This window comes from Polynucleobacter sp. IMCC30063 (genome assembly GCF_021395235.1).
GTDB lineage: Bacteria > Pseudomonadota > Gammaproteobacteria > Burkholderiales > Burkholderiaceae > Polynucleobacter.
Genome location: NZ_JAJVCQ010000004.1, coordinates 284,536 through 325,498 on the forward strand (window position 1 = coordinate 284,536; position 40,963 = coordinate 325,498).

Sequence of the window (40,963 nt, forward strand, 5' to 3'; positions counted from 1 at the left end):
CTCAAACGCTCGGCAGCTGAGCTCTTGCAGCAATTAAACGCGGCTGGAATTACGAAAGAATCAGTGGACGATAAGATCACTGAAAAGGATAAGACCGTCTTGTTAGAGCATTTACAAAAAGAGCATGGTAATGCCGATACAGGCAATCGTAAAAAGATTACCTTAATTAAGCGTGAATCGTCCGAAATTCGTCAGGCCGATTCTGCTGGTCGTACCCGTACCGTTCAAGTTGAGGTGCGCAAAAAGCGAGTCTTAGTAAAGCGCGGTGATGAGGCTGCTAAAGCGGCAGTTGAAGAGCCTATCGTAAAGTCTGCAACACCTTCTGGCGGAGATAAAAAATCGATTCTTTCTGAGGAAGAGTTAGAAAAACGCGCCGCTGAAGCAACTCGTCAAGCTGAACTCTTGGCTTTGCAAGAAAATGAAATGAAGGCGGCAGAAGAGGCAAGAGAAAAGCGTCAAAAAGATGCTTTTGAAGCCGAAGAAAAAGCGACTCCCGGTGCACAGGCTGCCACTGCTAAAGTGAAATTAGAGGCCGCCAAAAAGGTTGCCAAAGAATTGCATGATGCGGCCGAAGCAAAGCTGACCGATTTACGTACACGGCGTGCGGCTGCCGAAACCGAGGCTTTAGCCATTCGCGAAATGATGAGTACCCCAGCTCGCGTACTAAAAGCCCCCAGTGAAATTGCCGCTGAAGAAGATAAAAAAGGCACTTTACATAAACCCCTAAAAGCTGATGGTGCGGACGACAAGAAAAAAACGCCAGCTAAAGTAGGCGGCAAGTTAATTAAATCCGCCGAAACTTCCTCAACTTGGCAAGAAGAAGGAGCTAAACGCAAAACAACTTTAAAAACTCGCGGCGATAGTTCGGGTGGTGTTGGTGGTGGGTGGCGTTCCGGAGGTGGTCGCAGGAAGCAACATCACGCAACTCCAGCTGCTGAGAGCAATCCCGAAACGAATTTTCAAGCGCCCACTGAGCCTATCGTGCGCGATGTGCACGTTCCAGAAACCGTCACGGTTGCAGAGTTGGCACATAGTATGGCAGTGAAGAGTGCGGAAGTAATTAAGCTGTTGATGGGTATGGGTCAAATGGTTACCATTAACCAAGTGCTTGATCAAGATACAGCGATGATTTTGGTTGAAGAAATGGGTCATAAAGCAATTGCCTCAAAGCTCGATGATCCTGATCTCGATTTAGGTATTACTGGGCAAGATGCTGAATTATTACCTCGCCCTCCAGTAGTAACGGTAATGGGTCACGTTGATCATGGCAAGACTTCACTGCTCGATAAAATTCGTTTAGCAAAGGTAGCTTCTGGCGAAGCAGGCGGCATAACCCAACACATTGGTGCTTACCACGTTGATACGCCCCGTGGCGTCATTACTTTCCTTGATACCCCTGGTCACGAAGCTTTTACAGCGATGCGCGCCCGTGGCGCCAAGGCCACGGATATTGTTATTCTGGTAGTTGCAGCTGATGACGGTGTGATGCCGCAAACCAAAGAAGCGATTCACCATGCTCGCGCTGCTGGAGTGACTTTAGTCGTCGCGATTAATAAAATTGATAAGCCCGACTCAAACCCTGATCGGGTGAAAACCGAATTGGTTGCTGAAGAAGTGGTTCCCGAAGAGTATGGCGGCGACTCACCTTTTATTCAGGTATCTGCCAAAACGGGTGAAGGTATCGATGCCTTGCTTGAAAACGTATTACTGCAAGCTGAAGTGCTCGAACTCAAAGCACCACGTGATGCGCCAGCCAAAGGCTTAGTCATTGAAGCACGTTTAGATAAAGGTAAAGGCCCGGTAGCGACAATTTTGGTGCAATCGGGTACCTTACGTCGCGGCGATATGTTGTTAGCAGGTTCATCGTTTGGCCGCGTGCGCGCCATGTTAGATGAAAACGGGAAGCCTTGTAATGAGGCCGGCCCATCGATTCCAGTCGAAATTCAAGGCTTGTCAGAAGTTCCCGATGCTGGAGAAGCGGTCCAAGTTGTTCCTGATGAGCGCAAAGCGCGCGAAATTGCTTTGTTCCGTCAAGGCAAGTTCCGCGATGTGAAGTTAGCTAAAGCCCAAGCGGTTAAGTTAGAAACCTTAATGGAAAATATGGGTGAAGGCGCAATTGAGGCTAAGCTCTTGCCCATTATTATTAAGGCTGACGTTCAAGGATCACAAGAGGCTTTATCACAATCATTGCAAAAGTTGTCTACCCCTGAAGTAAAAGTGCAAATTGTGCACGCAGGTGTAGGCGGCATTACTGAAACCGATGTGAACTTAGCGGTAGCTTCGAAAGCCGTCATCATTGGCTTTAATTCTCGCGCCGATGCCTTAGCGCGTAAATTGGCCGAAAACAATGGTGTTGATATTCGTTATCACAACATTATTTATGACGCAGTCGATGAAGTTAAATTGGCTTTAGGCGGCATGCTCACACCTGATAAGAAAGAGGAAATAACCGGTTTAGTAGAAATTCGCCAAGTCTTCACCGTTTCTAAGGTTGGGTCGATTGCAGGGTGCATGGTTTTAGAGGGCGTAATTAAACGCAATTCAAAAGTCCGTTTACTGCGCGATAACGTCGTTACCTGGACTGGTGAATTAGATTCGCTTAAACGTTTTAAAGATGACGTGAAAGAAGTCAAAGGCGGCTTTGAATGTGGCCTGTCACTCAAAAACCAAAATGATATTCAAGAGGGTGATCAACTCGAAGTTTTTGAAGTCACTGAAGTCGCTAGAACACTTTAAGTTCCAGCCAATACTATGCATAAAACGAGCCCGCATCGCAATGAACGATTAGCCGACCAAATTCAACGTGATTTGGCTGAGCTGATTCCCCGTGAACTGCGTGATAAATCTTTGGGTTTAATTACCTTGCAAGGAGTTGAGTTATCACCCGATTTAGCCCATGCCAAAGTTTTTTTTACTGTATTAGGTGCTGAGCCCGATCATGCTTTAGCCGCCTTGCAAGAAAAAGCTGGCTACTTGCATTCCATCTTATTTAAACGCCTGCATATTCACACTATTCCTACTTTGCATTTTGTGCACGACACTTCCGTTGAGCGTGGTATTGAGATGTCGCGCTTAATTGATCAAGCTGTGCAAAGTGATCAAGCTGGCGAGACTAAAGACTAAGCGAAGACCGAGATTCTTATGTCACAACGGGTTGATGGAGTGGTATTGCTAGATAAGCCTGTGGGTCTTAGCTCCCAAGGCGCGGTCACTGCGGTGAAGCGTGCTTTGCAGGCTGAGAAAGCCGGCCACACGGGCACCCTCGATCCAATGGCTACCGGACTCTTACCGATTTGTCTGGGAGAGGCGACTAAATATTCACAAGATTTATTAGATGCCGATAAAACCTATATCGCCCAAATTCGTTTTGGTATTCGTACCAGCACGGGCGATGCGGAAGGCGACATTATTGAACAGCAAGTCTTACCGGAATTTGCTGATGCGGCAGCTTTGCAAGCGGCTTTAGAGGCGCTTTTGCCCCGCTTTACTGGACCTATTTTACAAGTTCCGCCCATGTATTCTGCGCTTAAGCGGGATGGCAAGCCTTTGTATGAGTATGCTCGCGCTGGGGTTGAATTAGAGCGCACTGCGCGCGATATTACCATTCATTCCATTCGCTGGCTTGCAATTCAATGGCCTGAAGCGACTCTAGAAGTAAGTTGTAGTAAGGGTACGTATATTCGCGTTTTGGCTGAAGATCTTGGCGCGATGTTGGGTTGCGGGGCGCATTTAGTCGGCTTACGTCGCACCGCTGTGGGTCATTTATCGTTACAACAATCGATTACTTTAGATGCCTTGCAAACCAAAGGAGCTGAAAAAGGAGTTGACTTACTTCCCATTGACGCTTTGTTACAAACCTTGCCACAATTAACGGTCGATGAGTTTCAGGCAAAACGTCTCGGTCTTGGCCAGCGCGTCCCGTTAGCACTAAGCCATGCCATCCCTTGGGCCGATGTTTTAGTGCGCATTTATCGTGCTACTTCTGCGCCCCATAATTTTATTGGCACTGCTGATTGGCGCTCTGGCGTCCTTCATCCACGACGCCTGATTTCCCAAGTTTCTTAATTTATTTCCCTTTCCTTAGATAGAAGCATTACATGACCAAACGCGCCCTTCGTAATATCGCCATCATCGCTCACGTTGACCACGGTAAAACTACTTTAGTAGATCAACTGCTGCGTCAGTCTGGCACTTTCCGTAGCAATGAAAAAATGACTGAACGGGTGATGGACTCGAACGATCTTGAAAGAGAGCGTGGTATTACGATTTTGTCGAAGAATTGTGCAGTTGAATACGATGGTACGCATATTAATATTGTCGATACGCCAGGCCATGCAGACTTTGGCGGCGAAGTAGAGCGCGTGCTCTCGATGGTGGATGGCGTGTTGTTGTTAGTCGATGCGGTTGAGGGCCCCATGCCACAAACCCGCTTTGTGACCAAGAAAGCGCTGGCACTAGGATTAAAGCCAATCGTGGTCGTAAATAAAGTCGACCGCCCTGGCGCCCGTTGCGATTATGTAATTAATGCCACATTTGAGTTGTTTGACAAGTTGGGCGCCACTGAAGAGCAACTCGACTTTCCAGTAATCTTTGCTTCGGGTTTAAATGGCTACGCTGGTCTTACTGAGGATGTACGCTCGGGCGACATGCGCCCTTTATTTGATGCCGTATTAGAGCATGTGCCAGTGCGCGATGATGATCCCGACGGCGCCTTGCAATTTCAAATTTCGTCAATTGATTACAACAGCTATGTTGGCAAGATTGGTATTGGTCGGGTTAATCGTGGCCGTGTTAAGCCAGGTATGGAGGTCATTTGCATGAATGGCCCAGATGGCTTGCCATTTAAGGGCAAAGTAAATCAGGTGCTGAAATTTAAGGGGCTTGAGCGCGAGGTTGTGGATGAAGCGATTGCTGGCGATATTGCTTTAGTTAACGGCATTGATGAGTTAGCCATTGGTACGACGATTTGCTCACCAGATACCCCGGACCCATTGCCGATGCTAAAAATTGATGAGCCTACTTTAACTATGAACTTTATGGTAAATACCAGCCCATTAGCGGGTCGCGAAGGCAAGTTTGTGACGAGTCGCCAAATTCGTGAGCGCTTAGATCGCGAATTAAAATCGAATATGGCTTTACGGGTCCGGGAAACCGATGACGACACGGTGTTCGAAGTTTCAGGTCGCGGGGAATTGCATTTGACGATTTTGGTTGAAACCATGCGCCGCGAAGGCTTTGAAATGGCCGTTTCTCGCCCGCGTGTTGTCTTTCACGAAGAAAATGGCGTAAAAATGGAGCCCTTTGAAAACCTAACCGTTGACGTTGAAGATGCGACTCAGGGCAGCGTCATGGAAGAGTTGGGAAAGCGTAAAGGTGAATTACTCGACATGGTAAGCGATGGTAAAGGCCGCACCCGCTTAGAGTACCGCATTCCCGCACGTGGCCTGATTGGCTTTCAAGGCGATTTCATGACAATGACCCGCGGCAATGGCTTGCTGAGTCATACCTTTGATGCCTACTATCCTGCTAAAGATGGCATTCTAGGCGAGCGTCATAATGGGGTATTAATTAGCCAAGATGATGGTGAGGCTGTGGCATATGCAATTTGGAAACTACAAGATCGTGGGCGGATGTTTGTTAGCCATGGTAGCCCTGTATATGAGGGTATGGTAATTGGTATTCATAGTCGCGATAACGACATTGTGGTCAACCCCATTAAGGGCAAGCAATTAACCAACGTGCGCTCATCAGGAACTGATGAGGCCGTGCGCCTCGTTACCCCAATTGATTTAACTTTGGAATATGCAGTTGAGTTTATTAGTGATGATGAGTTAGTAGAGGTGACTCCCAAAAGTGTGCGGGTACGTAAACGGTATCTTAAAGAGCATGAGCGTAAGAAAGCCTCCCGCGAGTAAACGCTTAGCGGTTGCCCCGATGATGGACTGGACTGATCGACATTGTCGATCATTTCATCGTCAACTTTCAAAAAAAGCAGTGCTGTATTCTGAAATGATCACAACGGGTGCTTTATTGTATGGCGATATTCCGCGCCATCTTGACTATTCTGCTACAGAACACCCCCTCGTTTTGCAATTGGGCGGTAGCGAGCCAGATGATTTAGCTCGGTGCGCAGTCTTGGCCGAGCAGTGGGGCTATAGTGAAATTGATTTGAATTGTGGTTGCCCTTCAGAGCGAGTCCAGCGGGGCTCGTTTGGCGCGTGCTTAATGGCCGAACCTGAATTAGTGGCTCAATGTGTTCGGGCCATGAGCCAGGCTACACATTTACCCATTTCGGTAAAGCAGCGCTTAGGTTTAAATCAAATGGATGCCTCTACCTCGCCAAATGATTATCAATTTGCCTTGAACTTCATTTTGGCCGTGGCTGATGCGGGGGCTCAGCAAGTGACGATTCATGCGCGCAATGCTGTATTAAAAGGCTTATCGCCTAAAGAAAATCGCACCAAACCGCCACTACATTACGCGGTAGCAGCGCAACTGCGGCGCGATGCCCAAACACATTTTCCAGCGCTCAAGGTTTTACTAAATGGGGGGCTTGAAAATAATGCACAAATCGCTGGGCATTGGCAAGACTTTGATGGTTTTATGGTGGGGCGCTCCGCCTATCACTTTCCCGCTATGTTATTGGGTTGGGATGATTTACTTGAGAGCAATGGGGAGGCTGCCGGATATTTACTTTGCGAAACCGAGTGGCACCGCATTCAAATCGGTTTAGTGCGCCAATCTCAAGCTTGGTTTGACTGGTGCAATGAGGCAAATAAACCCTTTTATTTGGGGGCAATAACCCGCCATATTATTGGCTTGGCACACGGCAGAGCAGGCTCACGATATTGGCGACAGCGTTTATCAGATCATCATGCGCTAGCGCGGGTACAGAGTAAAGCCGCCATTGCCGACTTTTTCCTTGAGGCTAGCCTTGAGCTTGGCGATTGGGCTGCCTTTGACCTAGAAACTGCCCTATAATTTGATTTCTACGATGGTGGCTGTAGCTCAGCTGGTAGAGTCCAGGATTGTGATTCCTGTTGTCGCGGGTTCGAGTCCCGTCAGCCACCCCAAATCAATTTAGTCGCCATTTTTTAATTTAGGGTTGAATGTCGCCATTTTTTTACTATCGATTAAACGCATCGACCAATTTGCAAAAGCGCGTTGCTTAATTTTTTTAGTACCTAAAGTAAAAATATTGTAATGACGTTGGTCATTTTTAATTGAACTCCATAGCGTCTCAATTGCAGCAGCTGGCCCTTCAATAATTTGACAAAAGCGATTTCCCTCGCAAGATAAAACGCCCGTAATATTGAGACTGCTATTTCGCGCAATAGCCAGGTCGACTAATTGCATTAATTCAAGAGTTTCGAGGGGCTGTTTCAGTTCACTCACATAGCTCAGGCTTACCAGCTCGGTATCGCCGACCGGACCTGAAGAGGGGTGGGTTGTTTGTAAAGCCATGCGTGTACTATAGTCTATTTATTGTGCTTATTAAATTAAATACTATCTTGTGATGAATTTAGTAATAAAGTGGAAATTACCTAAAATTCTCAAAATATTTTTTAAGCAGAAATACATACTAGGGTTATGTGTAGTTTGCTAACTCTGTTGCTGACGTAAAAATATTATCCTCGACTGGGAGGGGCTACTGATCGCGTGCTCTTTGGAGCAATTTTTCCCAATACATTACCTTCCGCATTGGGCTTAATCCTCTGGCAGGATCTTGAAAAAAATACTAATGATTGCAATAGGGTTAATTAGAGAAGCAATTGCTTTGAATCACGATTTGAGGCGGGCAAAAATGATTCTATTTTCCATATCTACCAAAAATATTAAAAATAATAATTCTTAGATGACATTTGTTAGACAACTTTGAATGGCGCACGCAGAAAAAATAGCAAGATAATGCTATAGTGCAATACCTTAACAACAACTTTGGATTATTACTTACTATGAAATCAAGCGTAGCCTATCTTCGATACCTAAACTTAACTAAGAGCATTGAAGCAACGCCTGCAGCTCCCAGTCTTGACTTAATTGAACGTGAGGTGCTAAGTGCGTTGGCATTGCGCTGGAATAAAGATCAACCCATTTTAATTGCCGATGCTATTTCTTTAAAAGAGATTGCCTCACAAGCAACCTTACATGGTCGCTTAAAACAATTAAAGAAAAAAGGCATGGTAAAAATAGTTCTCGATTCTAGTGATGGCCGCAGAAAATATATTGAGCCAACCCAAAAGACCTGTAACTATTTCGATCAAATGGCTAAATGCGTTATCAAGGCAGCTAAGATATAGTTACTGTAGGTTTTTTTATTTAAGTAAGCCCGCATTCTTCGCGTCTTCTAGGGCGCCAGGTGTTTTTTCTTTCATGAATGCGGGTATTTTGTTGAGGGGGATGTCAACCAAGACAAATCCAGCTTCTTCAAGCCGCTTTTTGTTGTCTGCATCGGCATTCAAGAGCGCAAAATAATCTGACATTTTCTGTTGCAATGCTTTCGGCGTTGCTTTGGGCATCGCCACTCCGCGATAGGCACCATCAATCCAACTTAAGCCTAATTCTTTGAAGGTTGGCACCTCGGGTAGCGAGGGATGACGCTTTTCAGTAGCTACTGCGAGCGTACGAACCTTCCCTTTTTGTTGAATTGCTAAAGGTAAATAGCCCATTGCACCGTCCACATGCATGCCAATGAGCGAGGAAATTAAATCACCCGTGCCTTTAAAAGGAATGTACTGTACATTGACGCCAGCTAATTTATTGAGGCGTTCAGTCGCCATATGATTGGCAGAAAATTGGGCTGAGCCAGCTAAGGTCATTTTTCCTGGATTCTTTTTGGCAGCAGCGATAAATTCTTGATACGTTTTGTATGGACTATCAGCCGAGACCATTAATGCATCAGGGGTGAAGTGATAGTAATAAATTGCATTAATATCATCGGTTTTATATTGGGTGCTGGGCTCGAGCGGTTGCAAAATAATATGCGGAATATTGACGCCCACTACGATTGTGCCATCGGCTGCATAGGTATTGAGTTGCGACCACACAAGGGCGCCCCCTGCGCCAGCACGGTTGACCACAATCATCGGTTGATTATATTTTTTAGCAGAAACATCGGCTTGTAAACGTGCCACTAAATCTGATTCACCTGCAGCTGGAAACGGAATAATGTATTGAATGGTTTTATCAGGCAACGGTTGCGCCCATACGCTTAGATTAATTAGAGCAAAGGTGCATAGTACAGATAGCGGAATCCAGCGACGTATTTTCATTTTGATATTTCCTCGCAAACTGCGTTAGTGACATCTTTCATCATGGCATTGCCGCCTAAATCGCGGGTGTGTAACTTAGGATTAGCGGTAACTGTTTCAATTGCTTGCATTAGTTTCTGTGCAAGTGTTGGCTCACCCAAATGGTTGAGCATCATTACTGCAGACCAAAAAGTACCTATCGGGTTAGCTAAGCCTTTTCCCATAATATCAAAGGCCGAACCATGAATCGGTTCAAACATCGATGGATAGCGGCGCTCGGGGTCGATGTTGCCTGTTGGCGCGATTCCTAAACTGCCTGCTAATGCTGCTGCCAAATCACTTAAAACATCGGCATGAAGATTGGTGGCAACAATGGTATCGAGCGATTCAGGGCGATTAACCATTCGGGCAGTAGCCGCATCAACTAGTTCTTTATCCCAAGTTACATCGGGAAACTCGCGGGCAATTTCACGGGCGATCTCATCCCACATGACCATTGCATGGCGCTGGGCATTAGATTTAGTAATAACCGTAAGGTGTTTACGGGGGCGAGCTTGGGCAAGCTTAAAAGCAAAACGTTGAATGCGTTCAACCCCAACGCGGGTCAGAATACTCATATCAGAAGCTACCTCAATGGGGTGCCCCTGATGCGCTCTGCCCCCTAAACCTGCGTATTCACCTTCCGAATTTTCACGTACGATAACCCAATCCAGTTGATTCGGTTTGCAATTCCGTAATGGTGTTTCTATGCCCGGTAAAATTCGGGTCGGTCGCACATTAGCGTATTGATCAAACCCTTGGCAAATTTTGAGACGTAGTCCCCATAAGGTAATGTGGTCTGGAATATTGGGGTCGCCCGCCGAGCCAAATAAAATGGCATCCTTATTACGCAGGGGTTCTAAGCCATCAACGGGCATCATGATGCCGTGCTGGCGATAGTAATCACCACCCCAATCAAAGCGCTCAAATTCGAAGGCAATTTGTGCTTGTTTTACAGCTAGCGCTTGTAAAACAATTTCACCCTCAGGAATCACTTCTTTGCCAATACCGTCACCGGGAATTGATGCAATTTTATAGATCTTCAACTCATCTCTTTCTTAGGCTGGTAATTTTTTAGATGATAGTGCTAAATCAAGCTTCAAGCTCAATGACGCTAGCGCAGTTGATAAGGGGCACTTTTATCAATCATAATAACGGCCGGTATCTCGATACAGAAGTCTTTATCAAAAGTAAAAAGATGAAAAAGGCTGCAATCTTTTTGAGTTAAGTGAGAGACCGCATGTTCAGTAGGTGATTTTCCGGTAGTTACGGTAGTAGCTACACCTGCAGTAGTAATGGGGTAGGCGGTCGCGGTGGCAGTGGCAGAGGTAGTGCCACTAGCAAACAGTGTTGCTGGTAGGGCGCAGGCAGAGCCTTGCAGCAAAAAGCCTAGCAGCAGCAAAGCGCGACAGCAAGATCGTGCTTGGTTCTTATTTAATACCACAGGCGGTTTTATAAACCCCCACCACCCACGAGCCACTAACAATCTGCTCATAAGGGCTATTGCTTAATTTTTCATCAGAAATAAGGCTGCCACCCCCTTTATTCCCAGTAAATAGTTTCACTTCCAAAGGGCGATATTGCTGCTTACCACAAGCAAATTCATTAAGTCCAATAATCGAGCTCAAGGCTTTATCGGTTTTTGGATCTTTGCCAGGGGTTTTTAAATCTAGCATTGACAGTATTTGCAGATTGTCGCCATCCGTTTTTTTAATCGTTTCAGGATCAACATAAATAGTCACTTGATCATTAAAGCCAATTTCTTGCCAAGCAGCAAATGCGGGCGCGCAGGACATGAAAGCAAAACAACCAGCGGCTAGAGCAAGTATTTTTTTCATTAGAATCTTTCTATTATTAAGGGGATATTTTAATCGAGTTATTTTATACAGCATTGTCATTTAGGGGCGAGGTCGAGCTGACGCGAATAGCTGGTTGGCTTACTAGTGAGGGGTAAAGCCTCATTATTGGCCCACAACGCGTTCAAGTTGCGGTACCGGCTACTTTGCACCCAGCCCGACTGGCCCGTAGGATAAATAAAGGTTGATTGGTCTAAATTAGCAAAATCGAAAATAATCCGCATGCTAGCTGCTTGTTTCGTATTAAATGGCGACGCTGATTTGCCTAATTCGAGTCGTCCCACGTTTACCGAAAAGCTATCACCTGGAAATGGATTCACGAGATTAAAGATTTTATTGAGTAAGGGTACTTTACTAAAGGGACGATGTTCAGCAACTGCTAAATGGGCTTGACCCCAAAGCCATTTTTGCGGGTCTGGTCCGTAAGCGCTACTTAGTTGATCTAAGGCTAAATCATAAGCAAGCTTTGCAGTCTCGGCACAATTTTCAACCGTGGTGCTTGAGGGCTGGTCGCACCAAGGACTATTTGGATTAGCAAGTTGTAAAATTAAGGCTTCACGAAATTGTCGCCGCTTACCGTATTCCTGCTTAAATAAGTCACCTAAGCGCGAGAACAGTAAGCGGGTCAGTTGATCGACCCAAGCATTAAAGATAGTGGGAGCTGCTGAATTAGCCACCATGTCACCAGCAAAGGTATTGGTAATTTGCTTGGCACTATTGCTTAATGGATGATTCGATTGCACGCTCTTAAATAGTTCCAGTAGCGGCGTTGCCCCAAGTGACAAAGTATCTCCTTGTATCGCGCGCATCGAGTTCAGATCGTGTTTATTTTGTGCTTCTAGTAGTTGTTTAATGCGGTCGTAGCGAAACGGCAGTTCCCAATCCGCTGTGAGGGGGTTGGAATTATAGTCAGCAAGAATTTGTTGATTCGCACTTGCCAGCCAGCCTTCAGTAGGGTTCGTAATCGCTGGCAACTGATCAAAAGGGATGTAGCTTGTCCAGTCGTATTGGCGGTCCCAGCCTGGCACAGGCGCAATACCATATAAACCTTGATACAAGGTTCTTTTGGGGGCAACTCCAGCAACCTGCAAAGCAATGTTACCTAAGGTATCCGCCATAACAATATTTTGCATCGGCGCATAAAAATGACGCAGACTATTTTTAAGTTCATCGATCGATTCAGCGCGATTCATGTCTAGCAGAGTTGCCAGAGATTGATTTTCTAAATCGAGTGCAGTCCAACGCAGTGCAAGGGCATAGCGCTTGGCATCAATAGTATTTTTAGCTAGTTCATAGGCATCAGAAATAATTGGCCCATGGCGGCTTTCTTTAACGATAAAACGGAAGGAATTTTCGCCTTTGATATCAATAATTTCTTCGTGCACCCGAAATGGAAGTGGTCCATCTGGTCCGCGGTAGAGACCACTACTTTTTAGGTCGAATTGCTCCAGGTATAAATCTTGTACATCGGGGTTGGTATTGGTAAAGCCCCAAGCAATTTGCTTGGTTCTGCCAATTATGACAGCAGGGATGCCGGGCATGGTTGCGCCAATCACTTGTAATTTAGGCGCATCAATATGGACAAAATACCAGGCTGAAGGGGCGCTTAAACCTAGATGGGGATCATTGGCTAAGAGTGGTTTGCCGCTAGCAGTTTTATTACCACTGATTACCCAGTTGTTTGAGCCGATGCCATCTTTGCCCCCAGGTAAAAAATGACTGAGTTGTAAATCCGCTTTATCTTGCGTAACCGTCGCCGCATTAGTCTGTGCAGTTTTAGTTGCTGGGTAAACTTGTAGGTCTTGATAGAGTTTCGAAAAATCGACATTACTCACCGGTTTTGTATCAGGATAAGGCGGCATCACTTCCCATACTTGGGCAGTCGTAAGGTATTGGGCTAGCCCTAGGCGCTGCAATTCTTTTTGCCAATTACCTCCCAAATCCAGTGCCATTACTAACATCCAAGCGACACTATCTGCAGCGGAAAAATAACCAGGTTTAGAGCGCGTCAAAAAATATTCAAGAGGTAAAGCCCAACCTAAATTGGTATTACCCGCATTAACGCCATCAGCATAGGCCTGTAAAAGCCGTTTGGCTTCAATCGGATAGCGCTCAAGTTGATTTTCTGCGGCACGCTTAATACCCAGAGTGCGCATAAAGCGATCAATTTTGACGGTTTCTTCCCCCAAAATTTCAGATAGACGCCCAGCCGCCAGGCGCCGATTTATTTCCATTTGCCAAGAGCGTTCACTGGCATGTAAATAGCCTAGGGCAAAGAGAGCATCACTGGGATTTTTTGCTTTGATATGGGGAATTTCGTTAGTATCAAATTGAATTGAGACGGCCTCATTTAAGCCCTGAATCACCCGCTTGCCGCTGAGTTCAGTGTGGGCAGATAATAAGTAAGTGGCAACAATAATGACCAACACGGTAATTAGGGCTAGGGCACTGAATAATGTGATGCGCCAGAAGGATTGGGCACGGGAACGTTGGTAAGACTGAATCATCCCTCTATTTTAGGCTCGAAAAGCCCCAGTTTTCGAGGATGATGGTCCGAAAATGTTAGTATTCGTATCTTCGTATCAAGCCCGAGTGGTGAAATCGGTAGACACAGCAGACTTAAAATCTGCCGACCATAAAACGGTCGTGCCGGTTCGATTCCGGCCTCGGGCACCATCTTTTTGTCATTTGTTCGCTTATATGACTTTACCGCGATTTTCCTTTGCTGCTTTATTCATCAGCGGCATACTTATTTGCCATTTAGCACTGGCAAAGCCTTTGCCTGGCGATCACCTAACGATTAGCTCGCCTAATCAAGTTTGGCTAGGTGATTTAGATGCCATGGTGAAACGCCGCATTATTCGGGTATTAGTGCCATATAACAAAACTTTATATTTTCTCGATAAAGGCGGCCAGCAACGCGGACTCATGTACGACATGATGACGGAATTTGAAAAGGAATTAAATGCAAAGTATGCAAAGAAAAATTTACGGCTTCATTTTATTTTTATACCCACCACCCGTAATCAGCTAATACCCAGCTTAATTGCTGGTCGCGGCGATATTATTGCTGCCAACTTTACAGTTACCCCCGAGCGTGAAGCGCAAGTCGATTTTTCAACACCGCTTGCTAAGGGAGTTAAAGAAGTCATTGTCAGTTCGGCAAAAGGTCCAGTATTAAATAAGCTTGATGATTTATCAGGAAAAATGGTATTTGTTAATCCCACTTCGAGCTATTACCAGAGCCTTAAACAAGTTAATACCGATTTTGCTAAAGAAAAATTAGCACCTATTAACATTAAAGAAGCACCAGGCATTTTTGAGACTGACGATATCTTAGAAATGGTCCAGGCTGGTTTAGTGCAAATTACGGTAAGTGACCTTTATTTGGCTCAATTTTGGAAAAATATTTTTCCTAATATTCAAATCCACGAGGATTTAGTGATTCGTAGTGGGGGTGATATTGCTTTTGCATTTCGTAAAAAATCTCCACAGTTAAAGCTTGCGCTGGATGCCTTTACTTATAATCATAAAATTGGCACTAGTTTTGGTAATCAAAAATTACAGACTTATTTAAAGACGGTAAAGTGGGTTAAGGCGGCAACAAATCCCCAAGAAATTGAAAAATTTAATTCGATGGCTAGTATTTTTCAACAATATGGCGATCAATATAAGATTGATTGGCTATTGATGACGGCGCAGGGCTATCAGGAATCTAGACTTGATCAAAATGTGAAAAGTCGAGTGGGCGCAGTAGGCGTGATGCAGTTGATGCCAGCAACTGGAAAAGAATTAAAGGTTGGTGATATTCATAACCTCAATAATAATATTAATGGCGGCGTTAAATATGTCCGCTACTTAATAGAAAAGTATTTTGTCAATGAGCCAATGACCGAGCTCGATAAGGTGCTATTTGCATTTGCGGCTTATAACGCAGGGCCTAGTAAGATTCAGCAAATGCGTTTGGAGGCCGCCAAACGAGGGCTAGATCCTAATGTCTGGTTTGATAATGTCGAAAGAGTGGTGGCAGACCGGATTGGGAGTGAAACGGTGCAGTATGTGAGTAATATTTATAAATACTCGGTGGCCTATAAATTAGTGAGAGAGATGCCCGCTAAGCAATAAATCTTAGAATTGATACCCAATACCAAACAGAAGATTTGAAGAGCTTGCGCTGACAGTAGAGCTCAAAGTTGCTGGAGTGCGAAGACCAGTAGGGCTTACCAGCGTGCCAGTAATCGAGCGACTGAGGCTGCCATAATTGGCATAGTTAAATTCACCAAAACCATACCATCCATTTTTAATCATTTGCTTGTAACCAAGTCCGAGTGAGTAACCGGCCATATAAAAATCAGTATCGACTCCATTGGCGCTGGCGCCTGAATACCCAACTTTGCCATAAAGTAATTTGCTGGGATCAAGGGCGATTGCCGGCATCACAAAAAGGTTAAGTGAGTTATTGATGTGCACTGATGCAGATTGCTGGTAGCTGCCCTGTATTCCTTTATAGCTTGCAGTCGCTGTCGCATTTGGGGTAGCAATCGGATTGAAGTCGAGCCCGAGCCCCAGCAGAAATTGGGGTGCTATTTGAAAGTTATAGCCAGCGCTAACAGCTCCAGTAAAACCAGTCGCATTGGTCGCAGAAATATTTGGTGTGAGCGTTTGACCACCAGCAGAGAGGGAAGAATTAGAAAAGGCGGGAGAGGCGTTTTGATAACCAACGCCAATTTGCCCATAGGCGCCAATAAATTGAGAGCTTTGCCCATTGGCCGCAAAACTAGTAACAAATACGGCAGTAAAGACCAGCAGCTTTTGTCTTGCCATGGCAGCGCCCCAGTTTAGTTGCTAAAAATAGATCTCTTCACAATTAAGGTGTGAGTGTAAAGCAATCTACTTAATCAGGCTCAGTGACAAAGCCTAATTTAGTTAAACCCGCACGTCTCGAGGCAGCTAAGACCTGGGCAACCGTTTCATAACGTACCGCTTTATCTGCACGTAAATTAATTTCAGGTTGCGGCTCTTTCTTGGCAGCGTTTTCAGCGTAGCCTGTAAAGGTTTTTAAGTCGATGGGTGCGCTATTCCAAAAAATTTGCCCTGTTGCATTAATGGTGAGCTGGACTGACTCAGGCTTAACTTCATTGCGAGCACTATTGGCTTTCGGTAACTCGACTTTTACAGCCTGTTGGATCACGGGCAGTGTAATAATAAAAATGATCAACAAAACTAGCATGATGTCGACCATGGGCGTCATATTAATTTCCGCCATGATGGTGGAATCATCATCCTCGTTGGAGAGTTGATTAAATGACATGATTAAGCTTCAATTTCTGGGTTAATAACACGTGCACCGGTCACGAAATAAGCCAGCAAATCATTGCCAAATCGATTGAGATCAGCCATAACTAACTTGTTAGCCCGATTAATGGCGTTAAAACCTAAAACCGCTGGTATTGCCACTGCCAAACCAAGGGCAGTCATGATGAGTGATTCACCAATGGGGCCCGCTACCTGATCAAGTTGCGCGCTACCAGAGCTGCTGATTGCTATAAGAGCATGGTAAATGCCCCAGACTGTACCAAAGAGGCCAATAAACGGGGCTACTGCACCAGTTGAACCGAGGAAGGTGAGGCCCTTTTGTAATTGCCCTGCGCAGCGATCAACACTGGTCTTAATCGAGCGAGCCATCCATTCAGAATAATTCAAGGTTTGCAGTAATTCACGGCGGCTCGACATTTGGTTTTGATGGTGGGTCGAGGCATTGGCGCCGCCTTTAGCAATAAAGTAATAAGGGTTGATGGCGGGGTCAGTAAAGCTATTAAGCCCATCGTCGAATGAAGTCGCGCGCCAAAACTGTTCAGTTTGTAATTTTACTTGACCTAATTTGCGCAAACTCCAGTAGCGCGACAATAAAATCACCCAAGTGATTATCGACAGAGCGATTAGAAGAACCGCGACAAAGCGCGTAATTGCATCGCCTTCGAGCCAGAGATTTGCCATGCCAAATGCAGTATTCATAATGTTAATTACTTTAAGTTAAATTTAATGAGTAAGTTAGTAGAAATTTTTACGGGTGCGCCATTTACTAAAAAAGGTTTAAAACGATAACGTCGACCAATTTCAATTGCTGCACGGTCTAAGCGTTGGAAGGTGCTTGATTGTAATAAGGCTACTTCGTAAACTTCCCCGCTTTCGTTAATAATGAGTCGCACTACTACCGCGCCTTGTTCACCTGCGCGCTTTGAGAATGAGGGATAGTAGGGGTCGGCATCAGGTTGATATAAAACGACTAGTTTACCAATATCAGTCTGAATCGGCGTGCCACTTGCCCCGCCGCTAGATGAGGGAGCTACAGCCGTATTTGCTATAGGTGAATCGCTCGCCTTATTCTGGGGTGAGGGAGGCTGCTCGGCTTGCTTGGGCGATGGCGCTTCTGCAACTTTAGGTTCAACCGGTTTTTTGGCTTGCTCTTCCTTTTTGGGTTTGGGTTGTGGAGCGGGTGGTTTGGGGGTGTCGGCTTTAGTGGGCTCGGGGCTGACTAAATTAGCCATAACCCGAGTGTCATCGGGTGGCGCTTTTTTTTCGTAAGGAAATTCAAGGTATGGCACCACGAAAAATAATACGTGCACCAACACCACAATCGCAATGATGATCCACTCATCACGACTAATGAGTAAAAAGCGGCGCTTAGCTGAGGGATTAGTAGAGGCTCTCATAGAGACCGAGTTATTGCACCAGCAGCTGTAGAGTACTGACTTGACGCCGCAGCAATGGCGACTGGAGTAGTTGTTCGCTCATGTGAAGGAGTTTATTGCGATCGCCTGTAGTGATAAGGGTAAGCGTACCTAAGTTTGTAGCATTAGCTTGACTTGAACTATTTCGGCCTGGTATTAGCAATAATAATTGCCGCGCTAATTGTTTGATAACCGCATCACCTGTATCAATTAAATTAATTTTATTGCCAATAATTTTTCGAATTAATGGACTTAAAAAAGGGTAATGGGTGCAGCCTAATACTAAAGTATCAGCACCTGCTAAACGAATGGGCGTAAGATGTTGCTCGAGTAAAGTTAAGGTCGTGGCACTATTAATTTGACCGGCTTCAATGAGGGGCACCAAGCCAGCGCCGGCCTGTTTAATAAATTGGCAATTCCCTGGTAGGGTTGCAAGTAGGGCGTTAAATTTATCGCTATTTAAGGTTGCTTGAGTTGCCAACACGCCCACAATGCCATTTTGGGTTTGCATCGCTGCTGGCTTAATACCTGGCTCGACACCAATAATCGGAATTTGCGGCAAAGCCAGCCGAATATGTGCAATCGCTTCAGCGGTCGCGGTATTGCAAGCGACTACAATTGCTTCACAGCCTTGCGCGACTAAATAGCGGCATAGCTCAAGGCTGCGTAGTGCAATCCACTCGGCTGATTTTTCGCCATAAGGCGCATTTGCTGAGTCGGCTAAATAGATAAAATTGTCTTGGGGTAATTGCCTTAGCGCTTCATCCAAGATAGATAACCCACCCACACCAGAATCGAATACGCCAATCAGCGCCACTGAAAATAATCTCTGGATTCAGGGTTTAATGCGACTCGGCTGCGTCATGCAGTTCGGTAATCGGAATTAAGCCGATTCGGGTCTGCCAATCACGGGGACCTGCCTGATGCATAGATACCCCCGTAGAATCAACAGCAACCGTCACAGGCATATCTTCGACATCAAATTCATAAATTGCCTCCATGCCTAGGTCTGCAAAGCCAACTACTTTTGCATGTTTAATTGCCTTAGAGACTAAATAGGCTGCCCCGCCTACTGCCATCAAGTAAGCCGATTTATGTTTTTTAATCGCCTCAATTGCCACCGGCCCACGTTCTGCTTTACCAATCATCGCAATTAAGCCAGTTTGACTAAGCATCATTTCGGTAAATTTATCCATCCGCGTTGAGGTAGTGGGACCAGCAGGACCAACTGCTTCCTCGCGCACGGGATCAACGGGACCAACGTAATAAATAACGCGGTTTTTAAAGCTCACTGGTAAAGGCTCACCTTTTGCCAACATATCTTGAATACGTTTATGGGCCGCATCGCGACCTGTCAAAATTTTGCCATTGAGTAATAAAGTTTGACCCGGTTTCCAGCTAGCCACTTCTGCAGCGGTAAGAGTATCGAGATTGATGCGGTTGGATTTTTCAATATCCGGCACCCATAAAACGTCTGGCCAATCCGAAAGGGTAGGTGCTTCTAAAATAGCTGGACCGCTTCCATCTAAATAAAAATGAATATGGCGCGTAGCCGCACAATTCGGAATCATCGCTACTGGTAAAGACGCCGCATGGGTGGGGTACTCTAAAATTTTCACATCAAGTACCGTGGTTAAACCGCCCAAGCCTTGCGCACCAATACCTAAATTATTTACTTGCTTATAAATTTCAAGCCGTAATTCTTCAGTTCGGTTTTTGGGTCCACGCGCAATTAATTCTTGAATATCAACCGGACCCATTAAGGATTCTTTGGCTAAGACCATGGCTTTTTCGGGTGTACCGCCAATGCCAATTCCCAAGATGCCTGGGGGGCACCAGCCAGCGCCCATGGATGGCACTGTTTTTATTACCCAATCGACGATTGAATCGGAGGGGTTTAACATTACAAACTTCGCTTTGTTTTCTGAGCCACCACCTTTAGCTGCGCAGGTGACTTCAACACCATCGCCCGGTACGATTTCATAATGGATAACAGCAGGGGTGTTATCACCGGTATTTTTACGTTTACCGGCTGGGTCGCTTAGTACCGAAGCACGCAAAGGATTATCAGGATTCAAATAGGCTTGGCGTACACCCTCATTAATCATATCGCTTACGCTCATCGTGGCATCGGCCCATTGCACATTCATACCAACTTTAATAAAGACCACCGCAATACCTGTATCTTGGCAAATCGGGCGTTTTCCAACCGCGCACATCTTACTATTGGTCAGAATTTGGGCAATTGCATCTTTCGCCGCCTCGCCTTTTTCGAGCTCATAAGCCCTGCCCATTGCCTGAATGAAGTCTTTGGGATGCAGATAGGAAATGAACTGAAAGGCGTCGGCAACGCTTTTAATCAGGTCGGCTTGCTTGATATTAGTCATGGTTTGGGGCCCAAATTGAGGTGAATTTTTTACTAAAAGCCTATTTTAAGGGTTTGCCATAGGGCAAATCCAAATTGATTTGAATTATCTTCGAGGGTCTATGTAAGTCAGATTTCAAGGTATTTTGCTTTATTTATACAATAGCTATTAATAGTACAAAAACTAGTACTAATTTCATCAGAGTTTTTTTAGGGGTAATGCAACTATGGCCGCACCAATGGAAGCAATGAGCAATGAAAACCGCGTTTTTCAACCACCAGTCGATTTTGCCAAAAATGCGGCAATTTCCGGGATGGCCGCCTATCAGAAATTATGTGCCGAGGCTGAGGCAGATTACGCGGGATTTTGGGCGCGCTTAGCAAGAGAAAATTTGTATTGGAAAAAACCTTTTACTACAGTTCTTGATGAGTCAAAAGCACCATTTTATAAATGGTTTGAAGATGGCTTAACCAACGCTTCTTATAACTGCCTCGATCGGAACATTGAAAAAGGTGATGGTAAAAAAACAGCGATTATTTTTGAAGCGGACGATAGTACTGTTACCAAAGTAAGTTACGAGGATTTACTCGGGCGGGTTTGCCAACTGGCTAATGCCTTACGCAAGATGGGAATTCAATCTGGCGATCGCGTCATTATTTATATGTCGATGTCCATTGAAGGCGTGATTGCAATGCAAGCCTGCGCACGAATTGGTGCAACCCACTCGGTGGTATTTGGCGGTTTCTCAGCAAAATCATTACAAGAGCGCATTGTTGATGTGGGAGCTGTCGCAGTGATTACTGCTGATGAGCAAATGCGCGGCGGTAAAGAGTTGCCTTTAAAAGTGATTGTTGACGAAGCATTAGCGCTGGGCGATTGTGAAAAAGTAAAAAATGTCATAGTTTATAAACGCACTGGCAGAACCATTCCTATGCAGGCTGGGCGCGATACTTGGTTGCATGATGCGATGGCCGGCCAACCCACTAGCTGTGAGCCTGAATGGGTTAGTGCAGAACATCCTTTGTTTGTTCTTTACACCTCGGGCTCCACTGGGAAACCCAAAGGCGTTCAACACTCTACTGGTGGTTATTTATTGTGGGCAATTCTCACCATGAAATGGACTTTTGACATTAAGCCAAATGATATTTTTTGGTGTACCGCTGATATCGGTTGGGTGACAGGACATTCTTATATTACCTATGGCCCCTTAGCGGTAGGTGCGACTGAGATAGTGTTTGAGGGCGTCCCCACTTATCCCAATGCCGGCCGTTTTTGGGAAATGATTCAAAAACATAAAGTTAGTATTTTTTATACTGCTCCAACTGCAATTCGCTCTTTAATTAAAGCGGCAAGCGTTGACGAGAAAATACATCCGAATAAATATGACTTATCCTCACTACGCTTATTGGGCTCTGTTGGTGAGCCGATTAATCCTGAGGCATGGATGTGGTACTACGAACAAGTCGGTGGTTCGCGTTGTCCCATTGCAGACACCTTCTGGCAAACTGAAACCGGGGGCCATATGATTTCTCCGCTGCCCGGAGCTACACCCATGGTACCTGGTTCATGCACTTTGCCATTGCCCGGCATTATGGCGGCGATTGTGGATGAGGCTGGTCATGATGTACCCAATGGCCACGGTGGAATTTTGGTTGTAAAACGGCCGTGGCCCGCAATGATTCGGACCATTTGGGGCGACCCCGACCGTTTTGTCAAAGCCTACTTCCCTGAAGAATTGGGTGGTACCTTGTATTTAGCTGGCGATGGCGCGATACGCCATAAAGAGACGACCTACTTCACTATTACCGGACGGATTGATGACGTTCTTAATGTGTCTGGTCACCGCATGGGCACGATGGAGATTGAATCTTGCTTAGTGGCTAACCCCTTAGTTGCCGAAGCTGCAGTCGTAGGGCGCCCCGATGAAATGACCGGTGAAGCCATTTGCGCTTTCGTAGTGCTCAAAGGCGGCAGACCCACTGGCGATCAAGCCAAAATGATTGCGACTGAGCTACGTAATTGGGTTGGCAAAGAAATTGGCCCGATTGCAAAGCCAAAAGATGTGCGTTTTGGCGATAATCTGCCTAAAACCCGTTCCGGCAAAATTATGCGTCGTTTACTCAGGGTGATCGCGAAGGGCGAGGAGATTACCCAAGATACCTCGACTTTAGAAAATCCGGCTATTTTGGATCAGCTAAAAGAGCCGATATAAAGGCAGTATTTAAGGTAAAGCAGCCAGAAGATAAGGCACGAAGCGCGATCCATTCTCTTTAGGCTACTTAAGCGTATAGAATTACGGGTTCCGGAGAGATGGATGAGCGGTTTAAGTCACACGCCTGGAAAGCGTGCGTAGGGTTAAACCTACCGCGGGTTCGAATCCCGCTCTCTCCGCCAAGATGTCAATAAATATAAGGCTTTCAATTCCTTATTTGTTTTTTCCCCACAAATTTCCCCACATAACTACTATTTCTGGAGTCTTTCTCTAGTCAGCGTTATGCATCAACTTATTTCTCTCACTCTAACAATGTTAAGGTGACAGCGCACCCCCCTTAACGCTTTGCCGTAACTCAGACCCCACCGTACCCCCACTAGCCTAAATCGACCACTTCACTAAGCCAACCTATACATAGTATTTTGCTCAGGGGGGTACCCCTTACTGAAGTTTCCAGACTATTACTTAGCGGGCTTTTAAGAAACACCCCCCGTCAATGTTTCAAATCAAAAGAGTGGGGGGGTATAAAAAAGTACAAAGCTTGAACTATTTCTTGAACAAGTCTTTTAGACTAATGCCTAAAGCAATGGCTATCTTCTCAAGGTTAACCGCCGCAACATTGTGTTCACCTCTTTCGATGCCACCAAAGTAGGAACGGTCTATACCGCTAGCCAAAGCGATAGATTCCTGAGATAAGCCCTGCTTTTCACGAATAGCTCGAATCCTTTGACCTAAATCAACTAAAACTGCTATTCCTGCATGGGTTGGGGATGGTTTTGCCATAACCCCAATAATCTGACCTTGATGGATATACATCCACGGGATAAGATACCCAAATTAAAGTATTTCTTGTACTATCGATTCAATTGGGATCATCAACATATTGACAAGGTTTGGAGAAAATTGAACTGACCTGATTTTTAGTACCACTCCAAAAGAGAGGATTTTTGATAATCTTCACCCTAAAGGAGTGCTAATCATGGCTAAAGGTCAACGTCTTAAACCCGAACAAATTGTCACCCTGTTACGCCAAATCGATGTATTAACCAGTAATGGCAAAACCCTCGCCCAAGCCTGTAAAGAAATAGGCACGGTTGAGCAAAGCTACTATCGCTGGAGAAAAATGTACGGCGGCATGAAGGTAGATCAAGCTAAAAAATACAAAGAGCTAGAACAGGAAAATACCCGACTTAAGAAACTCGTAGCGGACCTATCCCTACGAGAAGTGATGCTCAAGGAAGTCATTAAGGGAAACTTCTAAGCCCTACTAGGCGTAAAAACGCAGCGCAGCTGCTCATGGATCGGTATTGCATCTCTGAGCGGACTGCCTGCAGTTTAGTGGGGCTATCGAGAGCAGCGTATCGCTATATGCCATTGCCCAGAGATGATGAAGAGCCACTACGAGCTGAAGTCATCCGTATGGCCGGCACCTACGGTAGATACGGTTATCGGTTTATTGCCAGCATGATGCGCAGCGCTGGTTGGGGCCAAGCTACCACTGCCAAGGTGGCTCGTATCTGGCGGCAAGAAGGCCTGAAGATCCCACAAAAGCAGCCTCCTAGAGGCAGGCTCTGGCTAAACGATGGAAGCTGCATGCGCCTGCGAGCGACTCACCCCAACCATGTGTGGAGTTATGACTTTGTCTTCATTAGAGACGCTTATGGTCGCAAGATCCGCATGCTGACTATGATTGATGAGTTCAGTAGAAAATGCCTGACCATCCATTGCGCTAGAAGAATTGGCTCGATCCAAGTGATTGAACAGTTAGCCAATGCCATGATTACTCACGGCATCCCAGAGCACATACGCTCAGATAATGGGCCAGAATTTATTGCCAAAGAGTTGCGTAAATGGTTATCTGGCATTGGAGTGAAGACTGCTTACATTACTCCAGGCAGTCCTTGGGAGAATGGTTTTTGTGAGAGCTTTAACGGGACTTTTAGAGATAACTTGCTGGATGGAGAAATCTTTTACAGCCTACAAGAAGCTAAGGTAGTGGTTGGGGAATGGGTCAAGCATTACAACCATGAACGGCCCCATAGCTCATTAGGTTACAGGCCACCAGCACCCCAAGTGCAAATACCCAAAATCATCCAAACTCAACCCATTTTACTGCAATGATTTACTATGGAAAAACTCTCTCAAGTAGTGGACCTAAATTGACAGCAGTTCACGAGCTTTACTTTAAGTAACGCTCGTTTCGCATAAAAACCGAGAGTAGGATTTAGTTGGTCTACTCCGTCGGTGTATATGGCTTATTCCTACTAATAAGCAGGAATTTTTTTACTATTCCTTTAATTTGCTAAGTCTTAAGCTATATTTATTGCGTCGCAATAATTAATTATCAAGTTATGCTGTAACCCTAATCAGGACCGATATTTAATGTCAAAAGCAATTCGTCTAATGCATGGTGAGTTTGGTAGGGTGGCTCTTTTAGAGATGGATGATCCTCTTATTACTCATGCGCATCATCATTGTCATATTTTATGTAAGGTGGCAGGGCCCGATACCGCCTTTGAAGTAAGAGGAACGAGTTATCCCCTGACGGATGACAATGCTGTGCTTATAAATGCTTGGGAGGAACATTCCTACCTTCACATCCCAAATAATGGACAAAATCCGGTTTTGCTTGCTCTTTATCTGGAGCCAAGATGGTTGGCCTTGTTTAGCAAGAAATTTCTTAGCAGTAGCCATCCTCGATTTTTTGCCAATAACCTTGCGAAGCTTGGTGCATATCAAAAGCAAGCTTTGGAAAAAATTTCTATGGAGTTATGGTGGGCAGATCAAATTACACATGACTATTTAGAGTCAATGCTGCTTGAGTTGGTGCTGTCTTTAATGGAAAACGTTAACTCATTAACTCCGGGCGATATTCGAAACACCGCCAATACCTTGTCTTTTATGGATCCTCGGATTCGGAAGGCTATTCATCATATGCGACTCTCCCCTCAGGAAGTGGGGGATATCGCAGGAATTGCGCAAAGGGTTGATTTATCCCGCTCTCATTTTTTTGAGTTGTTTAGGAGGTGTACAGGTCTGTCTCCTATCGTATATGCAAACGTACTAAAAATGGAGCATGCATTTGATGCGCTTGCTGAAGGTAGAGAGAGTTTGATGCATATCGGTGATGAGTTAGGTTTTTCTGCTCAAAGTAACTTCACTCGTTTTTTTAAGCAGCACCAGGGGGTCACTCCAAGCCTCTATCGCCAGCAAGTCGAAAAGGCCCCTAAGTTAGACTCCTAGGGTTTTCCTGATACACATAATCGGACTCTAAGGTAAGCAATCGGACTTTAGGGTAAGCATTCTACTGTTTCGGTCATTAAGCTTCTCTCAGCATTAATTATTCTTAATTTAGCTGAAAAGTGTAGATTGAAACCAAGCGCAAAATATTTAGGCATTGCATGTGAACGCGTAGAAGATGCCGCTCTTCTAACGGGGGGAGGTCGTTATCTAGATGATCTTCCATTGCCTATTGGAACCCTATATGCAGCAGTGGTGCGCTCCCCCATTGCGCATGGAAAAATCATTTCAGTAGATATTGACTCTGCATTACAAATTAAGGGTATCAGGGCGATATTAACAATCAAAGATGTCCAAGCATGGTCTAACCCATTGGTGGTTGCTGTGAAAACTCCCATGCGCCAGTGGATTTTAGCTAGCGAGTATGTGCGCTATGTAGGAGAACCTATAGCGGTAGTGATTGCTGAATCCAGGGCGCTTGCAGAAGATGGGGTGGAAAGGATTGTGTTAAACATTCAGCCGCTTCCTGCGGTAGTGGATGTAGACGTCGCACTAACAGATGCCTCGATTATTTTGCATAAGGATATTGGCAGTAATTGTGTTTCTGATCGCTCATTTGAATATGGTGACCCAGATGCTGCATTCCAAAAAGCCGAAAGTATCGTTGAGGTTGATATTCGCTATCCACGTAACTCTTGTACACCCATTGAAACTGGTGGTGTGATTGCGCAATGGCGAGGAGCAGATTCTTCATATGAAGTTACGTCGAATTTTATGGGACCATTTTCATTGCATGTGGTCATGGCTGCTGCCCTAAAGATTCCAGGAACAAAATTGCGTCATCATGTTGCGCCGGATTCGGGTGGAAGTTTTGGTGTTAAGCAATCAGTATTGCCACATATCATTATGAGTTGCTTAGCATCGCGTAAGGCAGGCGCTCCAGTGAAATTTATTGAGGATCGCTTAGAGCATCTTCAGGCCGCTACCTCTGCTACTTCCCGTCACACTCACTTGCGTGCTGCAGTGGATGTAGATGGAAAAATCTTAGCTTTAGATTACGATCAAATTGAAGATTGTGGTGCTTATTTAAGAGCTCCTGAGCCTGCAACTCTATATCGTATGCATGGCTGTGTGACTGGGCCATATCAAATTCAGAACTTAAAAATTCGCAATCGGGTTGTATTAATTAATAAAACTCCAACTGGACTAGTGAGAGGTTTTGGTGGCCCTCAGGTTTATTACGCCCTTGAACGTTTGGTTCACAAAATAGCTAAAACATTAGGTAAAACACATCAGGAAATTGCTGCGCTCAATTATGTTAAAAAGGAGCAGTTTCCTTATCGAGCAGCCGCAGGGGCATTGCTGGATTCTGGAGATTATCAGCAAGCTTTAAAAACACTAGAGAATTCTCCCGAGTTTAGGGATATATTAGATCGAAAAGAGCAAGCTCAAAAAGAAGGTCGGTACTACGGTATTGGCATTGCCTCAATTATTGAACCCTCCGTTTCAAATATGGGTTACATCACTACTGTTCTTACGAAAGAGCAAAGAAAAAAGGCTGGACCTAAAAATGGCGCTATTACTTCAGCAACGGTAAGTGTTGATCCTTCAGGGAATATTAGCGCTAATATCGCATCTGCTCCAGCGGGGCAGGGCCATCAAACTGTTATCAGTCAGCTATTGGCGGATGTTTTTGGTGTCTTACCATCACAAATTCAGGTAAATGTAGATTTTGATACTGCTAAAGATGCATGGTCAATTGCAGCGGGAAATTATTCTAGTCGGTTTGCTGGTGCGGTAGCTGGAACAGTATTTCTAGCGGCTGAAAAGTTAAAGGCTCGGATTGCTGAATATGCAGCACACGTTCTGAAGGCAAAGCCAAAGGAATTAATTTTTGCCAATGGGAATATATCAGTAGCTGGAGATGAGGGTAGGGAAATTCCTCTCTCAAGAATATGTGGAAATTTTCATTGGTCTCCTGGATTGGTTCAAGAGGCGCTTGGTCATGAAACTACTCTTGCCCTACAAGAAACGCAATTTTGGAGCGCCGACGTTTTAGAGGCACCAGATGAGCATGATCGAATTAATACTTCTGTGACATATGGCTTTGCCCTTGATGCTTGCGGAATCGAAATTGATCCCGAGACCTGCTCAGCAAGGGTTGATCAGTACATCACCGTGCATGATGCCGGAAAAATACTAAACCCAGCTTTAGCGAACGGTCAAATTTATGGTGCCTATGCACAAGCTGTGGGAGCGGCCCTCTTTGAAGAGTTTGTCTACAGTAGCGATGGTAATTTTCTCTCAGGAACTTTTGCCGACTATCGCTTACCTACCGCAAGTGATGTTAAGGCTCCAACAATTTATCACCAGGAATCTCCAAGTCCATTCACCCCATTGGGCGCTAAGGGTATTGGTGAGGGAAACAGCATGAGTACGCCAGTTTGTATTGCAAATGCTATTGCAGATGCATTGGATATGGAGAATATTGTTTTACCTGCAACTCCTAGTCGAATTCATGCTCTCCTTGTAGAAAAAGGCTTACTTAAACGGGATAGGCCCTCAAATCAGGCTTCATCAATGGAGTTAAATACTGACTATCCATTAAAAGCCCAAGGCGAAGTTAGACTGCAAGTTCCTCCAGAAGATATCTTTGCGGTTTTAATGGATCCAGAGAGGTTGAAGAATGTTATTCCGGGGTGCGAATCCATTCACAAAACATCTACAACGAATGGCATTCAGTTCGATTGCATAGCAGTTGTACGAATTGGGATTGCAAAAGCTCGCTTTGAAGCTAAGATTGATCTAACAAATATTAAAAATCCTGATAGCTTTTCATTGGGCGGAGAAGGACGAGGGCCTCTAGGGATGGCCCTAGGAATGGGGCAAGTCAGCCTTAAAAATCAAGACGGAGTGACTATCCTAAGGTATGACTATCAGGCTCAAGTATCTGGAAAACTTGCAGCAATTGGCAGTAGGTTATTAGAGGGTGCAATTCGCTTGGTATTGGACCAATTATTTAGGGCGCTTGCAAAAGAGGCTGGCGCTAAACAAGAAGGTTTATTTAAAACCTTAATTGACAGGATTTACGCATTATTGGGGATCGCTAGATGAAGTCCGCTCCATTTGCAATGCACCAGGTAAATTCACAATTAGAGATTTTGAATTTGTTGGATCAGTATGGTGAAGATGCTCGCATTATTGCAGGCGGACAAACATTGTTGCCTGTATTGGCAATGAGGGTAGCTAGCCCTGATCATTTGATTGATATCAACAAGGTTGTTGAGCTCAAAAATATCAGCCTATCTGATGGTTTACTTCAGGTCGGCGCTGGCGTGAGGCAGGCCGAACTGGAGAATTGGAGCGGTCTTCATAAGGCTCAACCACTATTAGGCATGATGTTCCCATGGATAGCGCACACCCCAATTCGTAACCGTGGAACAGTATGCGGATCGATTGCACATGCAGATCCTAGTGCTGAACTCGTTCTTGCATTAGCTGTATTAGAGGGTTCAGTTATTTTGGTAAGTAAAAAGAAGAGGCGGATAGTTAAAGCGAAAGATTTTTTCGTAGGTGCACTTCAAACCAGTCGCCAATCGAATGAGCTCATCGAGGCTGTCCAGTTCCCCATTTGCAATCCCGAAGCAGGATTCGGATTTTCAGAATATGGCTATCGCCATGGAGATTTTGCAGTTGTAGCTGTTGCGGCCATTAAGCAAGGCGATAGTTGGACTATAGGTTTTGGTGGTATTGATGATGTAGCGCAGACTTATCAATGCGTGGCTAGTTCTTTAAATGAGGTCAATCAGTTTATCGATGATTTGGCTGCTGCAGTCGAGGTTAGGGAAGATCCTACTGCAACTTCTGGGTTACGTCGACATTTAATGCGCTCACTTGGTAAGCGCGCATGCCAACAGGCCATTGATTTCAAAAGTGATGGAATAAGATGAAAAGCCATTTGGTAAAAATTAATTTAAATGGAGTTGAGCGTGAAGGATTGTGTGAGTCACGCACTACATTGCTAGATTTTATTCGACATGATTTGGGGGCAACGGGTACGCATGCAGGTTGCGAGCATGGCGTTTGTGGGGCATGTACTGTTGAAGTAGATCAGCAAATTATTCGCTCTTGCCTCATGTTTGCATGCCAAGCCGATGGCTCTAGCGTGAATACTGTAGAAGGAATTGCAAAATCAGGCGATATGTCTGATTTGCAAAATGCTTTTAAGAAACACCATGCGCTTCAGTGTGGATTCTGCACATCAGGTTTTTTAATTTCAGCAGATGATTTACTTAAAAAGAACCCTAATCCGACTGAGACTGAAGTTCGAGAGGGTTTATCGGGAAATTTGTGTCGATGCACTGGATATGTTGGAATTATTGAAGCAGTTTTAGAGGTCGCATCTACCAGAGCGCGCAAAATTGGAGGAGAGCATGCTTGATTTAGGCCGAACTTTTTTGCAAGCTGTTGAACGTGATCCAGCTAGCTTGGCGATAGTAGATGGAAACAGGCGCTATACCTACGGAGAGTGGGCACTTTATATTGGCGCCATTCAACAATTTTTTGATGAAAAAGGTTTGAAGAGTGGCGACCGAATTTTGACTATTTTGCAAAATCGCTATGAGGCAGCAACAATTCATTGGGCTTGCCAGATGGCGGGTATTGCTATCGTCCCTTTAAATTGGCGTTCCAAGTCTGATGAGATTGATTATTGCGCTCAAAACGCTGATGTTAAATTAGCATTTGTTGAGGAAATATCGCTTAGTAACTATTTAGAATCTGAAACTAGTAAATCAATCTCTGTAATTCTCTGTATGGAGAAGGGTGCTTCAGACGGATATACCTATTTTGAGCAACTAACGCAGGAAGGAATTGAACCGGTTGCTCGGGGTCATGTTGAGGATATCTCCGTCATGCTGTTCACTTCAGGTACAACCGGTAAGCCAAAGGGGGTCCCAAGAAAGCAACGGGCTGAGCGAGCCGCAGGCATTGCTCATGTGGCGCAAAACCAATATGCAATGGGCGAGATCACCTTGGGTGTAATGCCCCTCTATCACACCATGGGCGTGCGCACGCTGTTATCTCTATGCATTGTTAATGGAACATATGTTGCAGTACCTCGTTGGGATGTAGATAGGGCAATAGACGCAATTGAGCGGGAGGCAGTGACGCATCTCTATTTAGTGCCAACGCTTTACCATGACATGCTCCAGTCAAAAGACTTCAATTCAAGTCGAGTCAAAACTGTTAAGAAGCTTGGATTTGCAGGTGCTCCGATGCATGATGCATTATTGCTAAGTCTAAACGAGGCCTTCTCACCTGAATTGTTCGTAAACCATTACGGATCCAGTGAAATCTATACCTACACTATTAATCAGAATGCATTTGCCAAGCCAGGTTGTGCTGGTAGGGCGGGTATAAATGCGCGTATTAGAGTAGTTAAGTTAGATCAAGGATCTGTACAGGCACTGCCTACACAAGTGGCATCCAAAAATGAAGAGGGACAAATCATTTGCGATCTCTCTGGTGATGAGGCATTTGAGGGTTACTGGAAGCGCCCAGATGCAGATCAAAAGTCTATTCGAGACGGATGGTATTTCACGGGTGATACAGGATATTTTGATGAGTCAGGAGATCTATTTGTTACCGGTCGCGTAGATGACATGATTATTTCTGGCGGAGAAAATATTTCCCCTGTCGAAATTGAGTCAGTTTTATCCTTGCATCCTTTCGTGAGCGAAGTAGCTGTTGCAGGATTGAAAGATGATCGCCTTGGGCAAAAAGTAGTTGCCTTCATTAGGGCCTCAGGAAGCGTAGATTCAAATGCTCTGGATGAATATTGCCGCGGTTCTGATTTGATTAACTTTAAGCGCCCTCGGGAGTATGTGTTTGTTAAAGAAATTCCCAAGTCGCCTGTGGGAAAGGTATTGCGACGGATGTTGGTTGCTGGCGAATATGAAAGAGCTTAATTTTTTTACTAGAGAGACCTTATGACTGCTATATTGAAGCATCCTTTTAGCAATATCCTCGATAACCTTGATGGGTTTTATGTGGAGATTAATGAATCTCAACAAAGAGCGGATATTGTGTTGAAGAGACCACCTTTTAATGTGATACAGATGCCCCAACGCGATCAATTGCGGGCTACATTTGAGGCCTTAGACGCTGATGATCGGGTTCGTATCATTGTATTAAGGGCTGAAGGCGAGCACTTCTCTAGTGGCGGAGATATTAAAGGATTTTTGGAGGCAAGTCCGGAGCATGTCTCAAAGCTAGCATGGAATATTGCTGCGCCTACGCGCTGTACAAAACCAGTTATTGCCGCTAATCATGGCTATTGTTTCGGTGTTGGCTTTGAGATTTCCTTAGCATGTGATTTTCGTATCGCGGCTGAATCAACTCTCTATGCACTGCCTGAGCAAAAATTAGGACAAATTCCTGGCTCAGGAGGATCTGCGCGCTTGCAAAAAATGGTAGGCATTACTAGAACCAAAGATATTGTGATGCGCTCTAGGCGCATCAAAGGGCAGCAGGCATATGAATGGGGCGTAGCAACTGAGTGCGTACCAGACTCGGAACTTGCTAGTGCCGTTTCTAAATTAGTGGATGAACTGCGCGCATTTTCTCCAATTGCCCAAAGAACGGCTAAGAAGATGCTAAATGAAACAGAGGATTGCCTATTAACTACAGCAATTGAAGTTGAGGGCCATTGTTACAGTCGCTTGCGTAATTCAGAAGATTTCAAAGAAGGGGTTGAGGCTTTTCATGGAAAGCGTCAACCAAATTTTGTTGGTCGTTAATTTTTTTAGGAGATAGTCACAATGAAAAAGCAATTTCAAACAAAGAAAATCGCTCTGGCTGTAGCACTAAGTCTCGGCGCATCATTAGTTGTAGCGCAATCTGGCCCCATCAAAATTGGAGTTGTAACGCCATTATCTGGTACCTATACCCCAATTGGTGAGCAAGTCAAAATGGGTTTAGATTTAGCAGCCAAAGAAATTAATGCTGCGGGTGGCATTAATGGTCGAAAAATTAATCTAATTTATGAAGATGAAGAGGCAAATCCTGCGGTTGCAACTCAAAAGGCAGAAAAGCTATTTCAGGTAGAAAAAGTTGACTTTTTAACTGGCACTGTCAATTCAGGATCTACTTTAGCGGTAGGGCAGCTAGCCGAACGAAATAATAAGCTTATTGCTACAACAGTGTCATTTGCGGATTCGATTACTGGAGATAAATGCTCTCCAAATGTATTTCGTGTAAATGCACGTGCAGGTATGCAGTCTGCTGCATTGGCTGCATGGGTTGATAAAGAAATTCCTAAAGCTAACATATTCTTTATCGGACCTGACTACGAGATGGGGCGAAGCACAGTATCGGCCTTTAAGAAAGCATCTACTGAAAAAGGCGCTAAAGATGTTGGCGAGGTTTTTGCACCTCTCGACAACAAAGATTATTCACCATACTTTGGTCAAGTAAGAGCTGCTAAGCCGAATATAATCTATACCTCTGTGGCCGGTAATGATACGGTACGATTATTTTCGCAGATGGATGAGTATGGCCTCAATAAAGGGGTAACGCTTGTTGGTGCATCTGGCACAGTCACATCTCAAAATATGGGCGCTATTGGGAAGTCTGCAAATGGGTTTGTAACAGGCGTTGGTTATTCACCTAAGTTAGATAACCCAGCAAATAAAAAGTTTGTTGCTGATTTCCAGAAAGCCTATAACAAACTTCCCGATCTTTATGGTGCGGATTCTTACGGGCTACTCTATTTTTATAAAGCTGCTGTAGAAAAAGCTAAGTCTACTGAAACTGATAAGGTCCGTGCAGCTATGGATGACTTAAGTTGGCAAACTCCGCAAGGCACAAAGAAGATGCGTGCTGGAGACCACCAGGCAATGCAGGATATGTTTGCAGTTCGGGTGGAGAATGGCGAATTTAATATTGTTGGAAGAGTGCCTTCTGATCAGGCGATTGGTCCTGATGTCTGTACTCGTTTTTAATGTGCTAATAGAAGGCTCCACATCTATTTTTTAGAGGTGTGGAGTTTTTCAGTTTGTGAATATTACTAAGGGATTGGGTTTTAAATGCTAGAAAGCTTACAATATATTTATGCGCCACAGATAGTTAATGGTCTTTCCATTGGCGTAGCTGTGGTCCTAATGGCATTAGGCTTGACTATTATTTTTGGCCTGCTGGATGTTATTAACATGTCCCACGGTGAGTTCTATGCAGCTGGGGCCTTCTTCAGTGTGAGTCTTATGGCAATGGGTGTTTCATTCTGGCTTTGCCTGCTATTAGTCCCCTTATTGTTAGTGCCCATCGGTTTTGCAATGGAAAGGCTTTTGATTCAAAAAGTATTTCACTATAAAGATCGGCACATTCTCACTTTGTTGTTGACATTTGGCGTAGCAATGGTTTTAGAGGATGGATACAAGATTATTTGGGGTGCAAATCCAATTAAACCTAGCGCACCAATCTCGGGAGCTAGCGAGTTGTTGGGTGTAATGTTTCCAAATTACAGATTATTTCTGATGGTATTTGGCGCTTTAATTATTTTTGCTGTATGGGTACTCATTTACAAAACCCAATTAGGCGCAATCGTAAGAGCTTCTGCATATGATAAAGATATGAGCTCCTCATTGGGTATACCGGTGATGCGAGTTTATGCGCTGACTTTTGCATTTGGTGTTGCTTTAGCTGGCCTTGCTGGAGTGCTCTTAGCCCCTATCTATTCGGTATTTCCTACTATGGGGCGAGACTTTATCTTGATGGCCTTTAGCGTTGTCATTGTCGGAGGTCTTGGAAGCATTAAAGGGGCAGTTGTTGCAGGAATTTTATTGACACAATTGCAATCAATTTCTTCTTTATATATTTCTCCTGTATGGTCAGATCCTCTGGTATTTACTGTAATGGTTTTGGTATTGATGTTCAAGCCAACTGGTTTATACGGGGGTATGAAAAATGCTTAATCCCCAAGTAAGAGCCATTCGCCTCATTGAAATACTTTTACTAACATCAGCCCTTGTCCTGTTTATCGTTGGCAGCATTCTTCAAGATACATTCTTTCTCCGGCTGGCGACAGAATCGTTGATCTTTGGCGGACTTGCGATGTCAGTTGATTTGTTGTTGGGGATTGTTGGATTATTGTCTCTTGGTCAGGCCCTATATTTTGGTTTTGGCGCCTATTTATCCGCCTTAGTTCTGAAAGAAATTTCTCCATCATTCTTTTTAGCAATAGGGATTGTGACCCTGTCGGCAACTGTATTAGGGTGGATTGCTAGCTTCGTGGCTCTTCGATCAAAAGGAGTGTACTTTGCGCTGATTACTTTTGGGCTGGCGCAGGTAGCAGCCAAGGTTGTCTATAACACTCGCAGCCTTGGAGCATCTGATGGCATGATGGGCGTACCCATTTTACAAATCTGGACGCCATTTGGCGCCATCGATACCAGTCAGCCAGGCTCATTTTTTCTGATTACTTTGTTGACTATTGGGGGCTTATACGCCGTCTTGAAATATTTTCTAACAACCCCAATGGGATCAATATGGCATGCTATTCGATCTAATGAAGACCGCCTGGCTTACGTAGGCTATAAGTCCAAAGGGCCTAAGCAAGTTGCCTTTATTTTGGCTGCAGTGGTTGCTGCAGTATCTGGTGCTCTTTATCCGATGTTGAGGGGTTTCGTTTCGCCAGAGCTCATGTTCTTTAGTGTTTCTGGTAATGCCGTAGTAACAGTTGTTTTGGGTGGTGTAGGTACTTTAATAGGACCAATTCTAGGCAGCGTTCTTTTAACCGCATTCAAATCCATTATTGGAACTTGGACCGTTCATCACCATATTGTTATAGGAATAATCTTTGTGGTTATCGTTGTCTCCGCACCTAAGGGAATTTCTGGCTTGCTCGCTAAATACCTTAGTAAGAAACATTCTCATAAAGGGGAGGAATGATGGAAAACGTAGAAATCATTCTTAAAGCAAATCATTTAAGCAAGCGTTTTGGCGGTCTTAAAGCGGTTGATGATGTTAGTTTTGAAGTGACGCGCTTAGGTGTCACTTCTATTATTGGACCAAATGGTGCAGGTAAGAGCACGCTCTTTAATTTAATAAGTGGTACTTTTATGGCTGACTCTGGTAGCATTGATCTGGATCGGTCGAATGTTACAAATATGAGTCCCGAAAGGCGGTTGTCATGTGGGATGGCCCGTTCTTTTCAGATTACCAATCTCTTTTTTGACCTCCCTGTAATTGATAATTTGAGAATAGCAAGTCAGGCGCTAGAGCCTCGTTCCCATTTATTTCTCCCTTTGAACAAAAGCACTATTGCAATTGCAAGAGCGAACGAATTATTACAGGAGTTCGGATTATTTGATTGTCATGATCAGCTTGCAGGAGCCTTATCTCATGGCCAGCAAAGACGTTTAGAGATTGCAGTGACACTAGCAGCTCGACCAAAGCTTTTGCTCTTAGATGAGCCCACCCAAGGAATGTCACAGGCAGATACTCAGGAGACTGCTGAGCTTATTAAGCAACTAGGATCAAAAATAACAGTGCTATTAATTGAGCATGATGTAGACCTTGTAATGGACTTGTCCAAAAAGGTCATCGTCATGGCGCAGGGAAAGAAATTAGCCGAAGGTAATCCTGAGCAAGTTCGCTCCAATCCACTGGTACAAACAGCATACTTTGGGGAGGAGTTGGCATGATTCTGGAGATGCACGATGTACATGTCAACCTTGGGTTGTCTCATGTTTTACAGGGAGTTAACTTATCCATACGTCCCGGTGAGACTGTAGGTTTATTTGGAAGAAATGGGGTTGGCAAAACAACGATTGTTAAAACTATTGCCGGTTGGCATAGACCCTCTCAAGGAAAAATATTATTTCAAGGTCAGTCTATTGATGTTTTACCGCCAAATGAAATCACAAGACTGGGGTTGGGGTTGGTGCCTGAGGATCGAAGGGTGTTTCCAGGGCTAAGTGTTGAAGGGAATCTGAAGCTTGGACTGATGCAAGTTAAAGCAAGTGAGCGAAAGGCAGCAGAACAGCGCATACAAATGGTTTTTGAGCGATTTCCCCGCTTAAGTGAAAGACGTGACCAATCAGGTACAACCTTATCTGGTGGAGAGCAGCAAATGTTAGCAATGGCGCGAGTATTGGTTGGCAATCCAAAATTACTATTAATTGATGAGCCTACTGAAGGGCTTGCTCCAATGGTAGTTGCTGATATTTTTCGGCTAATGGAGGAGCTTAAATCTCAAGGAATTTCAATTCTTTTGATCGAGCAAAATATTCATAAAGCTATTCATTTGTGCGATAGACATTATGTAGTGGAGCGTGGAAGGGTGGTTCTTGAGGGCAATTCACAAGATATGGAAGAGCGTAAAGAATTAATTAAACGAGTAAGTGTTTGATGAACTGACCTGATTTTTAGTACCACTCCAAAAGAGAGGATTTTTGATAATCTTCACCCTAAAGGAGTGCTAAATATGGCAAAAGGCCAACGTCTCAAACCCGAGCAAATCGTCACCTTATTGCGTCAAATCGATGTTTTAACCACCAATGGCAAAACCCTCGCCCAAGCCTGTAAAGAAGTAGGCACGGTAGAGCAAAGCTACTACCGTTGGCGCAAGATCTATGGTGGTATGAAAGTCGATCAGGCTCGTAAGTACAAAGATCTGGAAGTGGAAAATACCCGGCTTAAGAAGCTCGTAGCGGACTTATCGCTACGAGAAGTGATGCTCAAGGAAGTCATTAAGGGAAACTTCTAAGCCCTGCTAAACGCAAAACAGCTGCTCAGGTGTTTGAACTGACCTGATTTTTAGTACCACTCCAAAAGAGAGGATTTTTGATAATCTTCACCCTAAAGGAGTGCTAATCATGGCTAAAGGTCAACGTCTTAAACCCGAACAAATTGTCACCCTGTTACGCCAAATCGATGTATTAACCAGTAATGGCAAAACCCTCGCCCAAGCCTGTAAAGAAATAGGCACGGTTGAGCAAAGCTACTATCGCTGGAGAAAAATGTACGGCGGCATGAAGGTAGATCAAGCTAAAAAATACAAAGAGCTAGAACAGGAAAATACCCGACTTAAGAAACTCGTAGCGGACCTATCCCTACGAGAAGTGATGCTCAAGGAAGTCATTAAGGGAAACTTCTAAGCCCTACTAGGCGTAAAAACGCAGCGCAGCTGCTCATGGATCGGTATTGCATCTCTGAGCGGACTGCCTGCAGTTTAGTGGGGCTATCGAGAGCAGCGTATCGCTATATGCCATTGCCCAGAGATGATGAAGAGCCACTACGAGCTGAAGTCATCCGTATGGCCGGCACCTACGGTAGATACGGTTATCGGTTTATTGCCAGCATGATGCGCAGCGCTGGTTGGGGCCAAGCTACCACTGCCAAGGTGGCTCGTATCTGGCGGCAAGAAGGCCTGAAGATCCCACAAAAGCAGCCTCCTAGAGGCAGGCTCTGGCTAAACGATGGAAGCTGCATGCGCCTGCGAGCGACTCACCCCAACCATGTGTGGAGTTATGACTTTGTCTTCATTAGAGACGCTTATGGTCGCAAGATCCGCATGCTGACTATGATTGATGAGTTCAGTAGAAAATGCCTGACCATCCATTGCGCTAGAAGAATTGGCTCGATCCAAGTGATTGAACAGTTAGCCAATGCCATGATTACTCACGGCATCCCAGAGCACATACGCTCAGATAATGGGCCAGAATTTATTGCCAAAGAGTTGCGTAAATGGTTATCTGGCATTGGAGTGAAGACTGCTTACATTACTCCAGGCAGTCCTTGGGAGAATGGTTTTTGTGAGAGCTTTAACGGGACTTTTAGAGATAACTTGCTGGATGGAGAAATCTTTTACAGCCTACAAGAAGCTAAGGTAGTGGTTGGGGAATGGGTCAAGCATTACAACCATGAACGGCCCCATAGCTCATTAGGTTACAGGCCACCAGCACCCCAAGTGCAAATACCCAAAATCATCCAAACTCAACCCATTTTACTGCAATGATTTACTATGGAAAAACTCTCTCAAGTAGTGGACCTAAATTGACAGCAGTTCAGCAACACCTCCCCCTTCAATATTTCAAAGCAAAAAAAGGTGGTGATATTTTTCTAATTATTTAATATTTTGGTGTAGGCCCTTGGCTAATCTAGTGAAATTCCGTCTTTTTATTCTCTTTAACCTATACTAGGATTTAGTCGTGGATTTACCATATTTCATAAAAATGATAACTAATGGAGGTTATATGAAGGTTAGATTACTGATACTAGCTGTTGGATTAATTAGCCTTACAGCACCATCTTTTGCTCAGTCTAAATTTGAAGGCTTTTATGGTCAGGTCGGCGTTGGCTTTGAAGGCATTAATCCTAGCCTGACAAACTCTCCCTTGGTAATTAGCGGAGCTAATACTGGCACCATCCCCCTTTCTACTTCTGCTAGTACAACATCAGGGGCTACCGGAAATGTCGCCGTTGGTTATACCGCCGCAGTTAATAAGGACTTCACTTTAGCCCTTGGGGTTGAGTACTATCCCGTGAATAGTCAGTCGGGTAACTTCTCTGCCACCGCACTTGGTAATACTTTTAATGGTACCTACCAAAAACAAAATGTCTATAACATTTACCTAGCCCCGGGTATGAATATCGGTAAGGATGGTTTGGGATATTTCAAAGTTGGCTACACGGGCAGTTCGGTTAAATATACTTTACAAAGTGACACCTCGACCGACACCTTAACAGGTTATTCATTAGGCCTTGGCTATAAACAATTCTTTATGGGTAATTGGTATGGCTTTGGTGAAGTTAACTACTTTACTTATGGAAATTTAACCTCTACTAGCAAAGCCCAAGTTAGCGGAACAGCAGCGTCTCTTTCAACCACCTTTAGTGCCAATGTCTATAACCTTTTGGTTGGTATTGGCTATAAGTTTTAGTGCATAAATAGTTAAGAGATAAATCATGCCTATCTATTGAACTAGTCTGTTAGCTTGGCGGAGGATAAATTGATAAAGACTTTTTTAGCGTTGCTCGTTATTGTTGCGCTGGGAACACAGCTCGTATCTTGCGGAGATAACAATAGTACTTCATCTTGCTCTGAATCTGGTCCCTATGCCTGCCAAACAGGCGCTACAGAACCCCTATATACCTATCAATGGGCCTTAAATGCTGCGCAAAGTTTCTTTGCTGGATTTCCCCTTGTTGCCGATGGTTTTACAGATTTAAATGTTGAGGCAGTACATAAGCTAGGCATTAAAGGGCAAGGCATCAATGTCATGGTCTTAGATGATGGGATGGAGATCAATCATATTGATCTGAAAGCCAATATCAATCCGGCAATGACATGGAATTTTGAAACCGGCACTTCTGATTCAACGCCTTCAAATCCAGACGATGCCCATGGCACTAATGTTGCTGGGATGATTGCAGCCGCCCAAAATGGGATTGGTGTCATGGGAATCGCCCCTAAAGCTACGCTGGGCGGAGCAAGATTCGTGGGTTTTGTGACTACTACAAATAATATCCTTGACGCTTACGGTGGCGCAGAATGGTCAAAATATACGGATGTATTTAATGCGTCCTTTGGAAGTGTACCACCATTACCACTAAATTTCGGACGCTCGTCATGGCTTGAGAGCTTGCCGAATTTGCGGGGCGGCAAAGGTGCTGTGGTGGTTAAGTCTGCGGGCAATGCGTACGAGGATTATGAGAATACCAGACTCAGAATCACTTACAATTGCCCACAATTCCAATATGGCAATTCTTTCTATCGCCTTGTTAGTTGTGTAAATCCATCTTCTGATACCGAGAGACTTACTTTCCCGGTCATTGTCACTGCAGCGGCTAATGCCATGGGTTACAAATCAAGCTATTCCTCGGCAGGCTCAGTGATCTGGATTACAGGGCTTGGTGGAGAGGATTCGTCAATTGGTAATTACGGCGAGGCAGGTAGCGCAGCCAATAAGCAGGGGCCACAGATTTATTCTACGGATTTAATGGGCTGTGAGCGAGGCTATAGCAAGAATGGGTTGTCTGCAGTTGATACTGCTCAATTCATGATTGGTGGCTCGCCCATTAATAAAGAAAAAAACCCAAATTGTGATTTTGATCAAATGAACGGCACTTCATCTGCAGCACCCACTGTTACCGGAGTTGTAGCATTAATGTTAAGCGCTAATCCGAATTTGGGTTGGCGAGATGTGCGCGATATTTTGCGAAAAACAGCACGGCTTATCGATGTTGATTACGGCAATCAAGGGTA

At 44.7% G+C, this 40,963-nt stretch carries 37 protein-coding genes and 3 tRNA genes (1 of these 40 cut by a window edge); 27 read left to right on the forward strand and 13 right to left on the reverse strand.

Features of this window, described 5'->3' with window-relative positions; genetic code table 11:
* The 6 genes from infB to LZG75_RS09670 form a co-directional block, all read left to right on the forward strand.
* Positions 1-2,736, forward strand: the 3' portion of a protein-coding gene (gene infB / locus LZG75_RS09645; protein WP_233937347.1) for a translation initiation factor IF-2. It extends 36 nt beyond the left edge of the window; the window shows 2,736 of its 2,772 coding nt (coding positions 37-2,772); the start codon falls outside the window, past its left edge; its stop codon occupies positions 2,734-2,736.
* A 15-nt stretch (positions 2,737-2,751) separates the two neighbouring features.
* Positions 2,752-3,123 carry a 30S ribosome-binding factor RbfA gene (gene rbfA, locus LZG75_RS09650; RefSeq protein ID WP_233924301.1) on the forward strand — a complete coding sequence of 124 codons (372 nt, stop codon included), beginning with the start codon at positions 2,752-2,754 and terminating at the stop codon, positions 3,121-3,123.
* A gap of 18 nt (positions 3,124-3,141) precedes the next feature.
* Positions 3,142-4,065: a tRNA pseudouridine(55) synthase TruB gene (truB, locus tag LZG75_RS09655; protein WP_233924302.1), complete on the forward strand. Its 924-nt coding sequence runs from the start codon at positions 3,142-3,144 to the stop codon at positions 4,063-4,065.
* Between the two features lie 32 nt (positions 4,066-4,097).
* On the forward strand, positions 4,098-5,915 hold the full coding sequence (typA, locus tag LZG75_RS09660; RefSeq protein ID WP_233924303.1) for a translational GTPase TypA: 1,818 nt from the start codon (positions 4,098-4,100) through the stop codon (positions 5,913-5,915).
* Positions 5,887-6,981, forward strand: a complete 1,095-nt coding sequence (gene dusA / locus LZG75_RS09665) for a tRNA dihydrouridine(20/20a) synthase DusA (RefSeq protein WP_233937348.1) — start codon at positions 5,887-5,889, stop codon at positions 6,979-6,981. The genes typA and dusA overlap by 29 nt, the downstream gene beginning before the upstream one ends.
* A gap of 16 nt (positions 6,982-6,997) precedes the next feature.
* A tRNA-His gene (locus LZG75_RS09670) sits at positions 6,998-7,073 on the forward strand.
* A 7-nt stretch (positions 7,074-7,080) separates the two neighbouring features.
* Here LZG75_RS09670 and LZG75_RS09675 read toward each other — a convergent pair.
* On the reverse strand, positions 7,081-7,464 hold the full coding sequence (locus LZG75_RS09675; protein ID WP_233937349.1) for a BLUF domain-containing protein: 384 nt from the start codon (positions 7,462-7,464) through the stop codon (positions 7,081-7,083).
* A gap of 491 nt (positions 7,465-7,955) precedes the next feature.
* Between LZG75_RS09675 and LZG75_RS09680 the strand changes: the two genes are divergently transcribed.
* A complete protein-coding gene (locus LZG75_RS09680) occupies positions 7,956-8,300 on the forward strand; it encodes a hypothetical protein (protein WP_233924306.1) in 345 nt (114 codons plus the stop codon).
* A gap of 15 nt (positions 8,301-8,315) precedes the next feature.
* Here LZG75_RS09680 and LZG75_RS09685 read toward each other — a convergent pair whose 3' ends face one another.
* The 5 genes from LZG75_RS09685 to LZG75_RS09705 form a co-directional block, all read right to left on the reverse strand.
* Entirely contained in the window at positions 8,316-9,272 is a 957-nt protein-coding gene (locus LZG75_RS09685; RefSeq protein ID WP_233924307.1) for a tripartite tricarboxylate transporter substrate binding protein, read from the reverse strand.
* Positions 9,269-10,336: a tartrate dehydrogenase gene (locus LZG75_RS09690; RefSeq protein ID WP_233924308.1), complete on the reverse strand. Its 1,068-nt coding sequence runs from the start codon at positions 10,334-10,336 to the stop codon at positions 9,269-9,271. Before LZG75_RS09690 ends, LZG75_RS09685 begins: the two co-directional genes overlap by 4 nt.
* Positions 10,337-10,404: 68 nt before the next feature.
* Positions 10,405-10,734, reverse strand: coding sequence for a hypothetical protein (locus tag LZG75_RS09695; protein WP_233937351.1), 330 nt, complete (start codon positions 10,732-10,734; stop codon positions 10,405-10,407).
* A complete protein-coding gene (locus tag LZG75_RS09700) occupies positions 10,721-11,128 on the reverse strand; it encodes a surface-adhesin E family protein (protein WP_233937352.1) in 408 nt (135 codons plus the stop codon). Before LZG75_RS09700 ends, LZG75_RS09695 begins: the two co-directional genes overlap by 14 nt.
* Before the next feature lie 56 nt (positions 11,129-11,184).
* Positions 11,185-13,653, reverse strand: coding sequence for a penicillin acylase family protein (locus LZG75_RS09705; RefSeq protein WP_233937354.1), 2,469 nt, complete (start codon positions 13,651-13,653; stop codon positions 11,185-11,187).
* Between the two features lie 79 nt (positions 13,654-13,732).
* Between LZG75_RS09705 and LZG75_RS09710 the strand changes: the two genes are divergently transcribed.
* Together LZG75_RS09710 and LZG75_RS09715 are read left to right on the forward strand one after the other, a co-directional pair.
* Positions 13,733-13,822 (forward strand) — tRNA-Leu (locus LZG75_RS09710).
* Between the two features lie 12 nt (positions 13,823-13,834).
* Entirely contained in the window at positions 13,835-15,271 is a 1,437-nt protein-coding gene (locus tag LZG75_RS09715) for a transporter substrate-binding domain-containing protein (protein ID WP_233937355.1), read from the forward strand.
* 3 nt (positions 15,272-15,274) lie between these two features.
* Here LZG75_RS09715 and LZG75_RS09720 read toward each other — a convergent pair whose 3' ends face one another.
* The 6 genes from LZG75_RS09720 to LZG75_RS09745 form a co-directional block, all read right to left on the reverse strand.
* Positions 15,275-15,970 (reverse strand): outer membrane protein, encoded by a 696-nt coding sequence (locus LZG75_RS09720; protein WP_233937356.1) that lies wholly within the window; start codon positions 15,968-15,970, stop codon positions 15,275-15,277.
* 70 nt (positions 15,971-16,040) lie between these two features.
* Positions 16,041-16,457: a biopolymer transporter ExbD gene (locus tag LZG75_RS09725; RefSeq protein ID WP_233937357.1), complete on the reverse strand. Its 417-nt coding sequence runs from the start codon at positions 16,455-16,457 to the stop codon at positions 16,041-16,043.
* Between the two features lie 2 nt (positions 16,458-16,459).
* Complete coding sequence (locus tag LZG75_RS09730; protein ID WP_233924315.1) at positions 16,460-17,161, reverse strand: MotA/TolQ/ExbB proton channel family protein; 702 nt, start codon at positions 17,159-17,161, stop codon at positions 16,460-16,462.
* Between the two features lie 8 nt (positions 17,162-17,169).
* Positions 17,170-17,859 (reverse strand): energy transducer TonB, encoded by a 690-nt coding sequence (locus tag LZG75_RS09735; protein WP_233924316.1) that lies wholly within the window; start codon positions 17,857-17,859, stop codon positions 17,170-17,172.
* A gap of 10 nt (positions 17,860-17,869) precedes the next feature.
* Entirely contained in the window at positions 17,870-18,694 is an 825-nt protein-coding gene (gene murI / locus LZG75_RS09740) for a glutamate racemase (protein WP_233924317.1), read from the reverse strand.
* A 25-nt stretch (positions 18,695-18,719) separates the two neighbouring features.
* Positions 18,720-20,264, reverse strand: a complete 1,545-nt coding sequence (locus LZG75_RS09745) for a fumarate hydratase (protein ID WP_233937358.1) — start codon at positions 20,262-20,264, stop codon at positions 18,720-18,722.
* 217 nt (positions 20,265-20,481) lie between these two features.
* On the opposite strand from LZG75_RS09745, the gene acs reads away from it, so the two are divergent.
* Complete coding sequence (gene acs / locus LZG75_RS09750; protein ID WP_370634819.1) at positions 20,482-22,455, forward strand: acetate--CoA ligase; 1,974 nt, start codon at positions 20,482-20,484, stop codon at positions 22,453-22,455.
* A gap of 92 nt (positions 22,456-22,547) precedes the next feature.
* A tRNA-Ser gene (locus LZG75_RS09755) sits at positions 22,548-22,637 on the forward strand.
* Positions 22,638-23,001: 364 nt separating this feature from the next.
* Here the strand turns inward: LZG75_RS09755 and LZG75_RS09760 are convergent.
* Complete coding sequence (locus LZG75_RS09760) at positions 23,002-23,238, reverse strand: helix-turn-helix domain-containing protein (protein ID WP_233937359.1); 237 nt, start codon at positions 23,236-23,238, stop codon at positions 23,002-23,004.
* Between the two features lie 196 nt (positions 23,239-23,434).
* On the opposite strand from LZG75_RS09760, the gene LZG75_RS09765 reads away from it, so the two are divergent.
* From LZG75_RS09765 to LZG75_RS09840, 16 genes are all read left to right on the forward strand, one after another.
* Positions 23,435-24,576, forward strand: a protein-coding gene (locus tag LZG75_RS09765; protein ID WP_233937362.1) for an IS3 family transposase whose coding sequence is annotated in 2 segments (ribosomal slippage) — positions 23,435-23,702 and positions 23,702-24,576 — 1,143 coding nt in all. Because the reading frame shifts where the segments join, the coding sequence is not laid out codon by codon here.
* 261 nt (positions 24,577-24,837) lie between these two features.
* Positions 24,838-25,698 (forward strand): AraC family transcriptional regulator, encoded by an 861-nt coding sequence (locus LZG75_RS09770; RefSeq protein ID WP_233937363.1) that lies wholly within the window; start codon positions 24,838-24,840, stop codon positions 25,696-25,698.
* Positions 25,699-25,824: 126 nt separating this feature from the next.
* On the forward strand, positions 25,825-28,809 hold the full coding sequence (locus LZG75_RS09775) for a molybdopterin cofactor-binding domain-containing protein (protein ID WP_233937364.1): 2,985 nt from the start codon (positions 25,825-25,827) through the stop codon (positions 28,807-28,809).
* Positions 28,806-29,645, forward strand: a complete 840-nt coding sequence (locus LZG75_RS09780) for a xanthine dehydrogenase family protein subunit M (RefSeq protein ID WP_233937365.1) — start codon at positions 28,806-28,808, stop codon at positions 29,643-29,645. The genes LZG75_RS09775 and LZG75_RS09780 overlap by 4 nt, the downstream gene beginning before the upstream one ends.
* The gene (locus LZG75_RS09785; RefSeq protein ID WP_233937367.1) at positions 29,642-30,136 is read left to right on the forward strand and encodes a (2Fe-2S)-binding protein; all 495 of its coding nucleotides are present in this window, start codon (positions 29,642-29,644) and stop codon (positions 30,134-30,136) included. The genes LZG75_RS09780 and LZG75_RS09785 overlap by 4 nt, the downstream gene beginning before the upstream one ends.
* Positions 30,129-31,664: an AMP-binding protein gene (locus LZG75_RS09790; RefSeq protein ID WP_233937369.1), complete on the forward strand. Its 1,536-nt coding sequence runs from the start codon at positions 30,129-30,131 to the stop codon at positions 31,662-31,664. Before LZG75_RS09785 ends, LZG75_RS09790 begins: the two co-directional genes overlap by 8 nt.
* 21 nt (positions 31,665-31,685) lie before the next feature.
* Entirely contained in the window at positions 31,686-32,495 is an 810-nt protein-coding gene (locus tag LZG75_RS09795; protein ID WP_233937370.1) for an enoyl-CoA hydratase/isomerase family protein, read from the forward strand.
* A 21-nt stretch (positions 32,496-32,516) separates the two neighbouring features.
* Positions 32,517-33,698: an ABC transporter substrate-binding protein gene (locus tag LZG75_RS09800; protein ID WP_233937371.1), complete on the forward strand. Its 1,182-nt coding sequence runs from the start codon at positions 32,517-32,519 to the stop codon at positions 33,696-33,698.
* An 84-nt stretch (positions 33,699-33,782) separates the two neighbouring features.
* Positions 33,783-34,667, forward strand: a complete 885-nt coding sequence (locus tag LZG75_RS09805) for a branched-chain amino acid ABC transporter permease (RefSeq protein ID WP_233937373.1) — start codon at positions 33,783-33,785, stop codon at positions 34,665-34,667.
* Positions 34,660-35,643 (forward strand): branched-chain amino acid ABC transporter permease, encoded by a 984-nt coding sequence (locus tag LZG75_RS09810; protein WP_233937376.1) that lies wholly within the window; start codon positions 34,660-34,662, stop codon positions 35,641-35,643. The genes LZG75_RS09805 and LZG75_RS09810 overlap by 8 nt, the downstream gene beginning before the upstream one ends.
* On the forward strand, positions 35,643-36,398 hold the full coding sequence (locus tag LZG75_RS09815) for an ABC transporter ATP-binding protein (RefSeq protein WP_233937377.1): 756 nt from the start codon (positions 35,643-35,645) through the stop codon (positions 36,396-36,398). Before LZG75_RS09810 ends, LZG75_RS09815 begins: the two co-directional genes overlap by 1 nt.
* Positions 36,395-37,105, forward strand: a complete 711-nt coding sequence (locus tag LZG75_RS09820) for an ABC transporter ATP-binding protein (protein WP_233937379.1) — start codon at positions 36,395-36,397, stop codon at positions 37,103-37,105. Before LZG75_RS09815 ends, LZG75_RS09820 begins: the two co-directional genes overlap by 4 nt.
* Positions 37,106-37,180: 75 nt before the next feature.
* Complete coding sequence (locus LZG75_RS09825; RefSeq protein WP_353203088.1) at positions 37,181-37,462, forward strand: transposase; 282 nt, start codon at positions 37,181-37,183, stop codon at positions 37,460-37,462.
* Between the two features lie 109 nt (positions 37,463-37,571).
* Positions 37,572-38,713 (forward strand): IS3 family transposase gene (locus tag LZG75_RS09830; protein WP_233937362.1). Its coding sequence is split into 2 segments (ribosomal slippage): positions 37,572-37,839 and positions 37,839-38,713, totalling 1,143 coding nucleotides; the frame shifts between segments, so codons are not numbered across the junction.
* 238 nt (positions 38,714-38,951) lie between these two features.
* Positions 38,952-39,638: an outer membrane beta-barrel protein gene (locus LZG75_RS09835; RefSeq protein ID WP_233924320.1), complete on the forward strand. Its 687-nt coding sequence runs from the start codon at positions 38,952-38,954 to the stop codon at positions 39,636-39,638.
* Between the two features lie 69 nt (positions 39,639-39,707).
* On the forward strand, positions 39,708-40,963 hold a 1,256-nt coding region (locus LZG75_RS09840; protein ID WP_233937380.1), incomplete at its 3' end, for a S8 family serine peptidase.

What these genes read in the sequence shown, in the direction of transcription:
- rbfA (WP_233924301.1), top strand. Translation starts at nt 2,752, where the DNA reads ATGCATAAAACGAGCCCGCATCGCAATGAACGATTAGCCGACCAAATT.
- truB (WP_233924302.1), top strand. Translation starts at nt 3,142, where the DNA reads ATGTCACAACGGGTTGATGGAGTGGTATTGCTAGATAAGCCTGTGGGT.
- typA (WP_233924303.1), top strand. Translation starts at nt 4,098, where the DNA reads ATGACCAAACGCGCCCTTCGTAATATCGCCATCATCGCTCACGTTGAC.
- dusA (WP_233937348.1), top strand. Translation starts at nt 5,887, where the DNA reads ATGAGCGTAAGAAAGCCTCCCGCGAGTAAACGCTTAGCGGTTGCCCCG.
- LZG75_RS09675 (WP_233937349.1), bottom strand. Translation starts at nt 7,464, where the DNA reads ATGGCTTTACAAACAACCCACCCCTCTTCAGGTCCGGTCGGCGATACC.
- LZG75_RS09680 (WP_233924306.1), top strand. Translation starts at nt 7,956, where the DNA reads ATGAAATCAAGCGTAGCCTATCTTCGATACCTAAACTTAACTAAGAGC.
- LZG75_RS09685 (WP_233924307.1), bottom strand. Translation starts at nt 9,272, where the DNA reads ATGAAAATACGTCGCTGGATTCCGCTATCTGTACTATGCACCTTTGCT.
- LZG75_RS09700 (WP_233937352.1), bottom strand. Translation starts at nt 11,128, where the DNA reads ATGAAAAAAATACTTGCTCTAGCCGCTGGTTGTTTTGCTTTCATGTCC.
- LZG75_RS09705 (WP_233937354.1), bottom strand. Translation starts at nt 13,653, where the DNA reads ATGATTCAGTCTTACCAACGTTCCCGTGCCCAATCCTTCTGGCGCATC.
- LZG75_RS09720 (WP_233937356.1), bottom strand. Translation starts at nt 15,970, where the DNA reads ATGGCAAGACAAAAGCTGCTGGTCTTTACTGCCGTATTTGTTACTAGT.
- LZG75_RS09725 (WP_233937357.1), bottom strand. Translation starts at nt 16,457, where the DNA reads ATGTCATTTAATCAACTCTCCAACGAGGATGATGATTCCACCATCATG.
- LZG75_RS09730 (WP_233924315.1), bottom strand. Translation starts at nt 17,161, where the DNA reads ATGAATACTGCATTTGGCATGGCAAATCTCTGGCTCGAAGGCGATGCA.
- LZG75_RS09735 (WP_233924316.1), bottom strand. Translation starts at nt 17,859, where the DNA reads ATGAGAGCCTCTACTAATCCCTCAGCTAAGCGCCGCTTTTTACTCATT.
- LZG75_RS09745 (WP_233937358.1), bottom strand. Translation starts at nt 20,264, where the DNA reads ATGACTAATATCAAGCAAGCCGACCTGATTAAAAGCGTTGCCGACGCC.
- acs (WP_370634819.1), top strand. Translation starts at nt 20,482, where the DNA reads ATGGAAGCAATGAGCAATGAAAACCGCGTTTTTCAACCACCAGTCGAT.
- LZG75_RS09760 (WP_233937359.1), bottom strand. Translation starts at nt 23,238, where the DNA reads ATGGCAAAACCATCCCCAACCCATGCAGGAATAGCAGTTTTAGTTGAT.
- LZG75_RS09770 (WP_233937363.1), top strand. Translation starts at nt 24,838, where the DNA reads ATGTCAAAAGCAATTCGTCTAATGCATGGTGAGTTTGGTAGGGTGGCT.
- LZG75_RS09780 (WP_233937365.1), top strand. Translation starts at nt 28,806, where the DNA reads ATGAAGTCCGCTCCATTTGCAATGCACCAGGTAAATTCACAATTAGAG.
- LZG75_RS09785 (WP_233937367.1), top strand. Translation starts at nt 29,642, where the DNA reads ATGAAAAGCCATTTGGTAAAAATTAATTTAAATGGAGTTGAGCGTGAA.
- LZG75_RS09790 (WP_233937369.1), top strand. Translation starts at nt 30,129, where the DNA reads ATGCTTGATTTAGGCCGAACTTTTTTGCAAGCTGTTGAACGTGATCCA.
- LZG75_RS09795 (WP_233937370.1), top strand. Translation starts at nt 31,686, where the DNA reads ATGACTGCTATATTGAAGCATCCTTTTAGCAATATCCTCGATAACCTT.
- LZG75_RS09800 (WP_233937371.1), top strand. Translation starts at nt 32,517, where the DNA reads ATGAAAAAGCAATTTCAAACAAAGAAAATCGCTCTGGCTGTAGCACTA.
- LZG75_RS09805 (WP_233937373.1), top strand. Translation starts at nt 33,783, where the DNA reads ATGCTAGAAAGCTTACAATATATTTATGCGCCACAGATAGTTAATGGT.
- LZG75_RS09810 (WP_233937376.1), top strand. Translation starts at nt 34,660, where the DNA reads ATGCTTAATCCCCAAGTAAGAGCCATTCGCCTCATTGAAATACTTTTA.
- LZG75_RS09815 (WP_233937377.1), top strand. Translation starts at nt 35,643, where the DNA reads ATGGAAAACGTAGAAATCATTCTTAAAGCAAATCATTTAAGCAAGCGT.
- LZG75_RS09820 (WP_233937379.1), top strand. Translation starts at nt 36,395, where the DNA reads ATGATTCTGGAGATGCACGATGTACATGTCAACCTTGGGTTGTCTCAT.
- LZG75_RS09825 (WP_353203088.1), top strand. Translation starts at nt 37,181, where the DNA reads ATGGCAAAAGGCCAACGTCTCAAACCCGAGCAAATCGTCACCTTATTG.
- LZG75_RS09835 (WP_233924320.1), top strand. Translation starts at nt 38,952, where the DNA reads ATGAAGGTTAGATTACTGATACTAGCTGTTGGATTAATTAGCCTTACA.